Genomic DNA, 57,671 nt, shown 5'->3' with positions numbered 1-57,671 from the left:
CAGCGGCCATTAACCATTGCTGATTTGACGATCGACATTGGTGCTACCTCAAAAGAAGAAGTAATTGAAACGTACAAAATCGATCTTGGTGCACCGGTCATTCCAGATGTGACGTGCTGTTACAACGAACAGACAGATCTTTTTTTAGGAAAAGCTTTTGATTGTCGCATTGGCTGTGCTTGCTTAGTGGATGTCATGGAGGAGTTGAAAGAAGAGACGCTTCCATTCAAGTTAGTTGCGACAGTAACTGCACAAGAAGAAGTTGGCGAAAGAGGAGCACTTATTGCCGCAAAGCAAGTCAATCCTGATTTAGCTATTGTTTTCGAAGGCTGCCCGGCTGATGATACGGCAGAAACGCCAGAGATGATTCAATCAGCAATGGGAAAAGGACCGATGTTACGTTATTTTGATGTTTCTATGATTACGAATCCGGAATTTCAAGAGTATGCACTAGAGATTGCTAAAATACACAAAATTCCTGTTCAAGTTTCTGTTCGAAGTGGTGGTGGAACCAATGGCATGGCGATTACACAAGTTCAAGGAGCCCCGACGATTGTTGTAGGAATTCCTGTCCGTTACGCTCACACACCCCATTGCTATGTGGACTTTCAAGATTACCAAGCGGCGAAAGAATTAGTCATTCAATTAATCAAAAATTTAGATGCTGACAAAATTCAAGCACTGGTTCAGCCATTGTCAAAGGAGTGGAACAAATGAAGATTTATGTATCATGCGATATTGAAGGATTAGCAGGTATTGCGACATTTGATATGGAAAAAGAAGACACCGTTTTATTCCGAGAATTATATCACCAACATGTGGCTTGGTTGATTGAAGGGATTCAAAAGAGTGCCAAAAATGAACAAATTACAGAAATTACTATTGCCGATTCGCATAGCCGTGGATTGAATTTAGCTTATGCGCGCTTGGCAGAAATGGATGAACGAATTTCCTTAGTGAGCGGCTTTCCTCGCATGGATTATATGATGAGTGGCTTGGATAGTAGCTATGATGTGGTCTTTTTCTTAGGTTATCATGCCGGTATTGGTAAACAAAAAGGGAATATGGATCATGGGTATAGCGCTAGTGTTGCTTATGATTTAAAAATAAACGACTTAGCGATGAATGAAACGACAATTAATGCAGCTTACGCTAGCGAATTAGGTGTCCCTGTTGGTTTAATTATCGGTGAATCAGGCTTAGAGGAACAACTTTTTCAAGAAAAAATGATGCCCGAAGTTCCCTTTGTTTCCACCAAAGAATCTCTGGGACGTTATGCAATCAAAAATAGACCCATGCAACAAGTTCGGGAAGCTATCGTAGCAACTACAAGTCAGGTGTTAACTTCCTTTGCGTTGTCTGAATTACCCCGATATGCCTTGCAAACACCTGCAACTGTAAAATTGCAATGTGTGACGACAGCACAAGCAGATCGTATTGAAATGTTACCAATGATTAAACGCATTGATGGTAGAACTGTTTCATTTGTAGGTGAAACGATGAAAGATGTCATGAATGGAATTGTCGCTGTGGTTGGTTTAGGCGGAACAAGTTATTAAAGTAAGAAGCTTACGGAAAAAACGAATGGACATTTTTTTCTGTAAGCTTCTTGCTATAGTTATTTCTATTTTTGTTTCTCTAGAATTTCTTTGCTTAAACGTTGTGCAGTTGGTGTCACCGCAAGACCGCCTTCAGCTGTTTCCTTGAAAATTTGTGGCATTTGGCGACCCACTTGGTACATTGCGTGGATGACTTCGTCTGGTGGAATGACACTTCGAATCCCCGCTAAAGCCATATCAGCTGAGATGAAGGCTTGAGAAGAACCTAATGCATTTCGCTTCACGCAAGGAACTTCAACAAGTCCCGCAACAGGATCACAAATGAGGCCCATCATATTTTTTATCGTAATGGCTACAGCTTGAGCAGATTGATCAGGCGTACCGCCAGAAGCCGCAACTAAAGCGGCACTTGCCATTGCACTAGCAGAACCGACTTCAGCTTGACAACCACCTTCGGCACCACTGATTGAGGCATTATTGGCAATCACTAAGCCAAAAGCCCCAGCGGTAAATAGAAAATCCAATTGTTGCTGATGCGTTAACTTTAAGCGGTCAATAACTGCCAACAAGACGCCAGAAACTACTCCGGCACTGCCTGCGGTTGGTGTAGCACAAATCAAGCCCATTTTTGCATTAACTTCATTAACAGCAATCGCATTTCGCACGGCTTGTAAAATGGTCTCACCGCTTAAAAAGTTGCCTGAATGTATGTAATCATTTAAGCGGGTTGCATCGCCACCAGTTAACCCTGTTACTGAGGTAACACCAGCGATTCCTTCAGCGACGGATTGTTTCATAACGGCTAGATTTTTTTCCATTGTTTCAATAATTCGTTCACGAGAATACCCGCCATGAGCCATTTCTGTTGCAATCATTAATTCGCTCACAGAAGGGTACTCTTTCGCTTGAGCTACCAAATCTTCAATTGAATAAAACATCGTATTACTCCTTTACGTTCATTTAGTCAAAATAGTTAACGCTATATATATGAGGGATTTCAGCTAATTGCATGACAATGTCACCGACTTCGGCTTGATCAACTTCAATAATCATAATCGCTTTTTCCCCTTTAGATTCTCGGGTAACGGTCATTGTACTAATATTGATATCGCTAGCTGAAAGGATGTTGGTCACCTTAGCAATCATGCCAGGAACATCTTGATGGACAACGATAAATGTTGGCGTGCCCATACTTAAAGACAATTTGAAGCCATTTAATTCAGAAATTTGAATGTTTCCACCACCAATTGAAATTCCTGTCACAGATAGTTTTCGGTCGCCAGAAGAAACCACAATTTTAACGGAATTAGGATGGTCTGCTTTTTCACTTTTAGGAATAAAACAAACTTCCATTCCTTGTTCATAAGCAATTTCCAAAGAATTGGCTAGTTGCTCATCATCTGGTTCCATACCTAAAAGGCCGCCAACTAAGGCGATATCTGTTCCGTGACCACGATAAGTTTTGGCAAAAGACTCATATAAATAAATGTCAACGCTATCAGGTTGCTGTCCAAAAATACTCCGAACCACTTTTCCAATTCTTGCCGCTCCAGCTGTATGAGAACTGCTTGGACCAATCATAACGGGTCCGATAATATCAAAAACACTATTAAAGCGTAACTCTTCCATTTCAGCACCTTCTTCATTAGAATATGTTTTCATTGGAAGTCTAACACAAAAAATGGCGGGGAACTAGGCAATCGCTTGTGTTTTAGCGAATAATTTAAATTTTTATCAGAATGAAAGCAAGGGGCCTTCGTTGACAAATCAGTGAAGAGATGCTAAATTCTAGATAATAAAAGATGAAAAGAGGGATTCGTGCGTTGAAAATTTAAGTTAATTTTTTAGAGAAACTGTATAACTTTGCCTGAATATAACGGGTGGAGTGTGCGGATTTTCGGAAATTAGCTTAAAGAATTCAGCCACGGGTCTTTTTGTATACCTTGGATTGATGCCGCTGATTTCCGTAAAGCTGCATCAATTTTGCTTTATGGAGGTATATTTATGTCGAAAATTGAACTAAAACAACTATCTTTTGCCTATGATAATCAAGAAGTATTGCTTTTTGATCAGGCAAATATCACGATGGATACCAATTGGAAATTAGGATTGATTGGCCGCAATGGCCGTGGGAAAACAACCTTATTAAGATTGTTACAAAAGCAGTTGGATTACCAAGGAGAGATTCTGCATCAAGTCGATTTCGTCTATTTTCCACAAACAGTTGCAGAAGAACAACAGCTCACTTATTATGTCTTACAAGAGGTGACTTCTTTTGAACAGTGGGAATTAGAACGAGAATTAACGCTTTTAAACGTTGATCCTGAAGTTTTATGGCGGCCCTTTTCTTCTTTATCAGGCGGCGAAAAGACGAAAGTTTTATTAGGTCTTCTTTTTATTGAAGAAAATGCCTTTCCTTTAATTGACGAGCCAACAAATCATTTAGATCTAGCTGGCAGACAACAAGTGGCTGAATATTTGAAGAAAAAGAAACACGGGTTTATTTTAGTCAGCCACGATCGGGCATTTGTTGATGAAGTGGTTGATCATATTTTGGCGATTGAAAAAAGTCAATTGACACTGTATCAAGGGAATTTTTCTATTTATGAAGAGCAAAAAAAATTAAGAGATGCTTTTGAACTAGCAGAAAATGAAAAAATCAAAAAAGAAGTCAATCGCTTGAAAGAAACCGCTCGTAAAAAAGCGGAATGGTCGATGAACCGTGAAGGTGATAAGTACGGCAACGCTAAGGAAAAAGGGAGCGGGGCGATTTTTGATACAGGAGCCATTGGTGCCCGGGCAGCGCGCGTAATGAAGCGCTCGAAACACATTCAACAACGCGCCGAAACACAATTAGCAGAAAAAGAAAAACTATTAAAAGATCTTGAGTATATTGATCCTTTGTCAATGGATTATCAACCAACGCATCACAAAACATTATTGACGTTGGAAGAGCTTCGTCTAGGCTACGAGAAAAATTGGCTATTTGCGCCACTTTCTTTTTCAATAAACGCGGGAGAAATTGTCGGAATAACAGGAAAAAATGGCTCAGGAAAATCGAGCTTAATTCAGTATTTATTGGATAATTTTTCTGGGGATTCAGAAGGCGAAGCCACTTTGGCTCACCAATTAACCATTTCTTATGTGCGCCAAGATTATGAAGACAATCAAGGAACTTTATCCGAATTTGCAGAGAAAAATCAGTTAGATTACACCCAATTTTTAAATAACTTACGAAAACTTGGGATGGAGCGCGCCGTTTTCACTAATCGAATTGAACAAATGAGTATGGGGCAACGGAAAAAAGTCGAAGTAGCCAAATCATTGTCTCAATCAGCTGAACTTTATATTTGGGATGAACCCCTTAATTACTTGGATGTGTTTAATCATCAACAATTAGAAGCGCTAATCTTATCTGTGAAGCCTGCAATGCTAGTGATTGAGCATGATGCGCATTTCATGAAGAAAATAACGGATAAAAAAATTGTCTTGAAATCATAAAAACATCTTGAAAAAGTAAAGGGAATCCTGTATAGTAATAGGGTATGTTTTAAATGTACGTTGAGTGGGAGGGGAAATCTCAACCCCATTAACCACGCACGAGAACTTAAGGAGGTATTTTCGTGGCTAAAAAAGTAGAAAAAATCGTTAAATTACAAATTCCTGCGGGGAAAGCAACACCAGCTCCACCAGTAGGTCCAGCGTTAGGTCAAGCAGGTATCAACATCATGGGATTCACTAAAGAATTCAATGCTCGTACAGCTGACCAAGCAGGCTTGATTATTCCAGTAGTAATCTCTGTATATGAAGATCGTTCATTTACATTCATTACTAAAACACCACCTGCTGCAGTCTTATTGAAAAAAGCTGCAAAAATCGAAAAAGGTTCAGGTGAACCAAACAAAACTAAAGTTGCAACAGTTTCAAGCGATCAAGTGAAAGAAATCGCTGAACTTAAAATGGCAGACCTAAACGCCGCTGACGTTGAAGCAGCAATGCGCATGGTTGCAGGAACTGCACGAAGCATGGGTATCATCGTAGAATAATTTTTATTCCACACTTACTCAAAGAAGTAGCTTCTCAGTTCGTTTCATATTTAAAGATATGAAAGACGTGGGAGGTACAACCGTTATAACCACAATCAAGGAGGAAACAAAATGGCTAAAAAGAGCAAAAAAATGCAAGAAGCATTGAAAAAAGTTGATGCTACAAAAGCTTACTCAGTTGAAGAAGCAGTAGCTTTAGCAAAAGATACAAACATCGCGAAATTTGACGCAACAGTTGAAGTTGCTTACAAATTGAACGTTGACCCTAAAAAAGCAGACCAACAAATCCGTGGAGCAGTTGTGCTTCCAAACGGAACTGGTAAAACACAAACTGTTTTAGTATTCGCTAAAGGCGAAAAAGCTAAAGAAGCTGAAGCTGCTGGTGCAGATTTCGTAGGCGACGACGACATGGTTGCAAAAATCCAAGGTGGATGGTTCGACTTTGACGTAGTTGTTGCGACTCCTGACATGATGGCTACAGTTGGTAAATTAGGCCGTGTCTTAGGACCAAAAGGTTTAATGCCAAACCCTAAAACTGGTACTGTAACAATGGACGTTACAAAAGCTGTTGAAGAAGTTAAAGCTGGTAAAGTAACTTACCGCGTTGACAAAGCTGGTAACATCCACGTACCAATCGGTAAAGTTTCATTTGATAACGAAAAATTGGTTGAAAACTTCAACACAATTAACGACGTATTATTGAAAGCTAAACCATCAACTGCTAAAGGTCAATACATCAAAAACATTTCAGTAACAACAACATTTGGACCTGGAATCCACGTTGACCAAGCTTCTTTCTAATTTGAAAGAAAATAATTAAAAAATTCTTGACTCACTCACTTACCCTATGGTAAAGTGAGTGAGGTTAATAATTAACTGTACCGAAGACAGTAGGTGACGCAAGTCTTAATTTCCTACCGAGGACAATTGTTGAGTTATATACAATTCGGTCCCTCTATGTCTACGGTGGCATGGAGTTTTGTTGTTTTACACGACTTTTTGAAAAAAAGCCGATATAAAACAATACTTGGCGAACGAAGTGAGCGAAGTTTCATTTGATTCTTCTACTTTACATATCGTAAACCAAGTCCAACTCCACCATCAAAATCAGGAGGTGAAATAAATGAGTGAAGCAGCAATCGCTAAAAAAGAAAGCCTAGTTCAAGCAGCCGCTGAGAAATTTGAATCAGCAGCATCAGTTGTAATCGTGGACTACCGTGGTTTAACAGTTGAAGAAGTCACTAACTTACGTAAACAATTACGTGAAGCAGGCGTAGAAATGAAAGTCATCAAAAACTCAATCCTTTCTCGTGCAGCTAAAAAAGTTGGTTTAGACGGCTTAGACGAAGTCTTTACAGGCCCAACTGCTGTCGCATTCAGCAACGACGATGTAGTAGCACCAGCTAAAATCATCGACGAATTTGCTAAAGATGCAAAAGCATTAGAAATCAAAGGTGGCGTCATCGAAGGAAAAGTTTCTTCAGTGGAACAAATTACTGCGTTGGCAAAACTACCAAACCGCGAAGGTTTACTATCTATGCTATTATCTGTATTACAAGCGCCAGTCCGCAACGTGGCTTACGCTGTCAAAGCAGTGGCAGAGAAAAACGAAGAAGTTGCTTAATTGCAGTCTAATTCAAACAAATAAAAAACAAACAATTTTAATTTAAATGGAGGAAATTCAAAATGGCATTAAACATTGAAAACATCGTTGCTGAGTTAGAAACAGCAACTATCTTAGAACTAAGCGAATTAGTTAAAGCTATCGAAGAAAAATTTGACGTATCAGCAGCAGCTCCTGTAGCAGTAGCTGGACCAGCAGCAGGTGGAGCAGCAGAAGAACAAACTGAATTCACTGTTGAATTAACAGCAGCTGGCGATCAAAAAGTTAAAGTTATCAAAGCAGTTCGTGAAGCAACTGGCTTAGGCTTGAAAGAAGCTAAAGCTGTAGTTGATGGCGCTCCTGCACCAGTTAAAGAAGGCGTTTCTAAAGAAGAAGCAGAAGCTTTAAAAGCTGCTTTAGAAGAAGTTGGCGCTTCAGTAACAGTAAAATAATTCATTCAACTTTTGAATGTTCGAGAACCCTTGTGTGGCAAGGGTTCTTTTTTATTAAGCTTTTAAATGGTGGTAAAGTTAGTGAATTGATTGTCAAAATAATCTTTTTGTTTAATAAAGATAAGCATTCATAGCTAAAGAGAAAATCCAGAGGATCTTAACCTCTGGATTTGATAATTTCTATAAGTTCTCGTTATCAATATTATTTGATAAAAAGCAAATTATTTAAATAATGTATTTAAATAATGATTGAATAGTAGGTCTATTTCTTTTTATTTTTTATAATGAATATACTAACTAAAGATAGTAAGATGATTCCAATGATGGTAAATAAAACTGATTTTTTTTCGCCAGTACTGGGAAATATCCCCTTTTTGTGCTCGGTTGAACTTGATGTAGTAGCTTTCTTAGAACTGCTCGTAGTTGTTTGTAATGTAGATTCTGTATTAGTAGTATCCGAAGAAACACTTTCAGCACTTTGATTGATTGACGTATAATCGTTTGCTTTTATTTTATCTGCCATTGATGCTAAACCATAATCGCCACGAACATCAGATGGATAATTTTGGTTAGCGTAGTCTACCTTGACTTGATTAATTAAATCGATGAGTGTTTGATCGCTTAAATTATTTACAACATCACTATTTAAATCATATACATAAATTAACGAAAGTCGAATTTGAGGTAAATAATTTTTTAAGTCATCAATCGTTAATGTTGAGTAATCTGTAGAGTAGGAGTCCTCCGGGATAGGTTTCTCACCATATAATTTAGTAATCATTCTCGCTGTTCCACTGACGTCTTGGTTTACAAAATGAAACGAAACTTTTTTTGCGTAGTCCAGTTCGTCATCAGATAAACGATTTATCAAGGTTTCTGTTAAACCATACATACCTACGTAATTAAGAAGTGTTTGACGAAGCGATGGAAGTTCCTCGCTTTCAGCTGTAAGTGCTGTTGAATCAGTTGAAGCATTAATTGTTGTTGCTGAAGTTTCTTGAGTTAAAGAAGTAACTGTTGACTTTTCCACAGAAGCTTCATTAGCCGAATCTTCTGCCCATACATTAGAAACTGATAGTGTGGTAATCGAAACAAAACAAAAGAGTCCTAAAAACATTTTTTTCATTTTAATCATTCCTTTCGTTACCTATTGTAACATTTTTGAAATATTTTTGTAACAATTAAATATTAAGAAAAGCTTAAGAATATATACTAGGTGATAAAAAATATAAATTTTAAACTGTTAATCTATCAAAAAAACGATCCATAGAGAGCATTACATTAGTGTCAAAATATTTCAAAGGTGTTGGTTATAGAAGTACTGTATTCGCTTAATGGTAGTTTCGAGTAAATTAGTCATTATATAAAAGATTGACAAGTATGCTGCATAACGAAAACTTGTCAATCTTTTAAAAGGATAAAAATACAGATTTAAGAATAATGACAATTTATTTTAAGTCAAAAACTGTTGACGATATTGTCGAGGTGTCATCTCTTTTTTTTGGAAGAAAAATTTTGAAAAATAAGAAGGTGAAGAAAAACCTGCTTCAAAACTGATTTCCGTGATGGTTAAGGAACTTTTTCTTAACAGAGAACAGGCTTTTTGCAATTTTAAGTTTTGTACATAGATACTAGGATTTGTTTGTTCATAACGCTGAAACAGCTTAAATAAATAGCTACGATCAATGTTATATTCAGAAGCTAATTGACTAATTGAAAGATTGTTTGAAAAATTTTCGTGAATAGCCATTTTAATTTGGTTAAATAATTGTTGGCTTTGATTTTCATGCTGTGTAACGGAATGATGCTCTAGATAATTCAACAATTGAAAGCTTTCACTTAAACTGCCGAAATGATTATGTTTCTTCGCTTCTTGGTAAATATTTTTAAATAAACTTTCTAATTTCTTATCAACAGTTCCTTTTAAAATACAATTTTCGGTAGTCAGGCCTATTTTTTCTAAATACTGAGACGAAAGATCTCCAACAAAACCAACCCAATGATAGGTCCAAGGATTTTGCCGATTAGGATAATAAATATTGCGACAATTGGCTGGAATCATAAACAAATCGCCAGCGGTAATGTGTTGTTTTTCCATAAAGGGTGTTGAAAAATAGCCTTCACCATCGCTACAATAATGCAAAACCCAATAATTAATAGGGGCAAACTCAGTTGGTTTTGTCGGACGGCATTTTTCATAGCCAGCTTCATAAAGATGAAATTCTTGGCTAATAGGTTGATCATTAATCAGGATGCTGACATTATTTGTAAAAACATTTTGCATGCTATCACCTCTTTATAAGAGTATGTAAAGGCTTTCTAAAAGTCAACATCTTTACAAGAAATAGGCAACATTTTTTATTTTAAAAAAACTGTAAGCGTTTTACAATGTGTGAGTACTAATTAATTTGATAAAGAGAGGATGTAGTAAAATGGCAACACATTCACGGGAACGATTAGGTTCTGTCGCATTGATGCTCATGACTTTTTCAGCGGTTTTTGCCTTTCCCAGCATTGTTAACAACAGTATTCAGATTGGCCTAGCAACTATTCCAGGCTATTTATTCGGCTCTATTTTTTACTTTTTACCATTTATTCTAATGATTGCAGAATTTGCTTCTGCTAATTCTGAAAATGAATCAGGTGTTCACAGTTGGTTGGAATCTGTGCTAGGACCTAAATGGGCATTTTTAGGCGCTTGGTCGTATTTCTTTGTCAACTTGTTTTTCTTCTGTTCATTACTACCGAATACATTGATTTATGGTTCATACGCTTTTTTAGGTCAAAACGTTTTTCAAGGAAACCATAGTACTAAAATAATTGCAGTGATTTCTATCCTGTTATTTTGGTTAATGACATGGGTTTGTATTAAAGGGGTTTCGTGGATTTCGAAAGTGACTAGCTTAGCGGGTGGTGCTCGTTTATTTATGGGCGTAGCTTTTGTGGTTTTAGCCTTTGTCGTCGTGTTTGGTTTTGGCAATGAACCAGCACAAGAGTTTACCACGACGTCAATTATGCCAACTTTTAATTGGACTTTTTTCATGACGATGGCGTGGATTTTACAAGCTGTTGGCGGTGGTGAAAGTATCGGTGTATATATTAAGGATGTTAAAGGCGGCAATAAAACGTTTGTCCGCACGATGATTGGTGCAACGATTGCGGTCGGTATCATGTATATTCTTGGTGCCGTTGCTGTAGGTTTGGTAGTGCCAACGGACGTCTTAAAAGGAAATTTTTCAAATGGTATTTTTGATATCTTTAAAATTTTAGGTACGTATTTCCATATTCCCGCAGCAATGATGGTGCGCTTAGTAGGAATTATCTTATTTGTCGGAAGTCTTGGTTCTTTGGCTCTGTGGACGGCAGCACCAGTTAAAGTATTTTTCTCAGAAATTCCTGATGGGGTCTTCGGTAAGTGGCTAGTGAAAACGAACGAAGAGGGAAATCCAACCAATGCTTTGTTAGTTCAAGGAATTATTGTGACGATTTTAGTTGCCATTCCAGCATTAGGAATTGGAAATATGGATAGCTTTTTAGAAACGTTAATTAATATGACAGCTTCTACGTCATTAGTGCCTGTCTTATTCTTGTTAATCGCCTATATTGGGCTTCGTTGGAAAAAAGAAACAATGCCGAGAAGTTTCCGCTTTGGTAATCGAACCTTTGGCTTAATTGCGGGAATTTTCTTATTAGCCATTTTTATCTTTGTATTCTTTATGTCAACTGTGCCGGATCCAAAACTAATCATGGAAGAAATCAATGGCACATTACCGAAAGGAACCGCTAGTCCACTGGGCATGTTGGCGTATAACATCATTGGGTTAATTGTTTTTATGGGCTTTGCTTGGATTTGTTGGAAACGATATGAAACAAAAGAAAAAAATGAAGTTGGTAAAGGAGAAATGGATTATGAAGACTTGGGAAAATTATAAAGTAGATAGTATTAATCGGTTGCCTGGACGAGCACACTTTTCGAGCTTTCCCTCGAAAGAAACAGCGTTATTAAATGAAAATAAATATACACAAGCATACAAAAATTTAAACGGACGCTGGCATTTTCTTTTTTTAGAAGCACCAGAATACAGCCCAGAAAACTTTTTTGCGACGGACTTTGATACAAGCCAAATGGATCAAATCACTGTTCCTGGAAATTGGCAAGTCCAAGGATATGGCAAAATGCATTACTCTGATTTATGGTACAATTTTCCCATTAATCCGCCGTATGTACCAATGGAAAACCCAACAGGTATTTACAAACGGACATTTGCTATAGATGAAACATTTCACGATAAAAAAATCATTTTACGTTTTTGTGGCGTAGATTCAGCTTATCATGTTTGGGTGAACGGCCATGAAGTTGGCTACAGTAAAGGTGCACGAAATGAAGCAGAATTTGACATTACGCCTTACGCTAAAATTGGTGAAAAAAATGATTTAACGGTGCGAGTCTATCAATGGTCAGATGGTACGTATTTAGAGGATCAAGATATGTGGTGGTTAAGTGGTATTTTTCGTGATGTTGAATTACTCGGTGTACCAGAAAATGGGCTGGAAGATTTCTTTATTATTTCCGATTTAGATGATTCGTATCAAAATGGCCACTTGGCAATTACGGGTAAATTTTGGCAAGACAAAGGACAACAAGTTCAATTGGAGTTGATGGATCAGCAGGGAAAAACGGTTCTTAAAGAGACTGTCGCAGGAAATCAAGGTACGGTTGAATTTTCAGCAAGTTTACCGTCTGTCACTGCTTGGTCAGCTGAAAAACCATACTTGTATCAACTATTTATTACTGTTTTTTCTGAAGGGGAAGTCGTCGAAGTTATTCCGCAAAAAGTTGGTTTCAGAAATATTCATGTATCTGGTGAGACTTTCTTAGTCAATGGTGTGGCCATTAAACTAAAAGGAATGAATCGTCATGATTATAATCCGAAAAATGGTCGAGTGGTTAGTCGTGAAGAAATTGAAAAAGATATTCGTTTAATGAAACAATTTAATATTAATGCCATTCGAACCAGTCATTATCCAGCATCTGCTTATTTCTATGATTTATGCGATGAATATGGAATGTATGTGATTGATGAAACTGATTTGGAATGTCACGGCTTTGAATTAACTGGAGAATATGATTGGATTAGTAACGATCCAGAATGGGAAACGGCTTATGTTTCTCGGATGGTACGGATGATTCAACGGGATAAAAACCATCCATCAATTCTCTTTTGGTCGTTAGGAAATGAATCTGCGTTTGGTCATAACTTTATTGAAATGGCCCGTATTGCAAAAGAAATGGATCCAACACGTTTGGTTCATTATGAAGGTGATTTTGAGGCAGAGGTCACGGATGTCTATTCTACAATGTATACTTGGTTGGAACACCCAACTAGAGAATTACTGATGAATACGATTATTGAAAATTCAAAAAAACCGCATATTTTATGTGAATATTGTCATGCGATGGGGAATGGCCCTGGGAATTTAAAAGAATACCAAGAGCTATTTTATGCTCATGATAAATTACAAGGTGGCTTTATTTGGGAATGGTTTGACCATGGCATTGAATCTGTAACAGATAACGGTGAAGTTTATTATCGTTATGGCGGCGATTTCGGCGATGATCCAAGTAACAAAGATTTTTGTATTGATGGGATGTTGATGCCTGACCGTACGCCATCTCCTAGCTTGTATGAATACAAAAAAGTCATTGAACCCATTACAACTAGCGCTATTGACGTTCTGTCAGGTGAATTCTCATTATTGAGTCGGTTTGACTTTGAAAACTTGGCTATCTTTAAGCTGGTTTATACAATTACTGAAGATCAAACAGTGATTCAATCAGGGACAGTAGCAGTGCCAGCAATTGCTGCTAGAGCAGAAGGAAGACTGCACTTACCTTATCATTTAGATTTTCCTAAAAAGGCAGGAGCCGCCTATTATTTAACTCTTTCATATCAATTGAAAGAAACGACCGCCTATGCATCTGCTGGTCATGAATTAGCTACCGCACAGTTTGAGTTGCCAATTGCAACACCAGGGATTGAGATCACACCAGTTGGCTCGCTAATGGCAAAGGAAATTGGCCCTCATTTATACATTGAAGGACCAAACTTTTCAATTAATTTTGATAAAGTGAAGGGTGCCTTAACGAATGTGACACGAGATGGTAAAAAATTATTGCATAAAGGGCCGAAATTTACATTTTGGCGGGCACCGATCAGTAATGATATGGAAATTATTGATGAAATGAAGAAGAAATATTTCTTACATTTAGAGCATGAAATTGTCCGTTCTTTTGAGTGGAAAAAAGTTGATGATTTTATCCAAGTCATCGTAAAAACAATTAACGGAACGACTAACAGTGCTTGGCATTATCAATGTACCTATCAGTATTTAATTGCACCAAATGGCGAAATTTTCTTCGACTTAAAAGGTAGTCCTGCTGGTAAAATTGAAAATGCGCCAGATATGTTACCACGTTTGGGTGTGACTCTCCATTTAGACAAGTCTCTATCAGAAGTAAAATATTTCGGTAAAGGGCCGAGAGAAAACTATGTAGATTCACAAGAAGCTGGTTTACTTGGCGTTTATGATGCTACAGTGGCGGAAATGTTCACTAATTATGTTGTTCCACAAGCCAATGGTAACCACATGGCGACTAAATGGTCCGCATTCACGGATGATCGCGGCCAAGGGGTAGTAGCAACAGCGGCTGATTCATATAATTTTAGTGTTTCTTATTTTGAAGAACAAGCGCTAGATGTTGCTAAGCATACCAATGAATTACAAGAAAGTGAGTATGTTGTTTTAAATATCGATTACAAACAAAACGCCCTAGGTAGCTACTCTTGTGGCCAGTGGCAATTAGAAAAATACCGGACTACGTTTGAAGAATTCCAATTGGCATTCCGCTTAACACCTTTTAATAATAAAGAGATTCAAGCAGCGGATGTCGCACATGAACGAGTAAAACGACCAACAATTTCTTAAATAAAAGCTCAGAACAGTGCACTTCGGTCTCCTGTTCTGAGTTTTTTTAATGAAATTATCAGAAATTATTGCTTTTTTTTCATGGAAACAAGCAAACTATTTTGTTATCTAATAAAAGTAGTCCATAATAGTAACATAGCGAATTATTCGCTAGATAAAGCATTTAGGAGGAATTATTTTATGCATACTTTATGGGTTTTAATCGTTGGTGCTGTTATCGGTGCTATCGCTGGCGCGCTTACAAGCAAAGGTCAATCAATGGGTTGGATTGCGAATATCGTTGCCGGTTTAGTTGGTTCATTTATCGGAGAAAAAATCTTAGGTAGCTGGGGTCCTCACGTAGCAGGTATGGCAATTGTGCCATCAATTATTGGGGCAGTAATTTTAGTTGCTGTGGTTTCATTCTTCTTCGGACGAAAAAATAGCTAATTAAGTAAATAATTGTTTAATTAGTTAAAGGAGGTCGGGACAGAACCGTTTAGCTCCGAGAAATAAGAAGAAATTTCCGAAAATTGCTTTTTAATTTTTGGAGACCAAGTAGGTATTGTTCATCATCGAATCACTACGTTCTTCGTGATTCTCAACAATTTCGGCTTATTTCCGAAGGACCTTCAACTCTTAGAGCTTTAGCTCTTAGAAGTTGTTGAGATCGGAGCAACGCGTAGTGTTGGTTCTGTTCCCGCCGTTTATCAGTTTTTGAGCGTGGAGCAAAAATCCAAAGTGATTTTTGTCCCACGCTCCTTTTTTTATTTTCTCGTTAATTTTACGACAACTTCACAACGAGCGGTTTGTGGAAACATATCAACAGATTGTAAATAGTCTACTTGATATACTTTGGCTAATTGAACTAAATCACGTGCTAACGTGGATACATTACAAGAAATATACACCATTTTCTTAGGTGGTTGTTTCAAAAGGGCCGTTAATAATTTACGATCCAAACCAGTCCGTGGGGGATCAACTACAATGGCATCAGGTTTAAAGCCTTCTTTGAACCATTTAGGTAATAAGTCTTCAGCTGTTCCAACAGCATAATGTGTGTTCGTAACACCAAGTCGTTTTGCATTGAATCTAGCATCGTCAATTGCGGCGGGAATGGTATCCATACCACGAACTTGATGCGCTTGTTTCGCTAAACTTAAGCCAATGGTCCCGACGCCACAATAAGCATCAACAACAGTTTCATTTGGTTGTAAATCTAAGGCCTTGATTCCTTCATTATATAAAACTTCCGTTTGTTCTGGATTCAATTGGAAAAATGCTCGCGGCGATAAATCAAAGACAACGTCGTTAATGTGTTCTTCAATGCTTTCTTTGCCCCATAAGTGAAGGGTATCATCACCCATTACTAGAGAGGTTTTTTTATTTTGGACATTTTGCATAATAGAAACAACTTCTGGTAATTGTTCATTAATTGCGCGAACCATTTTTTCTTTTTGTGGAAATTTCTGCGATTGTGTAATGAACACTACTTGGACTTCGCCAGTTTGGATGCCCACTCGAACCATTAATGTTCGAAAGATACCACTATTTTTACGTTCATCATAAATTGGTAATTGAAAGTCATTCAATAAATCAACTAATGTATTCATCACCTTGGTTGTCGCAGACTGTTGGACCAAACAGTTATCAATCGGTACTAATTGATGTGAATCAGCTTGATAGAGACCAGCTTCTACTTGGCCATCGATTTGGCGTAATTGGAATTGGGCTTTATTTCGATAATTCCAAGGATTCTCCATCCCAATTGTTTTTCGTAGTTCATAGTTTTGATAATTGGCTGGTTTAAATTTGTTAAGCGCCTGCTTTAATAAATCTTTTTTAAAGTCTAATTGTGCTTTGTAGGCTAAATGTTGTAGTTGGCAGCCGCCACATGTTTCATAGACAGGACAAGGAGGGACCACGCGATCTTTAGCAGCTTTTTTGACAGATTGAAGGGTTCCTTCAGCAAATTTTGGTGTAACATTTGTGATCGTGGCAGTCACTTCTTCTTTCGGTAGCGCCCCAGGAACGAAAATAATTAATTTTTTATAATAGCCGATACCTTCGCCATTAATTCCTAATCGTTTAATTTTTAAAGAAATTTGTTGGCCTTTTTTTACTAGTTGTTGGGTCATATTCTTTCATCCTTTAGTCATCTCACATTTTTCACTTCCTCCCATTTTAGCACATTTTTATTTATTTGGCTTCCAAGGATTCTATGGTATAGTAGAATATATGTTCTGATTTAGAGGGGCAGGAGAATAAGATGACAACAATCACACGAATTAGTAAAGATAAAGGTGAATTTTATCTACTTTGGCTATCTTCAGGCGAAAAACTGCGTGTCTCGGAAGATATTTTAGTACGGCAGCGTCTGCTAAAAGGCCAAGAGTTATCAGATACTTTAATAGAAGAAATAAAAAAAGCCAGTTCTTATGATGTCGGGTTACAAATGGCGATGAATTATTTAAGCTATCAATTACGTTCAAAGAAAGAGATTTTTACTTATTTAAAAGAGAAAGAAATTGTACCTGAAGATCGAGTAAAAATCGTTCAACGTTTAGAAGAGCTGCGGTTGTTGGATGATGCAATTTTTAGTGAAAGTTACGTACGGACAGCTATGCGAACCAGTGATAAAGGACCACGAAATGTGGCACAACAATTAAAGCAAAAAGGCATTAGTGAAGAAGATATTCAGCATGGCTTGACCTTTTATACGTTAGATGAACAGCTTAATGTTGCCATAGCAACTGCAGAAAAGGCCATGAAACGCTATCGAACTAAAAGTTTTAAAGATGCACTACAGAAAACGCGTCTGCATCTGATGCAAAAGGGCTTTACAAATGAAATCATTGATCTAGCTTTGGAATCTTTAGCTTTTGAAAAGGACGAAGAACAAGAACAACAAGCGTTAAACAAGGAAGGCGAACGTTTATGGCGTGCCAATCAGCGATTTGATTTTTCTAAAAAAGTCCAAAAAGTCAAACAAAGCTTATTCCAAAAAGGGTTTGACTATGATTTGATTCAGCAATTTATTAGCGAAAAGGAAGTAGAACATGACGAATAAAGAGCCTTGGGAGGCGTGGAGTCCCGCAAAAGTTAGTTCATTCCAGGAAGATTTTTTAGCTTGGTATGAACGAGAAAAACGCAATTTACCTTGGCGAGCGAATACAGATGCATATCGTATTTGGATTTCTGAAATTATGCTACAACAAACTCGCGTAGATACAGTCATTGATTATTTTTATCGATTTATGGAATGGTTTCCGACGATTCAAGATTTAGCGGAAGCGCCAGATGATAAGTTGTTGAAAGCTTGGGAAGGGTTAGGCTACTATTCACGAGCGCGTAATTTAAAAGTGGCAGCGCAACAGATTGTTTCAGAATTTGGTGGGAAAATGCCTGACACAATCGAAGATATTCGGAGTTTAAAAGGAATCGGCCCCTATACGGCTGGTGCGATTGGCAGTATTGCCTTTAATCTCCCCGAACCAGCAATTGACGGTAACGTCATGCGGGTAGTGAGCCGTTTATTTGAAATTGATGCAGATATTGCAAAAGCGAGTAGTCGTAAAGTATTTGAAGCGGCGATGCTTAAAATCATCGATCGTGAGCGTCCAGGGGATTTTAATCAAGCCTTAATGGATCTAGGCTCAGCCGTCTGCACCCCAACTTCCCCTAAGTGTGAAAGTTGTCCGCTTCAGCAATATTGTGCGGCCTATCAGGCAGATAAAATGACCGCTTATCCAGTCAAATCAAAAAAAGTTAAGCCGAAAGATGTGTATTATGTCGGCACTATTATTGAAAATAAAAAGCAAGAATTTTTATTAGAACAACGCCCTGAAACCGGTTTGTTAGCCAATATGTGGCTGTTTCCGATTGAAGAAATTAGCAAAAAACAATTTCAACAATTGCAAAAACTGGCGCAACCAGCAGAAACGGAAAAACAATTAACTTTAGAGTTAGAGCCTGTAACAGAGCCTTTGGTCGCTGAAGAACCTGTCAATGTTTTTGCTGACTATGAAACAGTTGTCTGGCAAAAACGTGCCTTAGGCGAAGTCGTTCATATTTTCAGTCATTTAAAATGGCATATCTTAGTCTTTTATGGCCGAAATACAGGCGAATTAGCCACACTAGAGTCGCAGCGATGGGTGGCAGCACAACAATTTTCAGAGTATGTTTTTCCAAAACCACAGCAAAAAATGGTGGAATTGTTCAAAAAAGAACACAAAAATAAATAACAAAAAAGAGAGGCTTTTAAACAAACAAGCCCCTCTTTTTTGTTTCCTCTAGGTTATACCCCTATATAAATTCTGCTATGTTTAGTTTTGAAGGGGACTGGTAAGATAGACTTGTCTCTTGTCTGCTTAGAGGAGTAGTAATGATGGTGGAGACTTTTCAAGAGAGAGGAAGTACAGCCAATGAGTAGGAAGCGAAAAATCAGCTTAATTAGTTTAGTCATCATTTTGTTTTTTGTCACAGTCGGCTCAGCATACTTTGCTGTAGCGGGTAGCTATTTAAAGAAAACGATTGATAAAGGCTATGTCCCCATAAAAAATGATTATACTGAAGCGCAAAATAAAGATAGTCAATCGTTTTTGGTCATGGGTCTAGACAATACAATTGAACGGAAATTAGGCACAACTAGGACTGATGCTATGATGGTGATTACCGTGAATAACAAGACGAAGAAAATAACCTATTTAAGTTTGCCACGGGATAGTTTTGTGCAAATTGATGCGAAAAATTACCAAGGGATGCAGCGAATTGAAGCCGCCTATACCTACGATGGACCAACAGCTTCTGTTAACACCGTTGAGAAATTATTGAATATTCCAATCAATCATTACGTTGTGTTTAACTTTTTATCTTTTATTAAGTTAATTGATGCGGTTGGCGGCATAGATGTCAATGTCAAGCAGGCGTTTGATGGTGTCACCAAAGACGGGCCAGGATCCATTCATTTTGATGCAGGGAAACAGCATTTAGATGGTACGAAAGCTTTATCTTATGCCCGTGAAAGACATAGCGATAACGATATTATGCGTGGATTCCGACAACAAGAAATTATTCAAGCAGTTGAAGACAAGTTGAAATCTGGTCAATCAATCATGAAAATAATGGACATTATTGATTCGTTAAATGGAAACATTCAAACTGATGTGGATTCCAATGAATTGACTCATTTAGTCAAAGAAGGTTTGACTTGGACCAATTATGATAAACAACAGCTTTCTTTTGACTGGCGCACTTTTAGTAATGAAGGGCGCAGTATGGTTGAACTATATCCAGATAGTATTGAAAATGTCCGTCATCAATTACGTGTGTCTTTAAATTTAGAAAAGCCAGATGAACGAGATCAAGACGGCTATGTCTTCCATACGAACGGTGAATTTTTATATCAAAGTGATTATACCGTTCAAGATGAAGCAGCTGAGGAAAACGAAATGACTTCCATCAACGGCAATACGTATATTGGTGTTCCTGGCAATACACAGACTGGCCCGTTGCCATCAGTTAAAACGGAAAATGGCTTTATAAAATAATTTATTTTCCAAGTGTAGAAAATCCGAACATAACAGATTAAATAATCCGCTTACTTATTATTCTTCTAAGGAAAAAACGAAGGATTTTAGCAAGGAAACAGCGTATCATTTGATATAAACCCAACATTCCCTTTATAATGAAAGTAACAAGCAAATTTTTGTTACTTAGAAGGGGAAGGGAGCAAGGAGTTATGTTTAGTTATACAGATACCATTTTGTCAATTATGCAAAGAATTGAAGTATACAACGAAATTTTCAAAGCCATCTCTAAAGAAGTTCAAGAATACGGTTGTAATCAGGCTGCACATCGGAGAGGCCGTGACACTTATATGTTTTGCCGAAATAATGTGAATCGTTTTTTTACAGAAGAAATGATGTTTCGTAAAAATTTAGAGCCGTATTATGATAAAGAAGCAACGAAAATCTTGCTAGAAGGATTAGATACGTATAAAGAAGGAGTATTTTTCTGGTTAGAGGCATTAAGTGAATCTTGCCAAGTGACAGATGAATTGAAATATCAATTAGGAATCCGCCAAAAAGAATCCTCTTATTTATTAATTAATCAAGCTTGTAAAGAAGCCTGTGAGGGCATTCAAAGCGCTCATAGTGTTCATAAGATGTAAAAAGTTAGGGATAGCTGTCAATCTGGCAGTTATCCCTAACTTTTTTATTTCAATATCATCTGATAAGCATAACGTTCGCCATCGTTAACATCTAAAATCACGTCACCTTGATAAACAAAGCCAGCTTTTTTAATCAGGTGCTGCATAGCGAGATTTTGTGGATGTGTATCAATTCGAATATCAGTAGCGCCTTGCAAACGAGCGGCTGTAACCAGTGAGCGCAAAAGCACCAAGGCCAGTCCTTGACCTTGAAAGGAACTTTTTAGAGCAACACGATGAATTGCCGTATACGTAGCTTGAGAATGAGGTTGCCAAGAACCATTAAAAATCGCTTCATAAGCAGGATCAATCTCCGAACATAAAACACCAACGCCTGCTAAGGCATCCTCAACCATTAAAATATAGCAAGTTTGCTGGTCGATATCTTTTGCTAAAATTTCTTGATTCGGGCCATCGCCGTTTTGCCATTGGGGAATGCAACTTTTTTGTAAGGTGCGGCGTCCATCTTCAATGATAGCAAGGATGTCAGGCAAATCAGAAGGTTCTGCTTTTCTTAAGTAAACAGTCAAAAAATATTCCCTCCTCTTAGAAACCTGTTGTTGTTTTCAATTGGTAAATTTTTGAAGGGCGGCCAATGCCAACGGGACGTTCACCTAACTCTTCAAAATATTGTGTCATGGCTTTTTTAAAATTTGAATGGTCAATGCTACGATAATCAACGCCGAGGAACTTCGCAAAAACTTTACGGGCTTCCGTAATGGTGAAATCTTTTCCTAAGACTTGAAGCACTTGCGGTTCATGTTCCATTTTATCAACAACACGATTAAACGCCTTAATTATAATTTCACTATGGTCGAAGGCTAATGTATCTTTACCAAGAGAGGCCGCTGTTTTCAAGTCTAAAGTAATTTCCACATCTTCATGAGATAACGTGATATGTTGACCATGCCGTTCAAGATTGAACCAGTGGACTTCTTTGGCATCGTCGCCAGCAATTAAAGGTTCTTCACCAATAAAGGCTAAATAGCTGACTGTCACGACCCAGCCACGAGGATCACGATCTGGGCGACTAAAGCTGTGTAATTGTTCAATATTTTCTTGAGAAATCACCACACCAGTTTCCTCTTTTGTTTCTCTTAAAACACTATCTTCAGTAGATTCGTTACGATTAACAAAACCGCCAGGAAGCGCCCATGAGTTTCTAAAGGGGTGACCTTTACGTTGAATCAGTAAGACTTTTAATTGATCGGCTTCCTTGTTGTAACAAAGAAGAACCATATCAACGGTTAAAGAGGGTTTTTCATATTCAGGTAATTCTTGTTGATGATACCAAGTTAAAAACTCTGCTAAGCTAGCTTGGCGTTCATAATAATTTTTTTCTTCGGCTTTAGAAGCAAATTGTGGCACAATTGCTCCTCCTTTCAAAAAGAAACATGGTTTTCTTTTATTGTATCATTAAGTGGCTGAAATACAATATTCAAGCGTAAAAAGAAAAGCAAGCCTGGGACAAAAATCCAAAGTGATTTTTGTCCTAGGCTTGTACTATAAGAAGTTTGTTCTAGACAGTGTTTATTGTGTTAATTCTAATAATTTATTTTTCAAATCTTCTTCCATATGGCCAAGTTCGATTTCGGCAGCTTGGCGTTTTTCTTTTCCTTCTTGTTGAATACGTAATGTTTCTTGGATAGTTTCAATTAAATCATTTTGTGTTTTTTGTAATGTTTCAATATCGACTAGGCCACGTTCGTTTTCTTTTGCTGTTTCAATTGCAGAAATTTTTAGCATTTCTGAATTTTTCTTCAGTAAGTCATTGGTGGTTTCAGAGACTTGACGTTGAGCAGTCACAGCATCTTTTTGACGGAGTAAGGTCAAGGCGATGACTACTTGGTTTTTCCATAACGGAATCGCTGTATTCACCGATGATTGAATTTTCTCAGCCAAGGCTTGGTTAGTATTTTGAATTAAACGAATTTGTGGGGCTTGTTGAATCGTAATTTGACGAGCCAAGCGTAAATCATGGGTTCTTTTTTCTAAACGGTCTAGGAATTGGTTATAATCATTAACAATTTGGACATCCATTTGATCCCCAGATTCTTCCGCTTTTTTCATGGCTTCAGGAATAATTTGCGTCCGTAGTTCTTCTGCTTTTAATTCCCCAGCGGCAATATAGATGTTTAAGGCATCAAAATAATCTTTATTTTTTTGATACAATTGATCTAACATGGCATTATCTTTTAAAAGACCATCTTTTTCATGGGTTAATTTGACAGCAATTTTGTCAATTTGCGCACCAATTTTTTGATATTTGGCGGTAATTTCGTAAACGGATTGTTTGACTTTACCTAACATTTTTTGAATAAAGTTGCCTTCGCCAGCACGTAATTCATTGGGATTAGCTTCATTTAAACGAAACATTAAATCGGTCAGTGAATCACCAACAGGACCAATGTCTTGTGCTTGAACGTGGTTTAACATCGCTTGCGAAAATTCGCCGAGTTTGATTTGGGCATTTGAACCATAGGTAATTACTGCTTGTGAATCTTGAACGTCAATTTTTGAAGCTAACTCTTTTGCTTGGGCTTGACGTTCTTGTGGTAATTTATCAATTAAACGAGGAGCTGCTTGCTGTTCTTTTAACTCAGATAGTTCATTTTGTTGCGTTGGTGTTAGTTCATCCATTGATGAAAATGGATTACTTAATAAATCGTCCAATGTATTGGTTACAGATGTTGTTTCTTTGGGTTGTTGCTCAGTCATTTTTTTTCCTCCCTAATGATTATTGCTGGTCTTCGTTTACTTGAGGTGATTCCTCAGTTGCAGCTTTTTGCGACAAGCTGCTTTTAGCGATCGACATTTCGACATCTAAATCGTCTAAGTCATCGGAAACGATTTCCTCATAATCATTTTTAACTAATTTTGACAATTGGTCAATGATTTGTGCGCTTTCTTCTAATTTTTCATACGTTTGTTTGTTTTTTACTTCATGTTGTTCGATTTCTAAATGCTTACTTGTTAAGTCAACGATATTTGGTAAATGTGTATAGAGAAAGTGATTGGCTAAGTGTAACTTTTTAGGTTCTTTCACTAACTCTTTAAACAGAGCTTTAGAAACCTTCGTAGTATCATTACGTAAGTCAATCGCCCGTAATTTAGTTGAACGATTCATGTTTTCTTGTAATTGTATGATTTGTTTTTTGGCTGTGCTCATTGTACTTCTGAAAAAATCAATTTCTTGTGGAGATAACCCCAACTCACGATAATGGGCTTCTTTATCTTTCGTTAAGTAAGGCATTTGATCGCTCTTGTCGGCGGCATTTTTCTTTTTTCGATAGAGAACGAATACTAAAAAGCCTACCAGAATCACAAAAGCGAAGAAGCCATATTCTCTAGCGACAGCAATGATTAAGGCTCCTAAAAGAATGTAGCCAATCAGTAATTTTGTATTTAATTTGTTCATTTATATAGTTCCTCCTATCTATCTAATCCTCGAAAGAGTCAGCTCTCGTTACAATAGTTATTTTAGCATACTCTGTGAGAGAAAAGACATACAGCGGAAGATGTATTTTATGATTTAGTGAAATCCTAAGAAAAAAAGTATAAAACGCAAAAAAAGACCCGTCCTAATTGGGGGTAGGACGGGAAAGGAGTTAAAAATGAAAAAGTGTTTTGTTAGGGTTGTTTGTTGGTATGCTTAAATAATACAAGGAAGTTGTGAATTTTTTATGTCTATTTTTTTTCGAAAATGTAATTTTTTTCTAAAGCAATAAATTTTTTTCTTTGAAAAGGGTTTAACTAGAGAAGAAGGGGTGCGATTTTTATCATTTTAGGGTATGATAAACAAGAAAGGTTGGTGAAAGATATGTTAAATTATGAGGACTTCGAAGAAAAAACACTTCAACGTCGAGAAATTTTTAAAGGAAAGATTATTGATGTTTTTTTGGATGACGTGGCTTTACCGACAGGCGGCACTGCTAAACGCGAATTGGTTTTTCATTCAGGCGCAGTAGCTATGATTCCGTTAACCGCAGAAGGAAAAATCGTCTTAGTTAAACAATTTAGAAAACCCTTGGAACAAGTAATTTTAGAAATTCCGGCGGGAAAAATTGATCCTGGAGAAGAAAATCAACTGGAAACGACGGCTATGCGGGAATTAGAAGAAGAAACTGGGTATCGTGCAGGTCAGCTTACCTACATAAATTCAATGTATCTGTCACCAGGATTTGCTAATGAAAAATTGGCTCTCTATTTGGCAACGGATTTGCAGAAAGTCGAAAATCCGCGTCCTCAAGATGAAGATGAAATCTTGGAACTTTACGAGCTAACAATAGCTGAAGCCAAAGCAGAGGTGGCAAAAGGCACGATTTGTGATGCCAAAACACTTTTTGCTATACAATACTGGGAATTGTATTTACTGCAGAGACAGTTTAAGGAGGACACGCAATGAGCAAAGGTCCGTTAGTCACTCGGACAGAGCTTCGCAAACGCAGAGAAGCAGAAGAAAAAGAAGCAGAACGTCGTCAGCAGGAAGAGCAGAAGCTGGCGGAAAAAGCGTATAAGCGAAAAGAAAAAGAAATTTCGACGTTTTATCGTAAAGAAAAGAAAAAACAAAAACCGATCAACAAGTCACGAGTAGGAGAATACTCGAAGCGTCGAGAACGGAGTACTTGGTTAAACAAGGCAATTATTATTGTAGCGATTTTATTAGTCGTTGTGGCGTATATCGTTTTGAATTTATAGAAAAGAGGAATCACTATGAAAATTGGAATTATTGGAGCAATGGATCAAGAGGTCAAAATTCTAAAAGAAAAATTGACAGACACGATGTCATGGGAACGAGCAGGCGCTTTATTTGTTTCTGGTTCGTTAGGAAGACATGAGGTGATTGTGGTTCGTTCAGGAATTGGTAAAGTGGCCTCAGCTGTGACCACGACTTTATTGATTCATCAATATGGCGTAAATATGGTGATTAATACCGGTTCTGCTGGTGGTATCGGTGAAGGACTAAAAGTCGGCGATTTAGTCATTGCAGACAAATTAGCTTACTTTGATGTTGATGTCACTGGTTTTGGTTATGCCTATGGACAATTGCCTGGTGGTGTGCCTTTGTATTTTGAAACAAGTGAATACTTGCGGATGGAAATTGCGAAAGCTGCTGAAAAAACTGGTTTAGCTATTCGTAAAGGATTGATTGTTACTGGAGATACTTTTGTGGATAGCGCTGAGGAAATCGCCAAAATTAAGAAAGAGTTTCCTGAAGCCTTAGCTTGTGAAATGGAAGGCGCAGCAATTGGCCAAGCCGCTTCACAGTTCAATATTCCATTCTTAGTTGTACGGGCAATGAGTGATACAGCAGATGGCGAAGCAACTCAAAGCTTTGACGAATTCATCGATGAAGCTGGGAAAAAATCAGCCGAAATGGTTATTCATTTTGTCGAAAACTTAGTTTAAAAAGAGAAAGAAACAGCCATCATTTCATCAATGAAATGATGGCTGTTTCTTTCTCTTTTATTGTCATTTAATGGAATGTTTTTAAATACTGTTCTTTTTGTTTGCGCGTTAATTTTTTAAAGGCGGCTTCGGCTTTGGTGGCCGCGCTACGTGTTTCAAATTTCTCTGTATGAATCATTTTGACTGGCCGTCGTTTGGCTAATCGAGTATATTTTGCACCAGTTCCGCTATTATGTTCGGTTAATCGACGTTCTGGCTCAGTTGTATAGCCACCGTAAAAGGAACCATCTTGGCAAAGTAAAACATAAAAATAATGGGATTTCTTATTCTCCATAAAGCATAGCCTTCATTTCTGCTTCGTATTCGTTCTTTTCATTGTATGTAAAAAGAGGTGGTAACACACGAAAACCGTCTTTTTTGCCTTGTTTAATGCCTTCAATTAGTAAAACATTAGCTTCTTTGCCTGGCTTCGGATAAACAAACCGAGCTTTTTTCGGCGCAATATTGGCGTTTTCCATGGCATGTAAAATATCCAGGAAACGATCAGGACGATGAACCATTGCGAGGCGACCATTTGTTTTTAATAAATCCGCCGACACAGTGACCACTTCTTGAAGAGACGTGTGAATTTCATGACGGGCAATCGCTAAGTGCGGGTTTGGATTTTTTTGGCTAGTTGGTCGTTCTTTAAAGTATGGGGGGTTACATAGTACTAAATCCACAGAATCTTTTTTGATGACTTCTGTCGCTTGTTTTAAATCACGTTCATACATCGTTACTTGTTTTTCCAATTTATTTAATAGAATACTTCGTTGACCCATATCTGCCAAACGAGGTTGTAATTCGATTTGGTCGATCTTTGCAGCTGTTTTCCGACTAACGAAGAGGCCGACCGCGCCATTGCCAGCACACAAATCGACAATCTTGCCTTTTTTTGGTAGTTGCGGAAAATTAGCCAATAAGACTGCATCAATGGAAAAAGAAAAGACTTCTTTACTTTGAATAATTTGAATATCATCCGCATATAATTGATCAATCCGTTCGCCGGATAATAACATAGATTAAGAACCTCCAACTTTTCATCTGATTGTTCATGTATTATACTACTTTTAAACCCGTATGACAAAATCTGTTCCCTAGATTAGTAGGGACATGTTATTTCTCTAATTGATAGACGTAAAAAAAGCTTGTCAAAAGGTAGAGCTTTCGGCATACTAGAAAGCGGAGAGAAGAAAGGAAGAAAATTATGTTTTTTACATTTATGCGTGGCGTGGTTCGCGTCATTTTATTTGTGATTAATGGAAATGCACATTATGAAAATAAAGAAAAATTACCAAAAGACCAAAACTATGTCTTAGTTGCGCCGCATCGAACATGGTGGGAACCGCTGTATTTAGCTGTTGCTGGCAGTCCTAAGAAGTTTAGTTTTATGGCAAAAAAAGAGTTGTTTAAAAATCCTGTTTTACGTTTCATTTTAAAACATGCGAATGCGTTTCCGGTGGATCGTGAGAAGCCCGGTCCCAGCGCGATTAAAACACCTGTCAAAATTTTAAAAAATTCTGATTTAAGTTTGATTATGTTCCCCAGTGGTACGCGTCATTCCTCAGAATTAAAAGGCGGGGTAGCCTTGATTGCTAAAATGGGGCGAGTACCTATCGTGCCATCTGTTTATCAAGGTCCGTTAACTTTAAAAGAGTTGTTTAAACGTAAAAAAGTAACGGTTCGTTTTGGGGAGCCAATCGATATTAGCGATATTAAAAAAATGGATAAAGACGGTTTAGCTGAAGTAGAACGTCGGATGCAAGAAGCATTTGATCAGTTAGATAAAGAAATTGATCCAACTTTTAAATATGAATCAACAGAAAAAGAATAAAACAAACCGCTACAGAATAGGAATGTTACTGGCAGGTAGTTTCATCAAAAGATGATGCTCCCTGTCTTTTTTCTTGCGTTAAGAAAAAAGTTTGTTAAAAATCTAATTCTTCTGTCCGATTTTCTTAAAAAATACCAGAAATTTGTTATAATAATAAGAAGGACTTTTTTAGGCGGTGAAAAAATGAAATTTTTACATACAGCAGATTGGCATATTGGCAAAAAATTACATGGTTTTGATTTATTGGCAGAACAAAGGGAAGCCTTTAAACAAATCTTAGCAATTGCGAAAGAAGAGCAAGTGGATGCTGTTGTGATCGCTGGAGATTTGTATGATCGCTCTGTTCCAGCGGTTGAAGCAGTCGAGATTTTTAATGAAATGATGATTCAAATGAATCTCAAAGAGCATTTCCCCGTGTTAGCTATTTCGGGAAACCATGATAGCAGCACTCGTTTAGAAACAGGAGGCCCTTGGTTTAACCAAACGCAATTTCATTTGAATACGCGTTTAGAACAAGCCTTTCAACCAATTGAAATCGACAATACCCAATTTTATTTGTTGCCTTATTTTGAACCGATTGCGGCTCGCTTATATTTTGAAGATGAAACGATTCGAACGATTCAGGCGGCGATGGAAAAAGTTGTCGCGAAAATGCAAGAATCTTTTCTCCCCAACAAAAAACAAGTGTTAGTTAGTCATTTTTTTGTCGCTGGCAGTGAAAAAACTGATTCTGAAACAAAATTAACAGTGGGTGGTTTGGATGTTGTACCGACGGCTTTGTTAGAGCCTTTTGATTATGTCGCGTTGGGCCACTTACATGGAAAAAATGCGTTGCAGGCACCTAATGCTCGATACAGTGGCTCGCCTGTAAAATTTTCTTTATCAGAAATGACACAAGAAAAGGGTGTTTGGCTTGTTGAAACAGAAGCTGAAGTTCATTTTAAATTCCGTACTTTGAAACCATTGCGAGACATTCAACAATTGACGGGCTCGTTTCAGCAGTTAACGGATCCCGCTTTTTATCAAGAAGTGAATCGGGAAAATTATTTACATGTCCAATTAACCGACCGAGCGATCATTCCCAACATGATGAATCAATTGCGAAAAATTTACCCCAAAATTATTGGGTTGGAACGTTTGAATGGTCGAGAAACAAGCAACGGAAATCAGAAAAAAGTGGTACAAATAGAACAACGTTCACCAGAAGAACATCTGCATGACTTTTTTTACGATGTGACAGGAGAGGCCTTGACAGAACAACAAGCACAATGGGTCCAAGAAGAACTGAGTACACTTAATCAATTAGAAAGAGGGAAGTAACAGGATGAAACCATTATCTTTAACATTGAAAAACTTCGGACCGTATATTAATGAAACCATTGATTTTACGAAGTTTGAAGATTCTTCACTTTTTCTAATTAGTGGAAAAACAGGGTCTGGGAAAACAACGATTTTTGATGGAATGAGCTATGCTTTGTTTGGTGAAAGTTCTGGAAAATTACGTTTAGGCAAAGAAATGCGTTCCACATTTGCTGACCCCTCAGAAGCCACTGAAGTTACTTTGCTTTTTAAACATAACGAGTATCTCTATGAACTGAACCGCCTTCCCGAACAAGAACTTTTTAAAAAACGTGGCACAGGAGTCCGTAAACAAAGTGCCAAAATTTCTTTAATTGTCAAAGATGCTCAAGGGAAAGAACTACGAGCCTATTCTAAAAGACGTGAAGTGGACGAACTCATTCAAGAATTATTGCATTTGAATGCCAATCAATTTGCTCAAATTGTATTGTTACCACAAGGAGAGTTTCGGACTTTTTTAATTGCTAAAAGTGATGAAAAAGAAAAGGTTTTGCGTAATTTATTCGGAACAGAATTGTATCAGTTGTTCAGCGAAAATTTAAAAGAACGCTTAAAAATTGCCAATCAAGAGATTCAAGAAACCCAGCAAAAAATTGAACTGAAAACAGAACAGTTGCATTGGTCAGAAGAACCTGAACCGACAATGACACTTTTTGAAAAACTTCAATTATTAGAAAGCCAACAACAAGAGGCTCAGCAACAATTATTAGTTGAAAGAGAACAAATTGCAACCTTAAAACAAGCCAAACAAGCAAAAGAGCAAGTTCGTTATGCTATTGAAGAACGACAAAACTTGCAACAGCAAAAAGAAGAATTACTGGAAAAGAAAGCAAAACAAGCTGAACAGGAAACCGTCATTGAGCGGTTAAAGGAACAGATTCAGCAATTAAAATGGAGCCAAAAACAGCAACCTTTAGCTGAAAAAGTCTTTGAAAAACGAAGCGAAAAACAACAAAAAGAGCAAGAAACAAAGTCCAAACAACAAGCTCTTATGGAAACGCAACAAGCATTGACAGATTGGCAAGCAATCATGAGTGAGTTGGAAGAACAACAACCATTGATTGCTGAAAAACAAGAACGTCTTCAAACGATTCAACGTCAATTACCACAATACCAAGAATATGAACAGTTAGCCCAACAACAAATAGCAGAACAAGCCAATTATCAAGTCATTCAAAAAGAGTATGAATCTTGCCAACAGGAAAAAATAACATTAGCGGATAAAGTGGCGACAGCCAAACAATTTATTGAACAAGAAGGAACACTTGAAAAAGCAAATTTTGAATGTTCTAGTGTAGCAGATCATTGGCAAAATTTTGTAGAACGTTGGCAAAAAAATCAAAAAGCTTGGCAAAAAATTAGTCAAAACCAAGTGAAATTGCACGAGTTGACACAACGGTTTGCAGTTGAACAGCAACAAAAAAGCGCCGAAGAAGCGAAGTTGCAGACAAAGAAAAGTCAATGGGCCTCTTTACAAATCCAACGATTAAGCTTGTTACTTGAAGAGGGGGAACCTTGCCCAGTTTGTGGCTCTTTAGAACATCCAAAGCAACAAACTCATCAAGAAGTTTCTTTAGAAGAGATTGATCAAGCGGAACGGGAATTAACGGAAGTTGAAAAAACGGTTCAACGATTTACTGAAACGCTCTCTGCATTAGGGGCGGAAAAGCAACAGAAAGAAAGCCAACTACAAGAACAGGAAGCTGCGTATACTGAGGAACAAGAACAATTAGCAGCGCAGTTTGCTGACTTGCAGTTGCCGTTAACAGGACTAATTTTTTCACAAGTAACACCTGCAGAAATTGCGGAAGTTGAGTCGCAATTAGCTAAAGAAAAACAACAAATAGCACAAAAACTAACGGAAATTTCAGTCGAAAAGGACCGTCTGGCGGAACTAGAAGAACAAGTAGCTGAAAATTCTCAACGCTTTGAAGTGCTCCGACAACAAGTAGAAACAATGCAACAAAGTCTGGAAAGAATCACTATCCAGCAGCAAATGATTGCTAGCCAATTATTGGATGCAACCGTCACATACGAAGAAATGACTAAACGACAAGCTTTGCTTCAAGAAGAACTCTCTGCATTTGAACGTCAAAAAGAAAACGTGACGACACAAGGAGAAACCTTGAAGAAAGAAGAAATGATCCTTGAAAGTACGTTGACGCATTTGGAGAAAGAACAACAAACACTTCAACAAACAGTCGCACAACTTGAGAGTCAGTTAAAGGCAGTTTTAACAGAACAAGGAGTGACAGAGGACCAATTGACGGAGTGGTTGAAAGAGGTACCGACACTAGAAAGTCAGCAAGAACAAATTGCTTTATTTGAACAAGAGCAAACCCAACTGACTATCCAACTCGCTGAAATTGAGAAAAAATTATCTAGTGATACGTTCCCAGAATTATCTTTAATCACCACAGAAATTGAACAAATAACACAACAAATTGAAGAACAAGAAAAAAAATACTATCAACTGCATGAAAAAATGCTGAACAACCAACAGTTGGTTCAAGAAATTAATGCGCAAAGAACAACAATTGAAGACAAGTTTGAGGAAGTTGCTGCACTACAACAGTTGGCAGATACGGTGAATGGCAATAATCCTAAAAAAATTAGTTTTGAACGGTATATGTTACAAACGTATTTAGAAAGAGTGCTGACAGTCGCTAATCAGCGTTTAGACCGCCTGACCAATAGTCGTTATCAATTTGAATTGAATCACGAAGCAGGCAGTTATCGGAATCAAACGGGGCTAGAAATCAATATTTATGATGACAATTCGGGGACGGTGCGCAGTGCTCACACGTTATCAGGCGGGGAAAGTTTTATAGCAGCGTTAGCTTTGGCACTTTCTTTAGCAGAAGTGATTCAAGAACAAGCCGGCGGAGTCTTAATTGATGCGTTGTTTATTGATGAAGGCTTTGGTTCCTTAGATGAAGAAGCATTGGAAATGGCAATGGAGGCGTTAGAAACGATTGAAAATGAAGGCCGCATGATTGGGATTATTAGTCATATTGGCGAATTAAAAGCACGAATTCCACAACAATTACAAATAAAAAGCAATGGGAATGGTCAAAGTACCGTTCACTATCAGCTAGCTTAGTAGAAGAGGAGGTGAGTCGATGAAATGGAGTATTCCAGAGCGAATCGTTGAACAAGGGCGCGAATATATGCAAGAAGGCCGGGTCTTATCTATCGTTCAAAATCCAGAAAAAAGGATCTGGTTGTCTGAGGTTTTAGGGGAAGAACTTTATCTTGTTGAATTGGATGGTACCGCCAAAGAACAAGATGTTTGTGAATGTCAATATTGGATGGAACATGGCTATTGCAAGCATACAGTGGCAGTTGAACTGGCACTGAAACAACGAGGCGTGTCAAGAATTATTCAAGCGAATCAAACAGTCAGTTTTGAGAAAACAAATCGATCAACAGCTGAAATGTTTACCAAAGGCTTTGCCAAATTAAGCAAAGCTTCTGCCGAAGTTCCCTTGCAGCCTTTACGTTTAGAATTTCATTTAGATGTGATTGAAACGAATAATTACTATCCAGAATTATCAACGATTGGTCTTTCTTTAAAAATTGGTTTGGAAGGGACCAAACCTAAAACATATATTGTGAAAAATATTGGTGATTTTTTACAAGCATATGAAAAAGAAATGACCTTTATGGTGAATAAACAACACCAATTTACCTTGCTACATGATTCTTTTTCAATGGAGATTCAAGAAATTTTAACAGAACTTGCGGCAATTTATCATACCAGCCAATTATTAGGTGCAAACGGTATTCAAGTTAAAGGGAAAATCGACAAACGTTATCTATTATTACCAATTGATCGCAGTCAATCGTTAGTTGAAAAAATGAATCGAACGGGTCAGTTTATATTGACCAATCAAACTCATAAGTATCGCTATCTAACGTTCAAAGAAACCAGTTTGCCACTTACGTTTACAGTGCAAAAAACCGAGGAACAAAGCTTCAAATTAACTATTCAGAATCCTATTACAACGTTTCTAGCCCACTATCACTGGGCGATTGCGGATCAAACGGTTTATTTACTAACAGAAGAGCAGGAAGCCATCTACACCACGTTACTTCAATTAATGAAACGCTTGGAAGAGCCGTCAATTATTTATGAAAAAGAAACAGTCTCTGATTTATTTAGTGAAGTGTTACCATTATTGGAAAAAATTGGTCGAGTGTCTGTTGAAGAATCAGTTGAAGAATTGGTCGTCCATCATCCTTTAAAAGCAGTCTTTATTTTTAAGAAAATTAAAGGTCGGATTAACGCTCGGATTGACTATCACTATGGAGAAGTCATTTTCTCGACAAACCCGAAATATGCTCAATTACCTGAAGTCAATCAAGAAATCGTTCGAGATAAAGCAAAAGAAACAGCAATTAAGCAGCAATTTCAACAGTTTGCCTATCAGCAAACAACCACAGGCTTTGAAAAAGTCTTACCTGCTGGAGAGTCCTTGTATTATTTCTTTAAAGCCGAAGTTCCAGCTTTCCGTCAATTAGGAGAAGTTCGGATGGGACGGAAATTACGGGAATTGTATTTAGATGCCCAGCATCATCAACCAACGATTGAAGTTGCGGAAGGGGATTCTTGGTTAGATATTCGGTTTGATGTCACTGGCATTGATGAAACCGAAATCGATGCAGTATTGACTAGTCTGCTACGTAATGATGCTTTTTATACGTTAAAAAGTGGTGAAATTCTTGCTTTTGATTCAGAGGAATTTTTCCATACAAGTGCAATTTTAACGAAGCTGCGAAAAAATATGCATCAAGAAGACAATGTCATTCATGTGCCCAAAAACCAAGGCCTCATGATCGAAAGTTTATTAGAAGACAACGAGCGAGCACATTTTTCAGATTCCTTTAAAAAAATGGTCACGGATTTAACGCATCCAGAAAACTTTGAAGCGCAAGTCCCCAAAACCTTACAAGCAACGTTACGCCATTACCAAGAAACAGGGTATAAATGGCTGAAAATGCTTAGCCATTATCAATTTGGCGGTATTTTAGCTGATGAAATGGGTTTAGGGAAGACACTGCAAACCATTACCTATTTACTTTCGGAAAAAGAAGAAGAGCGCTTGAAAGGGACAGCTTTGATTGTCGCTCCTGCAAGTTTAACCTATAACTGGTTAGCCGAAGTCAAACGTTTTGCGCCAACCTTAAATGTTCAAGTGGTTTCTGGCAATCGCCAAGAACGAGCAGCGCTTTTACAAAATAGCACCGAAGATATTCTGATTACTTCTTATGCAAGTATGCGACAAGATGTTCAGCTTTATCAGGAAATGCGTGTAGGCTATTTGATTCTAGATGAGGCTCAAATGGTTAAAAATAGTGGGACTAAAACAGCGCAAGCCTTAAAAAGTTTAAAAGTACCCCAACGTTTTGCATTAAGTGGCACACCAATTGAAAATAATTTAGATGAACTGTGGTCAATTTTCCAAATGATCTTACCGGGATTGTTCCCAGGCAAAAAAGCCTTTCGAGAAATTAAGCCGGAAGAAATTGCCAAAATGATTCAACCATTCATTTTACGACGAGACAAGAAAACGGTGCTCGCAGACTTACCAGAAAAAATTGAAAATAATATGTACAGTGTCTTAACAGAAGAACAAAAAACGGTTTATTTGGCCTATCTAAAACAAATGCAAGCAGATGTCAGTCAAATGGATCAGGCGACCTTCAAGAAAAATCGCATGAGTATTTTAGCAGGCTTGACCCGTTTACGACAAATCTGTTGCGATCCGCGTTTGTTTATTGAGGATTACACGGGAGGTTCTGGCAAAGTGGAACAAGTCAAAGACTTTTTAGTGGCTGCCAAAGAAAACAATCGTCGTGTCCTATTATTTTCTCAGTTCACAAGCATGCTTTCTATCTTAGAAAAAGAATTGAATGAATTAGGCTTAGAGACGTTTTATTTACGAGGAAGTACGAAGCCTCAAGATCGGTTAACGATGGCGAATGCCTTCAATGAAGGAGAAAAAGATGTCTTCTTAATTTCATTGAAAGCAGGGGGAACCGGACTAAATTTAACTGGTGCAGATACAGTTATTTTATACGATTTATGGTGGAATCCCGCAGTCGAAGAACAAGCGGCTGGTCGGGCACACCGCATGGGACAAAAAAAAGTTGTTGAAGTGTGGCGGATGATTGCAGAAGGAACGGTTGAAGAAAAAATGAATTCCTTACAGCAAGAGAAACGCGAGCTGTTCCAAAAAGTGATTCAAGGAAATGAAGAGCAATTAGCGAAAATGACGGAAGAAGATATTCGCACAATTTTAAGCATTGGAGAATAGCCGTTCAACATAGTTGCTATCTTATTTAAAGAGAAATGGAGTAATTCGTTTGAAACAAAAAGAATATATGGAATATCGGCCGCTAGGTGAAGAAATTGAACGGATTCGTAAAGGAAAAAATATTCCTCTGCGTGTCTTTGATGAAAATGGTGTTTCTAGTCGAAGTTATCAACGCTTTGTCCAAGGAAATAGTGAATTGCGTATTTCGGATTTAGCCATTATTGTCGAAATCTTGTCTATTTCGCCGATGGAAATGACAGAAAAATTAACGCCAATGTCCAAAACAGTTTTAGCTAAGGAGCAGTTTAATCAAGCAATCTTTAGTAAAAATTTTCAAGAAAGTAGTCGAATCGTTGCAGATTATCGAGCGTATTATGATAAATCGTCTTTTGCTTTAGGAAAGCAAGAAGTAATGTATTCGATGTTGGCGTTGGAATATCTTTTTAACCCTCAAACGGTTGTGACAAAAGAGGAAATTATTGCATTAGAAAATCAGATTCTGGAACGATTAATTAATGCCGATGTGTATACTATTTTTAATTTGAAATTTTTAGCATTACAAAAAAACGTTGGCTTGCAGCCGTTTCCAACTTCGTTACTTTTTCGTGTGCTACAATCTGTCAATGAGCGGGAAATTATTGATATTCGCTCGCTAGAAATTATCGAGCAAGTAATTATTGATTTTTTATTTGCGGCGATTGTCAGCCAAAATGTTCCCCATATTCTTCATGTATTAGGCATGTTTAAAGAATATGAAGTGGGTGAAAATAACTGGCGAATGATCCTCTGGAAAAAAATAGCAGAAAAAATAGAAATGATTTTAACCAATGAAGAAATATTCGCAGATTGGTCAATCTTTAAAGAACAAATCCTTTTATCTATCACATTGTTTTTACCAAAAGCCAAACAAGAATTTTTTGCTGGGCAATTGGAAAAAATAGAGGATAGTTTAAAAGAAATAAAAGAAAACTAGGCATAATTGAGAATTTGTCATAATACATTCTGGTTGTGTTTAGCGACAAAGAGCGCCAAATAGGGTTAGAAAACCCTATTTGGCGCTCTTTGTCTTGTCTATACAAATTAATTTGGACAGTTTGTCGTAATTGAACCCATTTTCAGTTGATATTCACTATAATTAAGAAAATATCAGGAGGTGAAGTTTATGAAAAAAATGTGCATCTCCGCAGTTAGTGCCTTACTTTTGGCTAATAGTTTGCTACTTCCTGTAACAACTTTCGCCGAAACGACCGAAACAATCGCATCCTCCAGTGAAGAAAATGTTTCATCTGTTTCAGAAGAAAAGATTCCAGAAACTTCATCGGCAGAAGAGCAAAATTCAGCAACCAGTAGTTCGGAGATTCCCCAATCAGAAGAGTTAACGACTGTTGAAACAAGTGAAGAGCCGCCAAATGAAGCACTAGCGATAACGGAAGCACAACTGATGATGCCCCAATTATACGCAGGTGCTGTCTTAGATAAAGCGACGCCTATCAGTACACTATTTCCTGATCCAGCCTTTGCGGAAAATATCAGAAAACAGTTAAGCAAATCTCGGACCTCTAATACTGTCACCCAAGCAGAATTGGATAAACTGAATAAAGTTATTTTAGAAAATGTCGTTGTTTCTAATGTGGAAGGAGTTCAATACCTAAGAAACTTAGAAGAATTATCTTTTCAAGATTCACTCAATGTAACAGATTTGAGTCCTTTTGCTAAAGGTGAATTTAAGCTATTACGTTTTTTATATATGAGAAACAATAAAATAGCTGATCTTAGTCCGTTAGGTCAAGCAGGATTAATTAATTTAGAAGGCTTGTATGTTGAGAACAATCAATTAACGACATTAAATGGACTTGAAGGAATGGCTGCTTTAAAAAATTTAAGTATCCAAAATACGACAGATCATCCGTCAAAAATCACGCCGAATAATCGAGTGACTTCCTTCGACCCGCTTCGTTCTCTTCGTAATTTAGAAACCATTTGGGCTGCCAATAATCAGATTGCTACTTTAGATGGGCTTACGGAAGCAAATAACCTACTCCGTCTTTATGTGGAAAATAATCAATTAAAAACAATTGCGCCCTTGGCGAATAAGCCACGTCTAGAAGAGTTGAGTATTATGAATCAAACGATTGCTAGTCTGGAAGCTTTAAGCACTGTTCCTAATCTGCGTGTACTGTATGCAAGAAACAATCAAATTTCTTCCTTGGCACCGTTAGAGAAAACACTCAATCTAACAGTTTTAGATGTGGGAGAAAATCAAATTTCAGATATCAGTCCGTTAAAAGGCTTAACGGCCATTACAGGGCTAGATGTATCTAATCAAATGATTATCTTATCTTCTGTCGATTATATTGCTGGGAAACCACTGCAATTAAAAAATAAGGTGGTATCTCGTGATGGTCAACTATTTCCACCGCTGACGATTAGCCCTTATGGAAGTTACGATGCCACAAAAGGACTGTTTGAATGGAATTTACCCAAAGCTCATGAAGGCGTTTCTTATATCTGGGAATCAACAGATAAAGCATACTTAGGGAACTTTTCTGGAACAGTCGTCCAACCTGTCAAAGAAGTTTTCTTAAGTGAAACGAAACTATCTTGGTCAAAAGAGCGTATAGAAAAGTCGATGGAAAAAACAATCGATATTGATGACTTTCAAAAAACAGCCCTGCCTTTTTATTGGCAAGATGTCGATGCTGGGAATAGATTACAATTTATTGTCAAAAAAGAGGGCCAAGAAATCCAGAAATTAGCAGATGAAACAACCACTAATTCTAAAACATTTAAGGAAAAAGCCTTGTTATTACCAGAACTAACTTATGGAAAACAGCAGTTGGTCGTGGAAGTCTATGATAAAGGCTACAAGATTGATGAATTAGCGCTAACAGTCACTGTGGTTGGCTCTGTCAGGTTCAAAACGGTACCCACAGCGATTTCCTTTGGGAATGAGCTGCAAATCGCTAGTAGCACGACCCAATATCCAATTGTTTCCATGGATCAACCATTAGTGATACGGGATACTCGTCAAACAGGGAATAATTGGTCGCTTGCACTAACCGTTACTTCTGATTTCAAATCTGAATCAGGTGCTACGTTGCCGAATATTTTAAAATTTAGAACCAACCATCGCTTACAGGACATTCCAGAAGGCCAATCGATTCTTGTTCACAACCAAGTCAATGGACATCAAGAAACAAATATTTCTGATCAATGGAAAGAAAATGACCAAGAGTTGTTATTATCTGTTCCTGGAGGGACGGCCAAAGCAGAAGAATACGAAGCAAAACTAACTTGGCACTTGATGGACGTACCTGATGGCAGTGCAAAATAGGGGGTGAGTCTTATCAAAAAAATAGTTAGCGGTGTATTGCTATTAGGATTGATTTCATCAGTTGATGTATTTGCTGAAACAAATGCCTATCCGACAAATGCAGAAGTTTCTTTTTATGGCGAGTATGAGCCACCAGCCAACAAAGAAAAACCAGATGGTAAGATACCACAGCGTTTCCCCAAGCAGTCGGAAGCAATACCAGCAGTGAGTGGAGAATCATTGAAGCATTCAACAAGTAAAACGGTTGATCAAAAAGGCTCAGGATTCTTACCTCGAACTGGTACTAAACAGCAACAAATGTTTAATTATCTCGGAATAATAGTCATCTTTATGGCTAGTTTTATTTTAAAAAAAAGAAAGAAGGAACAATAAAATGAAAAAAATTATCTTATCAACAATCCCCGCTATCACTTTAGGCGTGGCTATTGCACCAGAAGTGAATGCAGAAGAAAAAAACTATGAATCAAATGCCATCGTAGAATTTACGCCGGATACCTCTATCAACAAACCTGTCGATCCAGTGAATCCAGATACCGAAAAACCTGTTGAACCCTTTGACCCAACGACACCAGACACTGGTAATAAGCCAAATGAAGGAACAACTGGTCCACTAAGTATCGATTATGCTTCTAGTTTAGACTTTGGCAAAAATAAAATTTCAAATAAAGATGAAAAATATTATGCAAATCCACAATACTTTTTCTTGGCAGACGGTTCTGGTCCTGATTTGACTAATCCTAAACCAAATTATGTACAAATTTCCGACAAACGCGGAACGAATGCCGGTTGGGCCTTAACAGTTAAACAAGAAACACAATTAACAGCGACAAAAGAAACATTAAATAAAGTTTTAGACGGTTCAGAAATTAAATTAAGTCAAAACAAAGCAGTGTCTAATTCCAAAGCAGTCACACCAACTGCGCATGAAGTAACTTTAGTAGCTGGCGATTCATCAAATGTGATGTCTGCCGCTGAAGGTCAAGGTTCTGGAACTTGGCTTAGTGCGTTCGGTGGGATTGAAAAAGTGGAAGTTGACGGTGAAAGCGTAGATAAAAATACAGCGATCACATTAACTGTACCAGGAGCAACACCAAAAGATGCTGTTCAATACAAAACTGTTTTAACATGGACAATCGCTGATTTACCAAGCGTATAATTATTGAAACTATAACAATAGAAGAGAAGGAGCACTAACATGAAAAAAATGACCATCGCAAGCAGCTTAATTTTAGCAACCATCGCGGTAGGCACACTACCAGTTCAAGCAGAGGAAGTGGCTAATCGCGACACAGATGCTATTGTAAAATTTAAAGCACCAGATGAAAAAGACCCCAACAGCAAAAATCCTGTAGTGGATCCAGAAGACAAAGACGGCAAAGATCCTGTGACACCTATCGACCCAGTAAATCCTGACAAACCAGTTGATGAAGGTTCTACAGGCCCCTTAACCTTGGACTATGCTTCAAGTTTAAACTTTGGTGAAAATATCATCAGCACAAAAGATGAAATCTATTTTGCATCAGCACAAGTTTTAAAAGATAAAAATAATGTTGAAAAAACGGGTCCATTATTTGCTCAAATTACAGATAATCGTGGAACTTTAGAAGGCTGGACTTTATCTGCAAAACAAAATTCTGCATTTACTTCTGCTACAAAAGGTCAGACACTTGAAGGAACTGAAATTGTCTTTCAGAATGCTTCAGCTGTGACAGCAGGACAAAGCGCTGCACCAACAAGTTTAGCGAGCGTAACTTTTGGTACAGTTGGTGAAAGTCATAACGTGATGGTAGCCGCAACAGATCAAGGTGCTGGGAAATGGTCATACTTATACGGCAATGCTAGTTCAATTGCTGAAGTTGACGGCCGTCAAGTAATGAAAGATGTTCAATTAAAAGTGCCAGGTAAATCAGTTAAATTAAACGATGCCTACAAAACAACAATTACTTGGACATTAGCTAATACGCCAGTATAAAAAGAACCTTTTTGGAGAAAGGAAGAGGGGAACTCAGCCTTTCTCCTTTACATAGAAATGGAGTGTAGAGCGAAATGAAAAATAGATATTTTATTCTGATGATCCTAAGTTTTTATTTCTTTGCTTTTGGGATTGAAACCTCAGCAGCAGAATTACGATTTAGTGTTGAAACAGAAATTCCAGAAAACCAAATAGATAAAACAAAAACATATTTTGATTTAATGATGAAACCAGACCAAGAACAAATTTTGAAAGTTCGAGCGGCCAATAGTACAGATGAAAATTTAGTGATTGATGTTAGTGTGAAGTCGGCCACAACAAACAGCAACGGAGTGATTGAATATGGTGAGTCGTTGACAGCTTTAGATAAATCTGCACCAGCAGATTTATCAGAAATCATTCAACTGAAAGACGGCGGTGAGAGTGTTGAATTGCCTGCTAAAAGTGAAAAAGTAGTTGAATTGCGAGTGAAGATGCCTAAAGAAGAGTTTTCAGGGCAACTAGCGGGCGGGATCACGTTTAGTGAAAAAGTCGATGAAACGAAAGACAAGCAAAAAGAAAATACAAACGGCTTAGCAATTGAAAATCGCTATGCCTATACAGTAGCTGTTTTACTTCGAGAAAATGAAACAGTTGTACAACCTGAATTGTCTTTAGAGAAAGTTGAACCGACGCAAAGAAATGCGCGTAGTGTTATTTCTGCAACACTGCTAAACCATGAAGCAGCCTATCTTCAATCAATGAAAGTAACGGCAAATGTTAAAAATAAGAAAACAAATAACGTTATTTTAGAGAAAGAACAAGAAGATATGCAAATGGCGCCCAATTCAATTTTTAATTTCCCTATTCCTTATGAAGAAAATGAAATGGAAGCTGGAACGTATGTATTGGCAATGACTGTGGAAGGCTCAGGAAAAAAATGGCAATTTACGAAAGAATTTACGATCTCAAAAGAGGAAGCAAAAACATTTAATGAGAAAGATGTAACCGTCAAAAAAACGGAATCTAAACTTATTTATCTCTTAATCGGTTTATTGATCCTTTTACTGATAATTTGCCTGTTCATCATTTTACGTCTGAAAAAACAAAAAAATAAATAAAAAAAGCCGCTCTTCAATTTGAAGAGCGGCTTTTTTTAAAGATTAAATAATTTCTCCACAGTCGGACAAAGTTCAGTGAAACAAGTGACTTCTGCAAGGTGTGATGCAGGTTGGCAACTTGGTAGTTCACGAGAGCGGTGGTTAAACCAAAGAGAATGCCAGCCACCATTACGTGCGCCTACAATATCATTGTCATAACTATCACCAACATATAAAGTATGTTCAGGTTCCATACAAAATTGATTACAGGCTAAATCAAAAATTTCCTTTTCAGGTTTTTGAAAACCCGTACTTTGAGAAATAATGATATTTTGGCTTGGAACCCATTTTTCAAGATTCAATTGTTTAACTTTTTTAAATTGATGGTCTGTTGGACCATTTGTAATAATCCCCATCGGAATTTCCTTTTCTTGTAAAGTATCAAGAAGCTTAGTAACTTCTGGATGCATCGTAATATTATCCAATTCTTCTTCATAAACTTGTTGGAAAATTTTTCCTTCTTCTTGTGAAATTCCTGGATAGTTTAGATCCTTTAATGTTTCATTCATCCGGAAAAACCGCATGAAATCTAGGGACCATTCATTGGCTAAAACTTTCGGAAACGTTTCATCGCTGTGGTGTCTAAAACGAAGATACAATTCATGCATATCCTCTGTCGCAACGTTCGGGAAAATTTTAGTCATCGCATTTCGAAAGGGTTGTTGCTGATCGTACAGCGTGTCATCAACATCAAAAACAATGGTTCTCATTTAACAAGTGCACCTCTTAACTTTTTTACAAAACTTTTCATATGTTATATTGTAGCCGATATTTTCACAAATAAATAGAGTATTTTTCACTGTATTTCAAGGTTTTGCACAGAAATCAAAGCCTTGCGGGAAAAGACAATTATAGTTATTTTTACCGAAAAAATGGAAACGATAAATGAAAAAATATTCTGATAATGAAAAGTTTGTGAAAATGATTTTGAGTCAAAGTTACTTAAATAACACGTGTTCTGATAGAAGTTAGAATTTTGCAAGAGACAGTCTTTTTCCGTATAATGAATGAGAATGAAGGGGGAGAGTTAGGGAGTTATGTTAAAGCGTTTTTTTGGGTATTATCGGCCGTATCGTGGATTATTTATTTTGGATTTTGGGTGTGCCGTTTTTGCGGGGCTGTTAGAGTTGGCTTTTCCAGTAGCAGTCAACCAAGTAATTGATAAGATTATGCCAAAAGGAGATTTTCGCCTCATTGCATTAGCTAGTGCGGGCTTATTTGCATTTTATATAATCAATACGTTTTTACAATTTATTGTGGTTTATTTTGGTCATATGTTAGGCGTGAATATTGAAACAGATATGCGTGAAGAATTATATCAACATCTTCAAACACAACCGTTTGAGTATTATGATAATCAAAAAACAGGGAAATTAATGAGCCGTTTGACCACTGATCTTTTTGAAATTTCGGAAGTGGCGCATCATGGTCCAGAAGACGTCTTTATTACGGTTATGACGTTAGCAGGTTCTTTTTTATTAATGTTAACCATTCACGTGAAATTAGCCATCGCTACGTTTATTTTATTGCCATTTATCACGATTGCGCTAGGTTATTTTAATAAGAAAATGACAAAAGCGAATACGGATATTTACGATAATTTAGGTGAATTTAATGCTGGGATTGAAGCGTCAGTAAGTGGGATACGTGTCACGCAATCTTTTGCAAATGAACCATTTGAACGAAAACAGTTTAATTATTTAAATCAAATGTATCGAAAATCGAAATTATATTTTTATAAGGTGATGGGTGTCAGTTCCGCCTATAATTACTTATTAATTCGTCTGATAAATTTATTTTCATTAATTTTTGGTGCGTATTATACAATTAAAGGAGAAATTACAGAAGGTCAGTTTGTAGGATTTATTTTATTAGCCAATATTTTTATTCGGCCGATTGAAAAAGTCAACAATATGATTGAAAGTTATCCCAAAGGATTTGCTGGTTTTAAACGTTTTACGGAAGAAATGGACAAACAACCGTCCATCAAAGATTTGCCAGGAGCTGTTGCTGTTTCGCATTTAGAAGGAACGATTGCCTATAAAGATGTTTCATTTGCTTATGAAGATGGCACAAAAGTTTTAGACCATATCAATTTAAAAATTCAACCTGGTGAAACCGTTGCTTTCGTTGGCCAAAGTGGTTCAGGAAAAACGACCTTGTGCAATCTGTTACCTCGTTTTTATGAAGTCAGTAGTGGTGAAATTACGATCGATGGTAGAAATATCCAGCAAATGACCTTGGCTTCATTACGTAAGCAGATTGGAATCGTTCAACAAGATGTGTTTTTATTCCCTGGAACATTACGAGAAAACATTGCTTATGGGAATTTAAACGCTACAGAAATGGACATTCAACAAGCGGTGAAATTAGCACATTTAGAACATGTAATTCAGCTAATGCCAGATGGCTTGGACACAATTATTGGCGAACGTGGCGTGAAATTATCGGGCGGTCAAAAGCAGCGAGTGGCAATTGCGCGAATGTTCTTGAAGAACCCGCCGATTTTAATTCTAGATGAAGCGACTTCTGCATTAGATACAGAAACAGAGCAAGTGATTCAAGAGTCATTAAACTCGTTAGCTGACGGGCGAACAACATTAATTATTGCCCACAGACTGGCAACGATTAAACATGCTGATCGAATAATCGTAGTGAGTGACCAAGGAATTTTAGAAGATGGGACACATGAAACTTTGTACGCGCAAAGAGGTCACTATCGTCGCTTGTACGATGCTCAATTTAGAACATAAAAAACCCGCGAATAAAACTTCGCGGGTTTTTATTATGTTTAGTTAGCGCCGAACTTTTCTTCCCAAACCAACAGCATTTTTCATTCGTTGAAGTGTTTTGTTGGCTACCTGGCGAGCGTTTTCTGCACCCTCATCTAAAATCATATCTAATTCTTCTGAAGCTAGAAGCTCTTGGTAGCGCACTTGAATAGGTTCTAATAAGGCAACTACTGCTTCTGCTAAATCTGCTTTGAAGTCTCCATAGCCTTTGCCTTCGTATACTTGAACAAGTTCCTCAACAGTTTGACCTGTCGCAGCAGAATAAATATTTAGTAAGTTAGTAATGCCAGGTTTTTCTTCTTTATTATATTCAATTACACCAGTTGAATCAGTTACAGCAGAGCGGATTTTTTTGCGAATCACTGCTGGCTCATCAAGCATTGAAATAAAGCCCTTCACATTTGTATCAGACTTACTCATCTTTTTCGTTGGTTCTTGTAAGCTCATAATTCGACTACCTTGCTCAGCGATTTTTACTTCAGGCATCGTTAAAATTTCTTGATTTTTTTGGGCGTAACGTTTGTTGAAGCGTTCCACAAAATCACGTGTTAATTCTAAGTGTTGTTTTTGATCATCTCCGACTGGCACTAAGTCAGCGTTGTACAACACGATATCACCAACCATTAATGGAGGGTATGTTAAAAGACCAGCGCTTACGCCAGCACGACCATTTTTTTGAGATTTATCTTTAAATTGTGTCATTCGCTCTAACTCACCAATAGAAGTATTGCACTGAATGATCCAACCAGCTTCTGCATGGGCACTCACTTCAGACTGTATGAAAATTGTTGCTTTTTGTGGGTCTAAACCAACCGCTAGGTAAAGAGCTGCTAAGCTACGAATTTGCTGGCGTAGCTTTTGCGGTTCTTGGGGAACGGTAATGGCATGTTCATCCACAATACAAAAATAACAATTGTATTCATTTTGTAATTCGATAAATTGTTTCATTGCACCAATGTAATTTCCGATTGTCGGAGTACCACTGGGCTGAATACCAGAAAAAATTGTTTTCATTAAATAACCACCTGACTTTAGACTTAAGATAGTGAATAGTTCTATTATACATTTTATTAGAAAAAAATACATGGGAACTTCTTGAAAAATCACCAAGAGAAGTAAATTATAACAGCAACCATAAAAATAGAAAACTGTATTACTTTTTTACAGAATCATAACGAATATCCATAAAATTTCATAAAAATTAACCCTAATTTTACACGGATGTAATGAAGGAAAAATAAACAAAGTTAATAAAAAATGTTTAAAAACCCCTAGTATTTTTATTAGAAATTAGGTATACTGGTTTTAAATAGAGGAACAGTACAGTTCCCTGTTTCAGAAACGCGATGATTCGCGAAAAGGAGTGATGCACAATGTTGACACTTTATACTTCCCCAAGTTGCACGTCATGTCGTAAGGCTAGAGCCTGGTTGCAAGAGCACGAAATTCCTTTTAAAGAAAGAAATATTTTTTCTGAACCTTTAAATATTGAGGAATTAAAAGCAATTTTAATCATGACAGAAGATGGAACAGAAGAGATTATCTCTACTCGCTCTAAAGTTTTCCAAAAATTAAATATGGATTTGGACGAGCTTCCACTTCAAGATTTATTAGAGTTGGTTCAAGAAAACCCTGGATTGTTGCGTCGGCCAATTATGATTGATGAGAAAAGATTACAAGTCGGTTTTAACGAAGATGAAATTCGCCGATTCTTACCAAGAGATGTTCGACAACTGGAATTGCGCCAAGCACAATTAATGGCAGGTTTATAAAAAATATAAAATTTTGTTCTTTATTTGTTAATTGTAATAAAGAACGATTCATATGAATTTAGGGCCAGGGATTTTTATCTCTGGCTTTTTAATACATATTTAGAACTTGTATTCATTTGATTTGGCAGAACGTGATCAAGGAAAAATAGTATCTTTTTTGGAGAGACTGCGTTAAGATGAAGAGGTAGAAGGAGCGAAAAACCAATCGTTAAAAAAGTTCAAAGTTTATAAAACGTTCGCTAGTTTTCGAGGATTTATAGACTTTCCACTTTACTTTTGTGTAGTTTTCGCTACAATGAACGTAAGAAGTTTCCTGATTGAAGCAAAGAGAGGTGTAGCGCTATGGAAATGGAACATATTAATGAAAATACGATTCGTGTGTTAATTGGCAACGAAGACCTGGCGGATAGAGGGATTACTTTTCTTGACTTACTAGGAAACCACAAAGATGTTGAAAATTTCTTTTATAGTATTTTAGAAGAAGTTGATGTCGAAGATGAATTCCAAGGTAGTGAAGCAGTCACTTTCCAAGTCTTGCCTAAAAATGATGGTTTAGAACTGTTTATTAGTAAAAATGTCGCTATGGACGACTTGTCTTCCTTAGAAGGTCTGAGCGAAGTCAATGCAGATGTTAGCGAATTAATTCGCAAACAAATTGAAGCAGACAAAGCAGCCGCCGATGAACTTGATGAGATGGAAGCCACAGATGAAACAAACAGAAATGTAATCTTTGAATTAGATAATTTTGAAGCGATGATCCAATTATCCAAAGAAGTCTTCATGCAATCTGTTTTGACTAACTTATACACGTACAACGATCGTTATTACTTACAAGTTTTGTTCTTAACCGATGAATTAGAAAAAACAAATGTTGACAATGAAATTGCACAGATTTTAGAATTTGCTCATAAAACAACTGTCACTCATGATACTTTAGTCGAATATGGCACTTGTATTATGGAACGCAGTGCGTTGGAATTAACACGTTATTACTTTAATGATTAAGCAAAAAAGCAAAAACTTTCGGGTTTTTGCTTTTTTTTAATGAAAATTAAGAAACTTTGCGTAGTTTATTTATGAGAGGTGAAAATCATGTTAACAGCTTTAACGGCAGACAACCAAGAATTATTTTCTTTAATCGATTGCTCGATTGATGAATTAACACAGATACGAAGCGAACAAGCTTTTGTGTGTCCAATGTGTCATCAATCGGTCATTTTGAAGGCAGGCCCCATTAAAATACCCCATTTTGCTCATCGTAAAAAGAATAGTTGTTGGTACGAAGCAGAAGCTGAAACAGAAGAACACCTCCGCTTGAAGCAGCTTTTTGCGGAAAAGTGTTTACGCGAAAAGCTGTCCTTTCAAGTTGAGGCATACTTACCCACCTTGAAGCAACGCTCAGATTTACTCATTGGGAAGATAGCCATTGAAATTCAATGTAGTCCATTGCCAATTTAACGTTTGGTGGAACGGACGGAGACTTATCAAGCTCATGGCTATCAAGTTGTTTGGATTTTAGGTGAACGATTAGTGCCTAAAGACAAGCTCACGCAATTAACGAAACAATTCCTTTACTTTTCGGAGTCCTTGGGATTTTATTTATGGACGGCCAATAAGAAGCAAGAACGAATAGAATTACTTTGTCATATTGAAGAGAGTCAATGTCAACAATTTTATAGAAGAAAACAATCATGGGATTTTTACGAAAAAAAATTACTAGAAATCTTCCGACTACCGACCGCTAATTTAAATTTACTGCCAAATAGACGGCACACTGGTCAATTGATGCATGATTATTATCAAAAATTGACGCAACAACTTGGTTACAGAAATGCTCAGTTGCTTAGAACACAGAGCTTTTTATATACGAAAGGTTGTCACCTTCTCCAGTTACCTCCTTGGTTTTACTATCCTGGATTGAAGCTATTACCTTCTTCTGAAGAAGATATTCATTTAAAAATGCTTGTTTGGGAAGCACTAAAAACCGAAGAAGAGCGTTTAGTGACCAAACAGGAACTATGGCGTATCTTGGAAGCTATTTTTTTGGAAGAAGGGAACTTTGTTTGGCAGCCACTGCCGAATATTGGCTTAAAAAAGCTTTTTAAAATCGTGGGGAATAGCTTAGTGAGCTGGTTACAAGAATGTTATGTGTTAATTAAAGTAAACAATAAGTACCTAATAACTAGTATTTTCCTAAGAGAAGATCCTGAAAAGCTCATTCATTGGCTAAAAAAAGTGAAAAAACAACATTTTTTTAGTCACACGTGTTAAATTATGATAGTATAATGAGTAAAACGTTTCTTAAAGGAGAGTAAACTATGAGCGAAATTAAACAATTACCAACACGTGATGAAGTTCCAACTCCATTAACTTGGGATTTAACCAAAATTTTTAAAGATGATGCTGCTTTTGATGTTGCGTATAATCAGTTGACAGAAGAGCTAAATCAAGCAGAATCATTTAAAGGAACCTTAGGGAATGGTGCAGAAGCTTTTCTAGCTGCGTTAGAATACGTTTTAGATGTCTATCGAAAAGTGGAAACATTATATGTCTATTCTCATTTAAAAAATGATCAAGACACTACAAATACAGCTTACCAAGCTTTATATGCCAGAGCTAGTTCTTTATATGCACAAGTTAGTGAAGCTGTTTCTTGGTTTGACCCAGAGGTTTTAACATTAAGTGATGAACAAATCTGGGGATATTTTGAAGAGCAGCCGAAATTAGCTGTTTATCGTCACTATATTCAAAATATTTTAGATGAACGTCCCCATGTTTTATCGATGGAACAAGAAGCTTTACTGGCGGGGGCTAGTGAAATTTTTGGTGCCTCAAGTAATACATTTTCAATTTTAAATAATGCAGACTTAGAATTTCCAACTGTGCAAAATGCTGAAGGCGAAACAATTCAACTTTCTCATGGCGTTTATGGTCAATTAATGGAAAGTGTCGATCCATCTGTTCGTGAAGCAGCATTTAAAGGTTTGTACAAAGTATACAAACAATTTAGAAATACATTAGCCTCAACTTTAGGTGCACATGTTAAAACACATAACTATAAAGCAAAAATTAGAAATTATGATTCTGCTCGGGCAGCCTCTTTAGCAAGTAATCATATTCCTGAAAGTGTTCACGAAACATTAGTAGCTGTAGTAAATAAACATTTACCTTTGCTACATCGTTATGTAAAATTAAGAAAAAAATTATTAAACGTAGAAGAATTACACATGTACGACTTGTATGCGCCTTTGCTAGGTGAAGCACCAATTCGTTACAGCTATGAAGAAGCAAAAGAAAAAGCAATTGAGGCTTTAAAACCACTAGGTGAAGACTATCTATCTATTGTCAAAGAAGCTTTTTCAAGTCGTTGGATTGATGTGATTGAAAATCAAGGAAAACGAAGCGGCGCATATTCTTCAGGAGCTTATGATACAGCCCCATACATTTTAATGAATTGGCATGATAGTTTGGATCAACTATTTACATTAGTCCATGAGATGGGCCATAGTGTTCATAGTTACTATACAAGAAATAATCAGCCGTATGTTTATGGCGACTATTCAATTTTCTTAGCTGAGATTGCTTCAACCACAAATGAAAATATTTTAACAGAATATTTATTACAAACAGAAACAGATCCTAAAGTACGTGCGTATGTCTTAAATCACTATTTAGACGGCTTTAAGGGAACCATTTTCCGTCAAACGCAATTTGCGGAATTTGAACATTTTATTCACACGGAAGATGCTAAGGGCACGCCATTAACGAGTGAATATTTGAGTGAGTATTATGGCGAGCTCAATGCTAAATATTATGGACCAGAAGTAGTTAGAGACGAAGAAATCAGTTACGAATGGGCGAGAATTCCACATTTTTATTACAATTACTATGTTTATCAATATGCAACTGGCTTCTCAGCCGCTTCGGCATTGTCTAAACATATTTTAGCTGGAGAAGAGGGAGCTTTAGAGAACTACCTTAACTACTTGAAAGCAGGAAGTAGTGACTTCCCAATTGAAGTGATGAAAAAAGCGGGCGTGGATATGACACAAGCCGCGTATATCGAAGATGCAATGAAAGTTTTTGAAGAACGTTTAACGGAATTAGAAGCTTTGGTTGAAAAATTATAACAAGGATTAGAAACTAAAGTTTAAGTTAAGAAATGTTAGAAACTTGATAAGTGAATAGAGATTCTATCTTTGTTTTATCAAAATGAAATGCTTCTGTTTCAACTATCAAATAAAGTGTTAAATTCTATTGTCTGTATTTTATGAGAAGATTATTAAATAAAAAGCGTTCTAAAATAATTAATTTTTTATAAGTTTAAATTTACCCATATTAAATTTTTTTGCAAAATAAATATGATATAATTAACAGACAGCTGAGATTTTATATTTTAAGCTGTCTGTTTTTGCTTATGTTAAAATATACAGTAATTTTTTTGGAAGGAAGAAGAGATGAATATTAAGAATTTTCTATACAAGTCTATTAACTTTATTTTTACTTTAGCAATCTTAATTACACTTTTTGGAGTTATACGACATCCGTATTTCAATATAGCAAACTTAAAGGGTGCATCACTTGTTTTAGGATTAGCATTAGTTTGTTTTATTGTCTGTATTATCATATCAAGTAACGTTAGAAATTATTTTTTATTTTTTTTGAAACAAATTAAGGATTATATTAGAAAGAATATAAAAGTTATTACAATTTTAATTGTTGCGATTACTATATTATTACAATTCATTCTTGTGAGTACTATATCAGCCCCCATTGGTTGGGATGTCAAAGTGATATTTTTGGGAGTAACAAAAAATCAACCCATGGATGCGTATCTTTCGAGATATCCTAATAATGCATTTTTCTTTTTTGTGATGTTAGGAATAACAAAAATAGCTAATATTTTTGTAGATGGTATAGGTAATACGTGGCTATTTTGGCAATTATGTAGTACGGTGTTTATTGATTTAGGTTTCTTTTTCTTATATACCGCTACCAAACGGTTATTTTCTCATATGATTGCTTATTTAGTATTTTATTTGTCGATTCTTAGTTTAGCGTTATCTCCGTTAATTATTGTTCCGTACACAGATATAGGAGCATTCACAATTGTGTCTTTTAGTATGTTTTTGTATTCGTTTATTAACACAAAAAAACAAAATAGCTTACTTTTTAGTATGATGTTAGGCATTTGTTGTGCAATATTATATCTAATTAAGCCATCTGCAATCATATTTATCATTGCTTGGAGTATTGTTAAATTTATTGATTGTTTACAGAAGAAAATACAACCAATAAATTTAGCGAAGGTATTGAATATTCTTATTGCTTTTATTTTTATGTTTGGTACAATCAGTAGTTTCTCTATTTATAGAAGTACACAAACAACGATTGAATTCAATAAAAATGAACAGTATCCAATGACTCATTGGATGATGATGGGATTAAAAGGCAACGGAGGATATAACTTATCCGATTCTAATGCGACTAGTAGTCAAAAAAAATATCAGGATAAAAAGGACTACAATATTAAAGTCATAAAAAAAAGACTAAAAGATTATGGACCGATAGGATATACAAAGTTTTTATTGAATAAGCAATATTATAATACAGCCGCTGGAGATTTTGATTGGAAAGATTATGGACCACGACCTATGGAACTCGACCGCGATTCTAATAGATCAAGGTTTAAAATATTTTTACAAGACAATTATTTTCAAGTAGGTAAATGGACGTCATTCATGAAACTTTATATGCAGATTATGTGGCTAATAACCATAATAGGTATGTTTATTACTGGATGTTCATTTAATATGAAAAAAATAGATGAAAAAGAATTAATCATAAAGCTTACTATTATTGGAGCTATGATGTTTCTACTATTATTTGAAGGTGGTCGCTCACGCTATTTAATTCAATTTTTACCATTTTTCTATTTACTTTCAGCAATTGGATGGGAAAGTGTGTTAACAGCAACTAATAGGAGGAAAAAAGAAAATGTCAAAACTTTTTATAGTAGTACCATGTTATAATGAAGAGGAAGTACTACCTATTTCCAGCAAGGTATTGTTGGATTTTTTAAAACGAATGATTGCTAAGAATAAAGTAAGTACAGAAAGTTCCATTTTGTTTGTGGATGATGGTAGTAAAGATAAAACATGGGCTATTATTAAAAGACTATCTGAACAAGAAGAACATTTTAAAGGTCTTAAATTTAGTCGCAACTTTGGTCACCAAAATGCACTTTTAGCTGGTATGACGACAGCGGTTCAATTTGCAGATATGATTGTTACGATTGATGCAGATTTACAAGATGATGTCGAGGCAATTGAGGGAATGATTGATGCTTATCATGATGGAAACGATGTTGTTTATGGCGTTCGTAGTAACCGTGATACAGATACCGCGTTCAAAAGAAAAACTGCAGAAATGTTTTATTCATTTATGAATAAACTAGGTGTGAATACCGTACCAAACCATGCAGATTTTCGTTTGATGAGCAATCGAGCGACTAAGGTATTACTAACTTTTAAAGAAGAAAACTTATTTTTAAGAGGGATGGTTCCATTAGTTGGATTTCCTAGTACAAAAGTTTATTATTCAAGAAATATTCGAGTAGCTGGTGAGTCAAAATATCCGCTAAAAAAAATGCTTAATTTTGCTATGGAAGGCATTACTTCCTTTTCAATTGTACCAATAAAAATGGTTAGAAACATAGGGTTTATTACTTTATTAATTGGTATCTTTTATATGATTTATAGTTTAATACAACATTTTACAGGAAATGTTGAAGCTGGTTGGTCTTCTCTTATCATCAGTATCTGGTTTTTAGGGGGAATTCAATTAATCAGTCTGTCTATTGTGGGCGAATATATTGGTAAAATTTATTCCGAAGTTAAGGGGCGACCACGTTTTATTATTGAAGAAGAAGTCTAAATTAAAAAATAGAATTTTTTAGTAAAATACAAAATTGAGCTCGAATACCGGCTGGAGAAATCTGGCCGGTATTTTTATGAAATGAACCGTTTACAGTATTGAACACTGAACCGAAGTTTCGTTTTGCTTCGCTGATAATTAGAGGAAATCAATTTATTAATTTCTTTTGTCAAGAATCGCTTTTATATTCGAGTGTTTAGCAATATGGAAAGGACAAAACTTTATCATTAAACAAATCAAGAAAAGGATTCAGCTAGAGCATCATTCTTAATTAGGATGTTCCGTTTTGATTATGTTTCGAATGCTTAAATTCAGGTGTATCCGTTGGCAGTTTTTTGATGAAGGACCTTAAAATTAAATTTTTCTACTATTTTGACTCATTCTTGTACAGTGGAATATGAAGAGATATTAAATTGCTTTGTCCAGTGTTTGATAGCATCTTTTCTCCATTTTGATAAGCTTTTACTACTTTGTTCTTGAATGCATAATCATATTTTGCTAGTTTAAATACGCCTCCAAAGTTAGATTTTTGTTCTAATTTTGGAGGCGTATTATACAGCTATATGGTCCTTCTTTTTTATAATAAATGTAAATGTCCATTTGGAAAATGATAATTGGAGCGACGTTTAAATTCAAAGGTTGCGTCACCTTGGTCCAGCAACGGTTCGTTATGTGGATGGACACGACATAGTTGTTTAATTTCATCCATGTTTTCAAAATTTTCGACTAAAATGCCGAAATCGTTCTCGCAAGTATAGTTGTAAACGACTGCGGTAGGATGTTGTTTAATCCCCATTTCTCGAGCAACTTTTTGGTCGGTTTGGAAAGATTCTTTGACAAAATCGGATTGTCGGTCTTTACGATACATATCAATATCCCCGCCGGCCGCTAGAAGTAGTTCTTCTGATAACTCAGGAGAGTAAGCTAGACCGTCTTCAGCTACTGCTTTTTGTAAGCCAATCAACAATTGTCGGCCTTTTTTTCGGCCTTGTAACTGTGCTGCTTTATAGTCAAGAGCGGCTGAGTATAAATCTTCAAAAATTCGATTCCGTCGTTTAATGTCATTAATCGGAATATGTTGACGACTCAAAAATTCATTGATCGTTTTCATGTTTAATAAAGGAATAAAGCGCAATTGTATTTTCTTCTTGTCGTTAACAGACAATTGTATAATTTCTTTTTCAATTTCTAAACAGACGCCGCCTAAAGGATTGACGAACAAATAAATTTCAACCATTCATACTTCCTCCAATGCCATGCTTTTTCAAATACAGGTGCCAGAACGTCAGTGCTTCGAATACTAAGGGGCAGTGGTCCGCATCATGCGCTGAATCTTGTTAGGTGCAAGCGTAATGGGAATGTTCAAATCAGCCATTAATGTTTGAAACGCTTGCTTGCCGCTTTCAGCTTCAGTAACTTCTAACTCTAATTCAAAATCGTGCTGTTGGTTATACCAACTTTCGTCTAACGCAAGTAGTCCTTGAGGAATTTGTTTTTCTGCACGTGCTGTTTTTAATGAACCAATTAAATGGATCGAGGCGATTTCAATACCTAATTCTTGTAATTTCTTCGCCACAGCCCCCTCAGTAGGGAGGTGATTCCTCTTGATAAAGTGGTTCGCCGTCTCAAGCGATAAAGGGTCATTGATTTCTAATAATCCTTCTGGCGCAGGAACTTTTAAGGTTAACTCACCACGATCTGCTAATACGCGAATTCTTAAGCCCATTCGTTGTGCTTTTAATTGAAAATCGTCCGTATCAAAATAATGATTTGTTTGCGTAAAAAAGTCCGTTTTTTGAATAGCAAAATGGTCGATTAATCGATTGAAATCTTGTGGACTAACTAATGTTTTAAATTCAATTTCTAAGTGCTCACTCATGGGGTTCTCTCTCTTTCTTAAATCACTCCAATTTTCACATATTATATAGGTTTCCGTCAAGAAAAGTGGTCTTCTCTGTGAAAAATTTTTCTAATGAAAGGCGTTTGGAAATCAAATAGCGAATAACACCCTATTTTAGGGAGGACTGTGGTAAAATAATCAGTGAATGAAATTCAAGGAAATTGAGGGATCTACCATGGAACGAGAGTGGGAGCTGTTTTTAGCGCCATATGAACAGGCGGTCAGCGAATTAAAAGTAAAACTACGAGGTATTCGTAAACAATTTCGGGAGCAAGATAAACACATACCAATTGAATTCGTTACAGGACGTGTGAAACCAGTAGATAGTATTTTGACCAAGACGGCTATTCGGCATATTCCTTTAAATCGGATTGAAGAAGAAATGCAAGACATTGCTGGTTTGCGGATTATGTGCCAATTTGTGGAAGACATTTACCAGGTAGTCGCACTTTTAAGAAATCGTAAAGACTTAAAAATTGTGGAAGAACGGGACTACATTGAAAATAAAAAAGAAAGTGGTTATCGTTCGTACCATGTGGTGGTGGAATATCCTGTGCAATTAGTCACTGGGGAAAAGATTATTTTGGCCGAAATCCAAATTCGGACACTTTCCATGAATTTTTGGGCAACGATTGAACATTCTTTGAATTATAAATATCAAGGTGTCTTTCCTGAAGAAATGAAAGAACGCCTTCAGCGAGCGGCAGAGGCAGCCTATTTATTAGATGAAGAAATGTCATCTATTCGTGAAGAAATTCAAGAAGCACAACATTACTTCTCTCATGGCCGTGGATTGCTAGAAAACGAATACTATAAGCAAATTAAAAACGAAACACCAGAAAATCAGTAAAGGAGTCTGCTTATGAAAGTGGCGATTGTTCATAACTCGGAAGAAAAATCGAAACAAGTCACAAAACAACTGACAACACTATTAGAGCAAAACCAAATTCAAATAGACAATCGTCAACCTGAACTTGTGATTTCAGTCGGCGGAGATGGTACGCTTCTTTCCGCTTTTCATCGATTTAATCATCTGTTAAACGAAGTAAGTTTCTTAGGTGTACATACCGGACACTTGGGTTTCTATACAGATTGGCGTGATTATGAATTAAAAGAACTAGTTGAGAGTTTGTGTATTCATCGTGAAAAAAGTACGAGTTATCCATTATTAGATGTGCGGATTCGGTTTAGAGATGGGAAACCAGATAAACATTTTTTAGCATTGAATGAATCAACAATTAAACGAGGAAACCGGACGATGGTGGGCGATGTGTTTATTAAAGACGAACTGTTTGAACGATTTCGTGGTGATGGGTTGTCGATTTCGACCCCAACCGGCTCTACTGCGTATAATAAAAGTATTGGTGGGGCTGTTTTGCATCCTAGCATTAATGCGTTTCAGTTAACCGAAATCGCCTCCTTAAACAATCGTGTCTTTCGAACATTGGGGTCACCGATTGTAATCGCACATACGGAGTGGCTGGAGATTAAATTACAGGAAAGTGATGATTATTTTGTCACGGTGGACCAATTAGATATTTATCAAGAAAATATCGCTTCCGTCTGCTATCGAATTGCAGACGAACGGATTCATTTTGCCTCTTATCGGCACATGCATTTTTGGCATCGAGTGAAAGATGCCTTTATTGGTGAGGATTAATTAAACGATGGAATTTCAATGGACATATGACAAAGAAACAACACAACAAGTGAAATATTTTTTAAAGGAACAAGGCGTTTCAAAAGGGTTATTAGCTAAGGTGAAATTTCAGGGTGGTAAAATTCAAGTGAATGGGACCGCTCAAAATGCCATCTATCCTTTACAAACTGGCGATGTCGTTAAAATGACGATTCCAGATGAAGCGGAACATGAGACATTATTAACAGATGATGAACCGATTGAAATTGTGTTTGAAGATGATCATTTTTTAGTAGTTAATAAGCCCGCTGGCATTGCCTCGATACCTGCTCAGTATCATCCTTCAGGAACGATGGCGAATCGTGTTAAGGGCTATTACAAGCGTCAAA

51 protein-coding genes, 1 pseudogene and 1 other annotated feature (2 of these 53 cut by a window edge) are annotated in these 57,671 nt (G+C 36.8%); of the genes and pseudogenes, 37 read left to right on the top strand and 15 right to left on the bottom strand.

Going from position 1 to position 57,671, the window contains the following annotated elements:
- Both IGJ04_RS06115 and IGJ04_RS06110 read left to right on the top strand, forming a co-directional pair.
- Positions 1 to 717 carry the 3' portion of a M42 family metallopeptidase gene (locus tag IGJ04_RS06115; RefSeq protein ID WP_002356417.1) on the top strand. It extends 387 nt beyond the left edge of the window, so only the last 717 of its 1,104 coding nucleotides appear in the window; its start codon lies beyond the left edge, outside the window; it ends in the stop codon at positions 715 to 717.
- Positions 714 to 1,559, top strand: a complete 846-nt coding sequence (locus tag IGJ04_RS06110) for a M55 family metallopeptidase (protein ID WP_002365054.1) — start codon at positions 714 to 716, stop codon at positions 1,557 to 1,559. Before IGJ04_RS06115 ends, IGJ04_RS06110 begins: the two co-directional genes overlap by 4 nt.
- Positions 1,560 to 1,624: 65 nt before the next feature.
- Here IGJ04_RS06110 and sdaAA read toward each other — a convergent pair whose 3' ends face one another.
- Positions 1,625 to 2,497, bottom strand: a complete 873-nt coding sequence (sdaAA, locus tag IGJ04_RS06105; RefSeq protein WP_002367199.1) for an L-serine ammonia-lyase, iron-sulfur-dependent, subunit alpha — start codon at positions 2,495 to 2,497, stop codon at positions 1,625 to 1,627.
- A 22-nt stretch (positions 2,498 to 2,519) separates the two neighbouring features.
- Positions 2,520 to 3,188, bottom strand: coding sequence for an L-serine ammonia-lyase, iron-sulfur-dependent subunit beta (sdaAB, locus tag IGJ04_RS06100; RefSeq protein ID WP_002414070.1), 669 nt, complete (start codon positions 3,186 to 3,188; stop codon positions 2,520 to 2,522).
- 375 nt (positions 3,189 to 3,563) lie between these two features.
- Between sdaAB and lsa(A) the strand changes: the two genes are divergently transcribed.
- From lsa(A) to rplL, 5 genes are all read left to right on the top strand, one after another.
- On the top strand, positions 3,564 to 5,060 hold the full coding sequence (gene lsa(A), locus IGJ04_RS06095) for an ABC-F type ribosomal protection protein Lsa(A) (RefSeq protein WP_438840046.1): 1,497 nt from the start codon (positions 3,564 to 3,566) through the stop codon (positions 5,058 to 5,060).
- Between the two features lie 122 nt (positions 5,061 to 5,182).
- Positions 5,183 to 5,605 (top strand): 50S ribosomal protein L11, encoded by a 423-nt coding sequence (rplK, locus tag IGJ04_RS06090; protein ID WP_002356424.1) that lies wholly within the window; start codon positions 5,183 to 5,185, stop codon positions 5,603 to 5,605.
- 111 nt (positions 5,606 to 5,716) lie between these two features.
- Positions 5,717 to 6,406 carry a 50S ribosomal protein L1 gene (gene rplA / locus IGJ04_RS06085; RefSeq protein ID WP_002356425.1) on the top strand — a complete coding sequence of 230 codons (690 nt, stop codon included), beginning with the start codon at positions 5,717 to 5,719 and terminating at the stop codon, positions 6,404 to 6,406.
- A gap of 62 nt (positions 6,407 to 6,468) precedes the next feature.
- Positions 6,469 to 6,598 (top strand) — a sequence feature (ribosomal protein L10 leader region).
- Between the two features lie 130 nt (positions 6,599 to 6,728).
- On the top strand, positions 6,729 to 7,229 hold the full coding sequence (gene rplJ / locus IGJ04_RS06080; protein WP_002388423.1) for a 50S ribosomal protein L10: 501 nt from the start codon (positions 6,729 to 6,731) through the stop codon (positions 7,227 to 7,229).
- 62 nt (positions 7,230 to 7,291) lie between these two features.
- Entirely contained in the window at positions 7,292 to 7,660 is a 369-nt protein-coding gene (rplL, locus tag IGJ04_RS06075; RefSeq protein WP_002382519.1) for a 50S ribosomal protein L7/L12, read from the top strand.
- Between the two features lie 262 nt (positions 7,661 to 7,922).
- Here the strand turns inward: rplL and IGJ04_RS06070 are convergent, their stop codons facing one another.
- Both IGJ04_RS06070 and IGJ04_RS06065 read right to left on the bottom strand, forming a co-directional pair.
- Positions 7,923 to 8,795, bottom strand: a complete 873-nt coding sequence (locus tag IGJ04_RS06070) for an LPXTG cell wall anchor domain-containing protein (protein WP_179143011.1) — start codon at positions 8,793 to 8,795, stop codon at positions 7,923 to 7,925.
- A 318-nt stretch (positions 8,796 to 9,113) separates the two neighbouring features.
- On the bottom strand, positions 9,114 to 9,944 hold the full coding sequence (locus IGJ04_RS06065) for an AraC family transcriptional regulator (protein ID WP_002356429.1): 831 nt from the start codon (positions 9,942 to 9,944) through the stop codon (positions 9,114 to 9,116).
- A gap of 148 nt (positions 9,945 to 10,092) precedes the next feature.
- Here IGJ04_RS06065 and IGJ04_RS06060 point away from each other — a divergent pair, with 148 nt between their 5' ends.
- The 3 genes from IGJ04_RS06060 (at position 10,093) to IGJ04_RS06050 (ending at position 15,076) form a co-directional block, all read left to right on the top strand.
- A complete protein-coding gene (locus IGJ04_RS06060; protein ID WP_002359464.1) occupies positions 10,093 to 11,592 on the top strand; it encodes an amino acid permease in 1,500 nt (499 codons plus the stop codon).
- The gene (gene ebgA / locus IGJ04_RS06055; protein WP_438840045.1) at positions 11,525 to 14,647 is read left to right on the top strand and encodes a beta-galactosidase subunit alpha; all 3,123 of its coding nucleotides are present in this window, start codon (positions 11,525 to 11,527) and stop codon (positions 14,645 to 14,647) included. The genes IGJ04_RS06060 and ebgA overlap by 68 nt, the downstream gene beginning before the upstream one ends.
- Positions 14,648 to 14,827: 180 nt before the next feature.
- Positions 14,828 to 15,076, top strand: coding sequence for a GlsB/YeaQ/YmgE family stress response membrane protein (locus tag IGJ04_RS06050; protein WP_002356434.1), 249 nt, complete (start codon positions 14,828 to 14,830; stop codon positions 15,074 to 15,076).
- A gap of 317 nt (positions 15,077 to 15,393) precedes the next feature.
- On the opposite strand, the gene rlmD is transcribed toward IGJ04_RS06050, so the two are convergent.
- Positions 15,394 to 16,764 (bottom strand): 23S rRNA (uracil(1939)-C(5))-methyltransferase RlmD, encoded by a 1,371-nt coding sequence (gene rlmD / locus IGJ04_RS06045; RefSeq protein ID WP_341444959.1) that lies wholly within the window; start codon positions 16,762 to 16,764, stop codon positions 15,394 to 15,396.
- A gap of 131 nt (positions 16,765 to 16,895) precedes the next feature.
- On the opposite strand from rlmD, the gene recX reads away from it, so the two are divergent.
- The 4 genes from recX (at position 16,896) to IGJ04_RS06025 (ending at position 20,798) form a co-directional block, all read left to right on the top strand.
- Positions 16,896 to 17,696: a recombination regulator RecX gene (gene recX, locus IGJ04_RS06040; RefSeq protein ID WP_010713146.1), complete on the top strand. Its 801-nt coding sequence runs from the start codon at positions 16,896 to 16,898 to the stop codon at positions 17,694 to 17,696.
- On the top strand, positions 17,686 to 18,870 hold the full coding sequence (gene mutY, locus IGJ04_RS06035; RefSeq protein ID WP_075578665.1) for an A/G-specific adenine glycosylase: 1,185 nt from the start codon (positions 17,686 to 17,688) through the stop codon (positions 18,868 to 18,870). The genes recX and mutY overlap by 11 nt, the downstream gene beginning before the upstream one ends.
- Before the next feature lie 180 nt (positions 18,871 to 19,050).
- Positions 19,051 to 20,175, top strand: a complete 1,125-nt coding sequence (locus tag IGJ04_RS06030) for an LCP family protein (RefSeq protein WP_002368824.1) — start codon at positions 19,051 to 19,053, stop codon at positions 20,173 to 20,175.
- A 137-nt stretch (positions 20,176 to 20,312) separates the two neighbouring features.
- On the top strand, positions 20,313 to 20,798 hold the full coding sequence (locus IGJ04_RS06025; protein ID WP_002356444.1) for a hypothetical protein: 486 nt from the start codon (positions 20,313 to 20,315) through the stop codon (positions 20,796 to 20,798).
- Positions 20,799 to 20,842: 44 nt separating this feature from the next.
- Here the strand turns inward: IGJ04_RS06025 and IGJ04_RS06020 are convergent, their stop codons facing one another.
- The 4 genes from IGJ04_RS06020 to IGJ04_RS06005 form a co-directional block, all read right to left on the bottom strand.
- The gene (locus IGJ04_RS06020) at positions 20,843 to 21,367 is read right to left on the bottom strand and encodes a GNAT family N-acetyltransferase (RefSeq protein WP_033597336.1); all 525 of its coding nucleotides are present in this window, start codon (positions 21,365 to 21,367) and stop codon (positions 20,843 to 20,845) included.
- 16 nt (positions 21,368 to 21,383) lie between these two features.
- Positions 21,384 to 22,223, bottom strand: a complete 840-nt coding sequence (locus tag IGJ04_RS06015; RefSeq protein ID WP_002384084.1) for an NUDIX domain-containing protein — start codon at positions 22,221 to 22,223, stop codon at positions 21,384 to 21,386.
- Between the two features lie 144 nt (positions 22,224 to 22,367).
- On the bottom strand, positions 22,368 to 23,555 hold the full coding sequence (locus IGJ04_RS06010) for a toxic anion resistance protein (protein ID WP_002356447.1): 1,188 nt from the start codon (positions 23,553 to 23,555) through the stop codon (positions 22,368 to 22,370).
- A 19-nt stretch (positions 23,556 to 23,574) separates the two neighbouring features.
- Positions 23,575 to 24,255: a 5-bromo-4-chloroindolyl phosphate hydrolysis family protein gene (locus IGJ04_RS06005; protein ID WP_002356448.1), complete on the bottom strand. Its 681-nt coding sequence runs from the start codon at positions 24,253 to 24,255 to the stop codon at positions 23,575 to 23,577.
- Between the two features lie 402 nt (positions 24,256 to 24,657).
- Here IGJ04_RS06005 and IGJ04_RS06000 point away from each other — a divergent pair, with 402 nt between their 5' ends.
- The 3 genes from IGJ04_RS06000 to IGJ04_RS05990 are packed head-to-tail and all read left to right on the top strand — an operon-like array spanning position 24,658 to position 26,246.
- Complete coding sequence (locus IGJ04_RS06000; protein ID WP_002356449.1) at positions 24,658 to 25,242, top strand: NUDIX hydrolase; 585 nt, start codon at positions 24,658 to 24,660, stop codon at positions 25,240 to 25,242.
- Positions 25,239 to 25,535, top strand: a complete 297-nt coding sequence (macP, locus tag IGJ04_RS05995; protein ID WP_438840044.1) for a cell wall synthase accessory phosphoprotein MacP — start codon at positions 25,239 to 25,241, stop codon at positions 25,533 to 25,535. The genes IGJ04_RS06000 and macP overlap by 4 nt, the downstream gene beginning before the upstream one ends.
- A 15-nt stretch (positions 25,536 to 25,550) precedes the next feature.
- Positions 25,551 to 26,246 carry a 5'-methylthioadenosine/adenosylhomocysteine nucleosidase gene (locus IGJ04_RS05990; RefSeq protein WP_010713150.1) on the top strand — a complete coding sequence of 232 codons (696 nt, stop codon included), beginning with the start codon at positions 25,551 to 25,553 and terminating at the stop codon, positions 26,244 to 26,246.
- A gap of 67 nt (positions 26,247 to 26,313) precedes the next feature.
- Here the strand turns inward: IGJ04_RS05990 and IGJ04_RS05985 are convergent, their stop codons facing one another.
- The gene (locus IGJ04_RS05985) at positions 26,314 to 26,580 is read right to left on the bottom strand and encodes a GIY-YIG nuclease family protein (protein WP_002356455.1); all 267 of its coding nucleotides are present in this window, start codon (positions 26,578 to 26,580) and stop codon (positions 26,314 to 26,316) included.
- Complete coding sequence (locus IGJ04_RS05980) at positions 26,570 to 27,304, bottom strand: tRNA1(Val) (adenine(37)-N6)-methyltransferase (RefSeq protein WP_002356457.1); 735 nt, start codon at positions 27,302 to 27,304, stop codon at positions 26,570 to 26,572. The genes IGJ04_RS05985 and IGJ04_RS05980 overlap by 11 nt, the downstream gene beginning before the upstream one ends.
- A 188-nt stretch (positions 27,305 to 27,492) precedes the next feature.
- Between IGJ04_RS05980 and IGJ04_RS05975 the strand changes: the two genes are divergently transcribed.
- The 10 genes from IGJ04_RS05975 to elrE all read left to right on the top strand — a co-directional run bounded on the left by IGJ04_RS05975 (position 27,493) and on the right by elrE (position 42,204).
- A complete protein-coding gene (locus tag IGJ04_RS05975; RefSeq protein WP_002356461.1) occupies positions 27,493 to 28,119 on the top strand; it encodes a lysophospholipid acyltransferase family protein in 627 nt (208 codons plus the stop codon).
- A 51-nt stretch (positions 28,120 to 28,170) separates the two neighbouring features.
- Positions 28,171 to 29,439, top strand: coding sequence for an exonuclease SbcCD subunit D (locus IGJ04_RS05970; protein WP_438840043.1), 1,269 nt, complete (start codon positions 28,171 to 28,173; stop codon positions 29,437 to 29,439).
- Between the two features lie 4 nt (positions 29,440 to 29,443).
- Positions 29,444 to 32,581, top strand: coding sequence for an SbcC/MukB-like Walker B domain-containing protein (locus IGJ04_RS05965; RefSeq protein ID WP_438840042.1), 3,138 nt, complete (start codon positions 29,444 to 29,446; stop codon positions 32,579 to 32,581).
- A 19-nt stretch (positions 32,582 to 32,600) separates the two neighbouring features.
- Positions 32,601 to 35,798, top strand: coding sequence for a DEAD/DEAH box helicase (locus tag IGJ04_RS05960; RefSeq protein ID WP_002362298.1), 3,198 nt, complete (start codon positions 32,601 to 32,603; stop codon positions 35,796 to 35,798).
- A gap of 67 nt (positions 35,799 to 35,865) precedes the next feature.
- A complete protein-coding gene (gene elrR / locus IGJ04_RS05955) occupies positions 35,866 to 36,771 on the top strand; it encodes an Rgg family transcriptional regulator ElrR (protein ID WP_016618104.1) in 906 nt (301 codons plus the stop codon).
- Positions 36,772 to 36,960: 189 nt separating this feature from the next.
- Positions 36,961 to 39,132, top strand: a complete 2,172-nt coding sequence (gene elrA / locus IGJ04_RS05950) for an enterococcal leucine-rich protein ElrA (protein WP_002384095.1) — start codon at positions 36,961 to 36,963, stop codon at positions 39,130 to 39,132.
- A gap of 3 nt (positions 39,133 to 39,135) precedes the next feature.
- Positions 39,136 to 39,504, top strand: coding sequence for an LPXTG anchor domain-containing protein ElrB (gene elrB, locus IGJ04_RS05945; RefSeq protein ID WP_002356469.1), 369 nt, complete (start codon positions 39,136 to 39,138; stop codon positions 39,502 to 39,504).
- A gap of 1 nt (position 39,505) precedes the next feature.
- Positions 39,506 to 40,288 carry a WxL domain-containing protein ElrC gene (gene elrC, locus IGJ04_RS05940; RefSeq protein WP_002362540.1) on the top strand — a complete coding sequence of 261 codons (783 nt, stop codon included), beginning with the start codon at positions 39,506 to 39,508 and terminating at the stop codon, positions 40,286 to 40,288.
- 39 nt (positions 40,289 to 40,327) lie between these two features.
- Entirely contained in the window at positions 40,328 to 41,104 is a 777-nt protein-coding gene (gene elrD, locus IGJ04_RS05935; RefSeq protein WP_002362542.1) for a WxL domain-containing protein ElrD, read from the top strand.
- A gap of 74 nt (positions 41,105 to 41,178) precedes the next feature.
- Positions 41,179 to 42,204 (top strand): transmembrane protein ElrE, encoded by a 1,026-nt coding sequence (gene elrE, locus IGJ04_RS05930; protein ID WP_002376547.1) that lies wholly within the window; start codon positions 41,179 to 41,181, stop codon positions 42,202 to 42,204.
- 35 nt (positions 42,205 to 42,239) lie between these two features.
- On the opposite strand, the gene IGJ04_RS05925 is transcribed toward elrE, so the two are convergent.
- A complete protein-coding gene (locus tag IGJ04_RS05925) occupies positions 42,240 to 42,953 on the bottom strand; it encodes an HAD family hydrolase (RefSeq protein WP_002356474.1) in 714 nt (237 codons plus the stop codon).
- A 327-nt stretch (positions 42,954 to 43,280) separates the two neighbouring features.
- On the opposite strand from IGJ04_RS05925, the gene IGJ04_RS05920 reads away from it, so the two are divergent.
- Positions 43,281 to 44,996, top strand: a complete 1,716-nt coding sequence (locus IGJ04_RS05920; protein WP_438840041.1) for an ABC transporter ATP-binding protein — start codon at positions 43,281 to 43,283, stop codon at positions 44,994 to 44,996.
- 42 nt (positions 44,997 to 45,038) lie between these two features.
- Here IGJ04_RS05920 and trpS read toward each other — a convergent pair whose 3' ends face one another.
- A complete protein-coding gene (gene trpS, locus IGJ04_RS05915; RefSeq protein ID WP_096397943.1) occupies positions 45,039 to 46,049 on the bottom strand; it encodes a tryptophan--tRNA ligase in 1,011 nt (336 codons plus the stop codon).
- Positions 46,050 to 46,408: 359 nt separating this feature from the next.
- Here trpS and spxA point away from each other — a divergent pair, with 359 nt between their 5' ends.
- The 6 genes and pseudogenes from spxA (at position 46,409) to IGJ04_RS05885 (ending at position 53,743) form a co-directional block, all read left to right on the top strand.
- A complete protein-coding gene (spxA, locus tag IGJ04_RS05910) occupies positions 46,409 to 46,807 on the top strand; it encodes a transcriptional regulator SpxA (protein WP_002356477.1) in 399 nt (132 codons plus the stop codon).
- A 342-nt stretch (positions 46,808 to 47,149) separates the two neighbouring features.
- Entirely contained in the window at positions 47,150 to 47,812 is a 663-nt protein-coding gene (locus tag IGJ04_RS05905) for an adaptor protein MecA (protein ID WP_033598513.1), read from the top strand.
- 87 nt (positions 47,813 to 47,899) lie between these two features.
- Positions 47,900 to 49,078: pseudogene (locus tag IGJ04_RS05900) on the top strand (competence protein CoiA).
- A 47-nt stretch (positions 49,079 to 49,125) separates the two neighbouring features.
- Positions 49,126 to 50,937, top strand: a complete 1,812-nt coding sequence (gene pepF, locus IGJ04_RS05895; protein ID WP_002356480.1) for an oligoendopeptidase F — start codon at positions 49,126 to 49,128, stop codon at positions 50,935 to 50,937.
- Between the two features lie 327 nt (positions 50,938 to 51,264).
- Positions 51,265 to 52,839: a hypothetical protein gene (locus IGJ04_RS05890; RefSeq protein WP_010707214.1), complete on the top strand. Its 1,575-nt coding sequence runs from the start codon at positions 51,265 to 51,267 to the stop codon at positions 52,837 to 52,839.
- Positions 52,805 to 53,743, top strand: coding sequence for a glycosyltransferase family 2 protein (locus tag IGJ04_RS05885; RefSeq protein WP_002376017.1), 939 nt, complete (start codon positions 52,805 to 52,807; stop codon positions 53,741 to 53,743). The genes IGJ04_RS05890 and IGJ04_RS05885 overlap by 35 nt, the downstream gene beginning before the upstream one ends.
- Positions 53,744 to 54,320: 577 nt before the next feature.
- Here the strand turns inward: IGJ04_RS05885 and IGJ04_RS05880 are convergent.
- Positions 54,321 to 54,980, bottom strand: a complete 660-nt coding sequence (locus tag IGJ04_RS05880; RefSeq protein WP_002356482.1) for a ClpXP adapter SpxH family protein — start codon at positions 54,978 to 54,980, stop codon at positions 54,321 to 54,323.
- Between the two features lie 63 nt (positions 54,981 to 55,043).
- Entirely contained in the window at positions 55,044 to 55,622 is a 579-nt protein-coding gene (locus IGJ04_RS05875; protein ID WP_070415741.1) for a CYTH domain-containing protein, read from the bottom strand.
- Between the two features lie 196 nt (positions 55,623 to 55,818).
- Here IGJ04_RS05875 and IGJ04_RS05870 point away from each other — a divergent pair, with 196 nt between their 5' ends.
- The 3 genes in view from IGJ04_RS05870 to IGJ04_RS05860 are tightly spaced (at most 12 nt apart) and all read left to right on the top strand, a layout consistent with a single transcriptional unit that may run on beyond the window.
- Positions 55,819 to 56,493, top strand: a complete 675-nt coding sequence (locus tag IGJ04_RS05870) for a GTP pyrophosphokinase (protein WP_002356484.1) — start codon at positions 55,819 to 55,821, stop codon at positions 56,491 to 56,493.
- 12 nt (positions 56,494 to 56,505) lie between these two features.
- Positions 56,506 to 57,303, top strand: a complete 798-nt coding sequence (locus IGJ04_RS05865) for an NAD kinase (RefSeq protein ID WP_002356486.1) — start codon at positions 56,506 to 56,508, stop codon at positions 57,301 to 57,303.
- A 7-nt stretch (positions 57,304 to 57,310) separates the two neighbouring features.
- Positions 57,311 to 57,671 carry the start of an RluA family pseudouridine synthase gene (locus tag IGJ04_RS05860; protein ID WP_070415740.1) on the top strand. The gene runs 533 nt beyond the window's last position, so the window shows 361 of its 894 coding nt (coding positions 1–361); the start codon lies at positions 57,311 to 57,313; its stop codon lies off the right edge, out of view.

Origin of the sequence: Enterococcus sp. AZ050, from assembly GCF_051715085.1 — a bacterium.
GTDB lineage: Bacteria > Bacillota > Bacilli > Lactobacillales > Enterococcaceae > Enterococcus > Enterococcus faecalis.
This window is presented reverse-complemented; position numbering and strand designations above follow the sequence as displayed.

Coding starts and splice junctions, on each gene's coding strand:
- IGJ04_RS06110 (WP_002365054.1), top strand. CDS start 714: ATGAAGATTTATGTATCATGCGATATTGAAGGATTAGCAGGTATTGCG.
- sdaAA (WP_002367199.1), bottom strand. CDS start 2,497: ATGTTTTATTCAATTGAAGATTTGGTAGCTCAAGCGAAAGAGTACCCT.
- sdaAB (WP_002414070.1), bottom strand. CDS start 3,188: ATGGAAGAGTTACGCTTTAATAGTGTTTTTGATATTATCGGACCCGTT.
- rplA (WP_002356425.1), top strand. CDS start 5,717: ATGGCTAAAAAGAGCAAAAAAATGCAAGAAGCATTGAAAAAAGTTGAT.
- rplJ (WP_002388423.1), top strand. CDS start 6,729: ATGAGTGAAGCAGCAATCGCTAAAAAAGAAAGCCTAGTTCAAGCAGCC.
- rplL (WP_002382519.1), top strand. CDS start 7,292: ATGGCATTAAACATTGAAAACATCGTTGCTGAGTTAGAAACAGCAACT.
- IGJ04_RS06070 (WP_179143011.1), bottom strand. CDS start 8,795: ATGATTAAAATGAAAAAAATGTTTTTAGGACTCTTTTGTTTTGTTTCG.
- IGJ04_RS06065 (WP_002356429.1), bottom strand. CDS start 9,944: ATGCAAAATGTTTTTACAAATAATGTCAGCATCCTGATTAATGATCAA.
- IGJ04_RS06060 (WP_002359464.1), top strand. CDS start 10,093: ATGGCAACACATTCACGGGAACGATTAGGTTCTGTCGCATTGATGCTC.
- ebgA (WP_438840045.1), top strand. CDS start 11,525: ATGAAACAAAAGAAAAAAATGAAGTTGGTAAAGGAGAAATGGATTATG.
- IGJ04_RS06050 (WP_002356434.1), top strand. CDS start 14,828: ATGCATACTTTATGGGTTTTAATCGTTGGTGCTGTTATCGGTGCTATC.
- rlmD (WP_341444959.1), bottom strand. CDS start 16,764: ATGACCCAACAACTAGTAAAAAAAGGCCAACAAATTTCTTTAAAAATT.
- recX (WP_010713146.1), top strand. CDS start 16,896: ATGACAACAATCACACGAATTAGTAAAGATAAAGGTGAATTTTATCTA.
- mutY (WP_075578665.1), top strand. CDS start 17,686: ATGACGAATAAAGAGCCTTGGGAGGCGTGGAGTCCCGCAAAAGTTAGT.
- IGJ04_RS06030 (WP_002368824.1), top strand. CDS start 19,051: ATGAGTAGGAAGCGAAAAATCAGCTTAATTAGTTTAGTCATCATTTTG.
- IGJ04_RS06025 (WP_002356444.1), top strand. CDS start 20,313: ATGAAAGTAACAAGCAAATTTTTGTTACTTAGAAGGGGAAGGGAGCAA.
- IGJ04_RS06010 (WP_002356447.1), bottom strand. CDS start 23,555: ATGACTGAGCAACAACCCAAAGAAACAACATCTGTAACCAATACATTG.
- IGJ04_RS06005 (WP_002356448.1), bottom strand. CDS start 24,255: ATGAACAAATTAAATACAAAATTACTGATTGGCTACATTCTTTTAGGA.
- IGJ04_RS06000 (WP_002356449.1), top strand. CDS start 24,658: ATGTTAAATTATGAGGACTTCGAAGAAAAAACACTTCAACGTCGAGAA.
- macP (WP_438840044.1), top strand. CDS start 25,239: ATGAGCAAAGGTCCGTTAGTCACTCGGACAGAGCTTCGCAAACGCAGA.
- IGJ04_RS05990 (WP_010713150.1), top strand. CDS start 25,551: ATGAAAATTGGAATTATTGGAGCAATGGATCAAGAGGTCAAAATTCTA.
- IGJ04_RS05985 (WP_002356455.1), bottom strand. CDS start 26,580: ATGGAGAATAAGAAATCCCATTATTTTTATGTTTTACTTTGCCAAGAT.
- IGJ04_RS05980 (WP_002356457.1), bottom strand. CDS start 27,304: ATGTTATTATCCGGCGAACGGATTGATCAATTATATGCGGATGATATT.
- IGJ04_RS05975 (WP_002356461.1), top strand. CDS start 27,493: ATGTTTTTTACATTTATGCGTGGCGTGGTTCGCGTCATTTTATTTGTG.
- IGJ04_RS05970 (WP_438840043.1), top strand. CDS start 28,171: ATGATGCTCCCTGTCTTTTTTCTTGCGTTAAGAAAAAAGTTTGTTAAA.
- IGJ04_RS05965 (WP_438840042.1), top strand. CDS start 29,444: ATGAAACCATTATCTTTAACATTGAAAAACTTCGGACCGTATATTAAT.
- IGJ04_RS05960 (WP_002362298.1), top strand. CDS start 32,601: ATGAAATGGAGTATTCCAGAGCGAATCGTTGAACAAGGGCGCGAATAT.
- elrR (WP_016618104.1), top strand. CDS start 35,866: ATGGAATATCGGCCGCTAGGTGAAGAAATTGAACGGATTCGTAAAGGA.
- elrA (WP_002384095.1), top strand. CDS start 36,961: ATGAAAAAAATGTGCATCTCCGCAGTTAGTGCCTTACTTTTGGCTAAT.
- elrC (WP_002362540.1), top strand. CDS start 39,506: ATGAAAAAAATTATCTTATCAACAATCCCCGCTATCACTTTAGGCGTG.
- elrD (WP_002362542.1), top strand. CDS start 40,328: ATGAAAAAAATGACCATCGCAAGCAGCTTAATTTTAGCAACCATCGCG.
- elrE (WP_002376547.1), top strand. CDS start 41,179: ATGAAAAATAGATATTTTATTCTGATGATCCTAAGTTTTTATTTCTTT.
- IGJ04_RS05925 (WP_002356474.1), bottom strand. CDS start 42,953: ATGAGAACCATTGTTTTTGATGTTGATGACACGCTGTACGATCAGCAA.
- IGJ04_RS05920 (WP_438840041.1), top strand. CDS start 43,281: ATGTTAAAGCGTTTTTTTGGGTATTATCGGCCGTATCGTGGATTATTT.
- trpS (WP_096397943.1), bottom strand. CDS start 46,049: ATGAAAACAATTTTTTCTGGTATTCAGCCCAGTGGTACTCCGACAATC.
- spxA (WP_002356477.1), top strand. CDS start 46,409: ATGTTGACACTTTATACTTCCCCAAGTTGCACGTCATGTCGTAAGGCT.
- IGJ04_RS05905 (WP_033598513.1), top strand. CDS start 47,150: ATGGAAATGGAACATATTAATGAAAATACGATTCGTGTGTTAATTGGC.
- pepF (WP_002356480.1), top strand. CDS start 49,126: ATGAGCGAAATTAAACAATTACCAACACGTGATGAAGTTCCAACTCCA.
- IGJ04_RS05890 (WP_010707214.1), top strand. CDS start 51,265: ATGAATATTAAGAATTTTCTATACAAGTCTATTAACTTTATTTTTACT.
- IGJ04_RS05885 (WP_002376017.1), top strand. CDS start 52,805: ATGTCAAAACTTTTTATAGTAGTACCATGTTATAATGAAGAGGAAGTA.
- IGJ04_RS05880 (WP_002356482.1), bottom strand. CDS start 54,980: ATGGTTGAAATTTATTTGTTCGTCAATCCTTTAGGCGGCGTCTGTTTA.
- IGJ04_RS05875 (WP_070415741.1), bottom strand. CDS start 55,622: ATGAGTGAGCACTTAGAAATTGAATTTAAAACATTAGTTAGTCCACAA.
- IGJ04_RS05870 (WP_002356484.1), top strand. CDS start 55,819: ATGGAACGAGAGTGGGAGCTGTTTTTAGCGCCATATGAACAGGCGGTC.
- IGJ04_RS05865 (WP_002356486.1), top strand. CDS start 56,506: ATGAAAGTGGCGATTGTTCATAACTCGGAAGAAAAATCGAAACAAGTC.